The sequence below is a fragment of the Gordonia sp. (in: high G+C Gram-positive bacteria) genome (assembly GCF_012515855.1).
Lineage (GTDB): Bacteria > Actinomycetota > Actinomycetes > Mycobacteriales > Mycobacteriaceae > Gordonia.
On sequence record NZ_JAAYXO010000104.1, the window covers coordinates 1 to 57,671 of the forward strand.

Below are 57,671 nucleotides of genomic sequence, written 5' to 3' on the forward strand. Positions count from 1 at the left end.
CATGCCCGTCTCTGTTGTGACCGTGAAGGCACTCCGCGAATCCCCCCGTCTGGTTGGGCGTGCGATCCGCGACGCGACCGCACGTCAAGCCGTGGTCGCCGTCGTCGTCGCCGCCCTGGTGGCAGTCGTGATCGGGGTGGCGACGGTCCTGATTCCGAACAGCGTCTTCGGCCGCGAGATCGCGCCGGTCGCCTGGAACTACCCGGTGCTGGTGATCACCGCGGTGCTCTCCGGCCTCCTTGCCGCCACCTACGTCCGCACCGGGCGAGAGCTCCCGGCGTCGAGTGACGACACCGACGACGACAGTCGTCCCGGCAAGTTCGCCATCATGGGCGCCACTGTCTCGTGGTTCGCCGTCGGCTGCCCGGTGTGCAACAAGTTGGCACTGCTCGCCTTCGGCTACACCGGAGCCCTGACGTGGTTCGCCCCGTTCCAGCCGGTGCTGGCGGTGTTGGGCATCGCACTCCTCTGGACCGGCCTGGCCGTGCGACTGCAGACGCGCCAGTACTGCCCCACCCCGGCTTGGAGCAACGCATGAGCGATCAGCCGCTCCGTCTCGGTTCGCTGGAACAGCAGGTGATGGACGTGCTCTGGGACAACGGCGCGTCGTCGGTGCGGGAGATCATCGACGCCTTGCCCGCGGCGAACGCCTACACGACCATCGCGACGGTCCTGCGGAACCTGGAGCGCAAGAAGCTGGTCTCCGCACAGCGTCGACGCCGGTCGGTCCACTATTCGGCGCGAACCAGCCGCGACGAGCACGCCGCGAATCTGATGAACCAGGCACTCTCGTCGAGCAAGGACCGCGCCGCATCGATCCTGCACTTCGTCGACACCATTTCCGACGACGACGCCGACCTCCTGCGCAGATATCTGGAACGGCCGCACGCCGAGGGACAACCGTGACACTCGGACTGCTGCCGGTCCTGCTGATCGGAACGCTGCTGGTCGCAGCGTTCGCCGGGCCGCGCCTGCTCGAGATCGCAGCTCCGGCGCTGTCGCGGTATCCGCGAACCGCGGTTGCCGTGATCGGCGGTGGCGTCGCCATCTGGCTCATCGCCTTCATGTTGCTGGGCCCGCTGTTCGCGTGGATGACCACCGGGCAGTCCGGCGGCGGGGCCGTCGACTTCTGCCGCCAGTGTCTGCAGTCGTCGAGCCCCTGGATCGATCCGGTCTTCAGCACCGGGGTACCGACCTTCGTCATCTTGGCGGGGCCTGCGGTGCTGATCGGCACCGCGCTGGTCTTTGTTGCGACACGCACCGCCGCGGAGGAATCGATGCCGCACGCACCGCGGCGCAGGTCCGCGGGCGAGCCGAGCGAACGTTGATCCGCGGCCACGACGTGCTCGTCACCGACGACCCCGGCGCCGAGGCATTCGCGCTGCCTGCACGCCATGGCGGAATCGTGATGAGCAGCGGCGCCCTGGCCCTTCTCGACGGCGACGAACTCGACGCCGTCTTGGCCCACGAGCAGGCGCATCTGTCGCAGCGCCATCACCTGATCGCCGCACTCAGCCTGCACATCGGGCGAGTTCTGCGACCGATCCCGTTCATCCGCGCCGCCACCGCAGCGATCCCGTTGTACCTGGAGATCGCGGCCGACGATGCCGCACGGAATCGTGCGGGCACCCGGCCGCTGGTGTCCGCCCTGCTACGGCTGCGCACTCATTCGGCGGCTTCGTCGACGTCGCAGGCCGGCGTGCTGCACGCGGTCGGCCCCCATCGGATCCGGACGCTGCTGCGCGAAGATCCCGCACCGCGCAGCCGCACAACCATCCTGGCGACGTCCGCGCAAAGCATGATCCTGGTGTTGCTCAGCACTGCGGTCGCGGTTCCGTGGCTGGTCGCGATCACCACCGGCTGCACCTGAACGATTCAGCGGCGGATGATGCCGAGACTGGTGGCCGCGGCGACGGCAGCAGTCCGCGAATCGACGTCGAGCTTGACGAAGATGCGGGCGAGGTGAGATTTCACGGTGCCCTCCGTGAGATGCAGGTTGCCGGCGATCGCACTGTTCGAGAGTCCGTCGGCCACCAGGCCGAGGACTTCGGTCTCGCGTCGCGTGAGGGCGGTGCTCGGCAGTCGAAGCCGATTCATCAGGCGGTCGGCGACGGTGGGGGCCAACGTTGTGCGTCCGGCCGCGGCGGTGCGGACTGCAGCCACCAGGTCCTCCGGCGGCGCGTCTTTCAGCAGGTATCCGGTGGCGCCCGCTTCGATCGCAGGGAGGGTGTCGGCGTCGGAGTCGTAGGTGGTCACGATGAGCACGCGCGGTGCGTCGTGTCGGGCGGTGATCTGAGCTGTCGCCTCCGCGCCGCCCATCCCCTTGCCGAACTGGAGATCCATCAGGACCACGTCGATATCGCCGACCGCGGCCCTCTCCACGGCGGCCTCGGCGGTCGCGGCTTCGTCGACGACGATCAAGTCGGCTTCGGTCTCCAAGACCGCGCGCAGACCGGCGCGGACGATGGGGTGGTCATCGGCCAGCAGCAGTCGAATCCCTGGGTCGGTCAACCCAGTATCGGTCATCCCTGCCTCACTCATGGGTCTCCTCCGGCTCGACGTCGGCGTGCGGGATCCGTGCCCGCACCGTGGTCCCGCGACCTTCCGCGGAGTCGACCACCAGGGTGCCGTCGACCGCGTGTGCGCGGGCGCGCATCGCGGGCAGACCGAATCCGCCGTTGATCGAATCATGCGCTGTCACCGCGTCCTGATCGAAGCCGCACCCGTCATCGGCCACGCCGAGGCCGACGCCGAAGCCGTCGTACTTCAGCTCCACGTCGATCGAGGCGGCACCCGAGTGCCGAACCGCGTTGGCCAATGCCGATTGCGCGATGCGCAGCACCGCCACCTCGCGTGCCGTCGGCAGCGGAACAGGGGTGCCGATCAACCGGAAACGCACTGCGATGCGGTGGCGGTCGCCGGTGGTCGTGCAGAGACGTTCGACGGCCGCGGCGAGGGTGCTGTCGTCGAGCGACGGAGGGGTGAGGGCGGCGACGAAGCGTCGTGCCTCGGCGAGGTTGTCGCCGGCCGCCTCGCGGGCCTGCACGACGTAACGGGCCGCATTCTCCGGGTTGGTCGGCAGCGCTCGCTCGGCGGCGTGGAGCAGAAGCTGAATGCTCGAGAAGCCCTGCGCCAGGGTGTCGTGGATCTCGCGAGCCAGCCGATCGCGTTCGGCCGAGACGCCGGCGGTGTGCTGTGCGGCGGCGAGGTCTGCCCGGGTGGCGGTCAGTTCCTCGATCAGTGCGCGTCGTCGATCACTCTCTCGGTAGAGCGCTTGGTAGCCCCAGACGACGGTCACGGCCACCGCGGCGCCCAGAGCCGGCCCGATCGCCATGGCCGGATTGAACTCCCCCTGATGGACGGCGAACCCGGTCACCGCGATGACGGTCGTCACGATCACGGCGAGCAGTCCGCTCCGCGGCGGCAGCAGGTGCAGTTGCAGGAAGAAGAGTGGGAAGGCGAACCAGATCGCGTCCGGGGTCAGCACGAGCAGGAGCAACCAGGCCGCGCCGAGCGCCGCCAACCACAACGCAGCGGCTCGGCGCGACGTGCGAACCACGGGCAGCGTCGTCCCGACGGCGTAGACGACGCCACAGATCACCACTGCCGCCACACACGCAGCGGGGTGCGGCAGCTCACCGAGCACCGCACGGACGGCGGCAAGCGCCAGGAGGCCCACCACCAGCAGATGCACGCACCAGTCGAGGGCGCGTGGCGTCGGCGTCGGAAACGGTGAATCGGGTGTCACGGAGGGAGGCGGCGAGGAAGGGACGGTCACAGTGGCTCCAGCTTACGGAGTGCGTCGGCCGCACGCCCTCCATCGAAAGTTATAAGCCCAAGGTCAACCTTCGGCGCGCAGAGTGTGCCCTTGCGGGCGACGCGCGGGCACCCGTGTGCGCGAGAGAGTGGAGCATACCTGTTGGACACCGGAAAGGACTGGCCCACACCGTGTTTGTCGCCTGGAGAGACCTGAAGTTCGCGAAGGGACGATTCGCCCTCATGGGCGGCGTCATCGTGCTCATCACCGTACTGGTGGGACTGCTGTCCGGGCTCACCGGAGGCTTGGCGCAGCAGAACATCTCCGCCATCACTGGCCTGCCCGCGAACGAGATCGCGTTCCAGAAGCCCGCAGACGGGCAGAAGATCTCGTACACGAACTCCACTGTCACGCAGCAGCAGTGGGAGGAGTGGTCGGACGCGCCGGGCGTCACCGACGCCGAGCCGCTGGGCATCACGACCACCAAGGCCAGCGCGGACAACAGGACCGCGGCCGTCTCGATCTTCGGCGTGGAGCCCGGATCGCGACTCGCACCCGACAGCGACCTGATCACCGACGACGCCCTCGTCCTGTCCAGCGGCGCCGCCAAGGACCTCGACCTGTCGACCGGCGACTCGGTGATGCTCGCGGGCAAGGAGCTCAGGGTCGCCGCGACCGCCGGTGACGCGTCGTTCAGCCACACCCCGGTGGTCTGGACCAGCCGTACCGTCTGGCAGCAGCTGGCCCCGCCCACGGAGAACAGCAATGGCCCGACCGCCACCGTCATCGCCCTGACCACCAACGACGACGCCGACCTCGCGCAGAGCGATACCGCCATCGGCACCGAGACCGTGTCGCGCGACGACTCGCTCTCCGCAATCGGCTCGTACACCTCGGAGAACGGCTCGCTGCAGCTGATGCGCATGTTCCTGTTCGCCATCTCGGCACTGGTGGTCGGAGCGTTCTTCACGGTCTGGACCATCCAGCGCAGCGGCGACATCGCGATCCTCAAGGCCCTCGGTGCCTCGACCGCGAACCTGCTGAAGGACGCACTCGGCCAGGCCTTCGTCCTGCTGGTCGGCGGCACTGCGATCGGCAGTGCGATCGCCGCAGGTCTCGGAGCGCTGGTCTCCGGAACGGTGCCCTTCCTCCTCACTCCCGCGACCGTCTTGATTCCGGCCTCGGTGATGATCCTCCTCGGTGCCGTCGGCGCCGCCCTGTCCATCTACCGGATCACCTCGGTTGATCCGCTGACCGCCCTCGGGAGCGCACGATGAGCCTCACTCTGACCGACATCACCCTCACCTACCCCGACGGGGACTCGCGGCTGACCGCACTCGACAACGTCAGCCTCGACGTGCCCGGAGGCAGCCTGACCGCCGTCGTCGGCCCCTCGGGGTCGGGCAAGTCGAGCCTGTTGGCCGTCGCCGCGACCCTGATCACCCCCGACTCGGGCACGGTGCGCATCGACGGGACCGACACCGCCGGAATGTCGCGCCGACAGCTCGCCGAACTGCGCCGCGAGAAGATCGGCATCGTCTTCCAGCAGCCGAATCTCCTGGCCTCACTGACCGCCGCCGAGCAGCTGCAAGTGATGACCCAGATCCGCGGCAAGTCGCCACGCAGCGCCCGCGACCGCGCGCACGAGCTCCTCGATGTCGTCGGGCTGGCCCGCGAAGCCGATCGTCGTCCGCACCAGTTGTCGGGTGGACAGCGGCAACGCGTGAACATCGCCCGCGCCCTGATGAACGACCCGACCGTCCTGCTGGTCGACGAACCCACCAGCGCGCTCGATCACGAACGCGGCGCCGCCGTCATCGCGCTGATCGCCGAGCTGACGCGAAGTAACAACACCGCGACCGTCCTCGTCACCCATGATCGGTCACAGCTGACGACGTTCGACCAGATCACCGAGGTTCACGACGGTCGTCTCACCGTCGTGAGCGCGACGGCGGCAGCATGATCTGACATCGGTGGCCCCGTCGATTGACGGGGCCACCGATGTGTTGCGGGTTGACGGCAGTCAGGCGAGCATGTCCTTGACCAGCGGAACCACCTTGGATCCGTAGAGCTCGATGGACCGCAGGTGGTCGCCGTGCTGCACCGGTTGGTCGTACTTGAGGTCGAACCTGTCGACGTCGAGCGCCTGCACGGTCGCAGCGATCTTGGCCGCGACGGTCTCCGGCGACCCGACGTACAGGGCGCCGGTCTCGATCTCACGCTCGAAGTCGCCTGCGTTCGGTGCGGGCCAACCGCGCTCGCGGCCCATCTGCTTGCGCAGGGCGAACCAGCCGTCGCGGACCAGGTCGCGTGCCTGCTCGTCGGTGTCGGCCACCAGACCGGGCGAGTGCACGGCCACCGGCTGTCGCGGAACCTGGAACTCGTCCTGCGCCCGCTCGAAGAGATCGATGTAGGCGGAGAAGCGTTCGGCGGGGCCACCGATGATCGCGAGGAACAGACCGAATCCGTAGCGTGCGGTCCGCACCACCGACTCCGGGCTTCCACCCACCCCGACCCACGCGCGGAGACCGTCCTCGGTGGTCGGAAAGACGCGTTGGTCCTGCAGCCCGGCCCGGGTGCTCCCCTGCCACGTCACCGGCTCCTCCTTCACCAGCTCGGCCAGCAGCGCGAGCTTCTCCTCGAAGAGGACCTCGTAGTCGCGGAGGTCGTAGCCGAAGAGCGGGAAGGACTCGGTGAACGAGCCACGGCCGGCGACGATCTCGGCCCGGCCGCCCGATACCGCGTCGAGCGTGGCGAACCGTTCGAACACGCGGACCGGGTCGTCGGAGCTGAGCACCGTGACCGCCGATCCCAGGCGGATGCGTTCGGTCTGCCCGGCGATCGCGGCGAGCACCATCTCCGGGCTCGACACCGCGTAGTCGGGGCGATGATGCTCGCCGACACCGAAGAAGTCCAGACCCGCCTGATCAGCGACGACGGCATCCTCCACGATGTCGCGGATCACCTGCGCGTGCGGAAGGTGGTCGCCGTTCGCGTCGCGGGTGAGCCCGCCAAAAGTGTCAAGGCCAAACTCGATTTCGCTCATGTCCGGAGACAACAGCGCACCTGGACCGAAGATTCCCGGCACGGGGTCGCCCCAGGCTGGTCGAGTCGGCGAGTGAGCGCAGCGATCCCGCCCAGAATCGAGACCCCGGCACAACTCACCCCCGGCCTCGAAACACCGTTGCGGTGCCGATACAGGCTGGTCGAGTTCGTCGCTGCGAGCGCAGCGAGCAACGACGAGTATCGAGACCCCCAGCGCCCCAATACAACTCACCGCCGGTCTCGATACACCGATGCGGGCTCCGCGCCGCAGCGGCACTCGACCACCCTGAAACGCACCACCCAGCACGACGAGAACCCACCCTGAATCGAGACCACCACGCGGTGCGCGCGGACCCAAGAATCTTGAACAATCAGCGCCCTCACAGGGCGCAGATCGATCACTTTCCCAACGCCCCGACCTCGAAACACCGATGCGGGCTCCGTACGTAGCGGTGCCGATACAGGCTGGTCGAGTTCGGCGCTGCGAGCGCAGCGAGCAACGACGAGTATCGAGACCCCCAGCGCTCCAATACAACTCACCGCCGGTCTCGATACACCGATGCGGGCTCCGCGCCGCAGCGGCACTCGACCACCCTGAAACGCACCACCCACCACGACGACTCACCCGCACTGGTCGAGTCAGCAGGTCCGCTATGTGAAGCGCAGCTGGCCCACGACCATCCGGTCGGCGAGGCGCATCAGGCTCGCCACCAGTTCTGCGGCTGTGGCGTCGATTGCTCCCGACCGCCAAGCGCCGACGGTCTCGACGAAGCCGCCGATGCCGACCAGCAGGGCGATCCGGAAGTCGCGTTCGTCGAAGCCGGGCTCGCGGTAGTCGTCGCTGAAGGCCAGGAAGACGTCGACCACCGAGGCGATCATCGTGCGTCGGAGAGATTCCAGTAGTTCGCTGCCCCCGTGGTCGCCGAAGAAGATCTGGGTGGAGCCGGGATCGGTGGCGACGAACTCCACGACGGCGGTCACCGCGGCTTCGAGTTGAACCCGAGGCGAATCGTGCAGATGCGGCTCGACCGCTTCGAGAATCAAGGTCATCGCCTCGCCGCGCACCTCGTCACCCACCGCGACGAGGATCGCGGACCGATCGGCGAAGCTCTCGTAGAAGTAGCGATCGGCCAGGGCCGCGCGGGCACAGACACCGCGCACCGTGACCGCCGTCCACCCGCTCTCGCACCAGAGGGCGCGAGCCGCTTCCAAGAGCACCGCGCGCCGTCCGGCGCGCCGCTCGTCGGCCGACTTGCCGCCGTAGGGGCGCTTCGTTTTCGCAGGTGCCACAGGAAATATCTTGACATTCATCACACCGGAGAGCAATCTGCAGACATGGGTCTGCAAAACTGGGCGGCGCCCGGCTTGTCGCTCCGATCACGGGTGGCGATGGGAGCGCTCAGCCTCACGTGGCGACCCCTCTCGCACGCGCTTCCACCGGGGCGCGTTGCGACGACTGCCGGTCGTTCGCTCATCGCCACGGGCCTCGCCCTCGGGTCGCCACCGCTGAAGACTGCGCGGTTCGAACGCGTCGAGGAACCGAGAGTGTCCGGGCCGACCGTCCGTGGCGAGTGGGTGCGCACCTCCCGCGTCACCCGGAGCGACGGGGCCGTCCTCTATCTCCACGGCAGCGGGTACGTCGTCTGCTCCAGCCGCACGCACCGGGGCCTCACCTCTCAGATCGCCGATCGCACCGGGCTGCCGGTGTTCTCGATCGACTACCGGCTGGCACCGTCGGCGCGGTTCCCTGCGGCGTCCGACGACGCACGGGCGGCCTGGGACTGGCTGCTCGCGAAGGGCCACGACCCGGCACGCGTCGTGGTGGCGGGCGACTCCGCGGGTGGGCACCTCGCCCTGCTGCTGGCCCTGCAACTCGCCCGCGAAGGAGAACCGCTGCCGGCGGCCCTGGTGACGCTCTCTCCGCTCGTCGACACCACGCTCCGCGGCGGGACGATCCGCGATCGCATCGAACGCGACCCGTTTGCCGCGGCTGCGGTTGCGCAGCGCGCCCTCGGCGGCTACTTCGACCACCCCGCCGCACACCACGCCGCCCGCATCGACTTCACCGACGTCGACTGCTTCCCGCCGACCTTGGTGCACAACGGATCTCGAGAGATGCTGGCAGGCGACTGCACCGAGCTGACGAGGCGACTCCGTGCCGCGGGCTTCGAGGCGAAACACCGCGTCTGGCCCGGCCTCATGCACGTCTTCCAGGCCATGACCGCCGTGTTTCCCGAAAGCGACGCCGCGCTGTCCGACATCGCCGAGTTCATCACCGGCCGCCTGCCGACCACCACCGGGCACCGCGACTTGGAGGCCACCGCATGATCGGATTCCCACGACCCGTGACCAAGAGTGCCCGCGCGGTGGTGACCGGAGCGGGCAGCGGTATCGGCCGGGCCTTCGCCGTCGAGCTCGCGCGGCGCGGTGCCCACGTGCTCTGCGCCGACATCGACGCGGCGTCGGCCAAAGAGACCGTCGACCTGATCGCCGCGAAGGGCGGCGACGCGATCGCGTTCGTCTGCGACGTGAGCCGCTCGGACGACATCGAGTTGCTGCGCGACCGGGCGATCGACTGGTTCGCCGGAGCGCCAACCCTGTTGATCAACAACGCCGGGATCGGCGCGGGCGGTCACACGGTGGGCCGCTCCGACCTGGACGACTGGGAACGAACCCTCGGCATCAATCTGTGGGGTGCCATCTACGGCTGCCACCACTTCGTTCCTGTGATGCGCGAGCACGGACACGGCGGCATCATCAACGTCGCCTCCGCGGCGGGTTTCGCCGCGGGTCCCCGAATGGCCGCGTACAACGTGAGCAAAGCGGGCGTGATGAGTTTGTCGGAGACGCTGGCCACCGAGTTGGCGGGCAGCGGTCTGCGCGTCACCGTCCTGTGCCCGACCTTCGTCAAGACCAACATCTTCACCGGACCGTTGATCGAATCCGGGGCCGCCGATGCGGCCGCGGGCATCGCCAAGTACGTCGGAATGTCCCCGGACAAGGTGGCTCGCACAACGCTCGACGCCCACGACAAGGGCCGGCTGTACGTGGTCCCCCCAACTCGACGCCAAGGCCATCTGGCTGTCCAAGCGTTTCGCCCCGTCGACGCACGCGCGCGTCGGCGGGCTCCTCGCCCGACTCGCCCCGTTCACCGATGAAGGAGCTGACGTGTCATGAGCTACGACTTCGACGCCATGCTGCAGACCATCAAAGACAAGCAGTGGTCGCTGGCCGACATCGACTGGGACGCGCCCGGGGCGGAGACCATGTCCGACGAGACCCGCGCGCGGATGGCGCCGTTCATGGCCGATCTGGTGTGGATCGAGCACATCGGCGCCCGCGGGTTCGCGGCCCTCGCCAAACAGGCGCCGACACCGACCATCCGTGAGATCTACCGGTACTTCCACGCCGAGGAACAGAAACACGCCAACGCCGAACTGGCGCTGATGAAGCGCTGGGGCATGCTGCCCGACGGTCGGATCCCCGAGCCGACCATCCAGGTCAAGATGGCGATCACGGTCCTCGACTCGTGGGGCGACGACCTCCCGCTCGCAGGCCTCGCCGCCCTGATCCCACTCCTCGAAGTGGCGCTCGACGGCGCACTCGTCAAGTTCCTCACCGACGAGGTCGACGATCCGCTGTGCCACGAGGTCTTCCGGCACATCAACAACGACGAGGCGCGCCACATCGCCACCGATTTCCAGGTGCTGGAGTTGATCGGGGTGGGCAGCACCGTCGACCACGCCGTCAAGGCAGTGGCACTACTCGACCCGCGCGTCGCCGTCGGGCTGACCGTCGTGTTCGTCCCGCTGATCAGCAAGATGCGGAACAACGTGGTGGCGATGGGCTTGGAGGAGCGCAAACTGATGAGCGCGATCAAGCGCTACAGCAAGATCGGCGGTCGCGGCCCGAACACCCGGAAGCTGGTCTCATACCATATCCTGCGGGCGATGGGCGAGATGATCGTCGACCGCTCGCACCCCTACCATCGGCTGCTCGGCGATCCGATGGTGATCATCACCGACCGGGTGCCGCGCAGACTGCTCGCGAAGCCGCAGTCGTGGGTCGACGGCCTCAGTGCCGAAGCGGTCGCGTGATGGCCCTCAACGCAGACCTGCAGGAGCGCTTCGACGGTCGTCTGATCGTCGGCACCGGCTGGTTCGAGACTTACTACCCCGGCCAGCGCGTCGCACTCCTGGCCACCGGCGCCGAAGCCGCGGCGATCCTGCCCGAGGTTCTGCACACCGCGGAGTCGGTGACCTTCTTCCCCGAGGGAACGGTGTGGGTGACGCCGATCGACGTGCCGGGCCGAACGCTGCGACGCTTGGTGGCGCGCTCCCACCTGCGTTGCGGGGTCCGCGACCGCTGGCAGCGCCGCCAACTGACCCCGCATCGCTTCGACGTCGCGCCCACCGTCGTCAGCCCCAACTACTTTGCTGCTCTACGCGACCCGCGGACCCGCGTGGTGCACTGGCCCGCCTACGCGATCGTCCGCGACGGCATCCGCTCCGCCGACGGGGTGGAGTATCGCGTCGACACCATCATCGTCGGCGACTCGTCTCAGTTCGCCGACCTCACCACCCCCGACCCCACCACCGCCGCCGACTCGACGTCCCCCGCGCGTCGCCCGAAGAAGCAGTCTCGATGAACTCACCCGACCACGACGTCGTCATCATCGGCGGCGGCCTCTCCGGCATCGGCGCCGCCATCATGCTCGACAGGGCAGGATTCGACGACTACCTGATCCTGGAGGCGGGCGACGGGTTCGGCGGCGCGTGGCATTGGAACACCTATCCCGGCGTCGGAGTCGACATCCCGTCGTTCTCCTACCAGTTCTCCTTCGAGCAGGTCTCGGGCTGGTCGCGCGTCTACGCGCCCGGCGCCGAACTGAAGGCCTACGCCGAACACTGCGTCGACAAGTACGACGTCCGGCGGCGCAGCGAACTCGGCGTCAGCGTCACCGCGGCCGCCTACGACGACGCCCACGACCGCTGGGAGGTCCGCCTCGACGACGGGCGCACCGTCACCGGCAGACACATCGTGTCGGCCACCGGAGTCCTCACCATACCGAAGAAGCCGGAGATCGACGGGGTCGACGACTTCGCGGGCACGGTGATGCACACCGCCCGCTGGGATCACGACGTCGATCTGACGGACAAGCGCGTCGCCATCATCGGGACCGGCGCGTCCGCGGTGCAGGTGATCCCGACGATCGCCCCGACGGTGAAGCATTTGACGGTGTTCCAGCGCACGCCGATCTGGTGCCTGCCCAAGCCCGACGCGCCGCTGCCGTGGCCGCTGCGCACCGCGCTGGGAGCGATCCCCGGCTCCAAGGCGCTGGCGCGACTGGTGAGCCAGTCGTACGTCGAGGTCACCTTTCCGCTTGCCGCGCACTTCCACGGTTACGTTCCGACCGCGTCGGTCGGCGAGAAACTCGGACACCTGCATCTGCGCCGATCGGTGACCGACCCCGACGTCCGCCGCAAGCTGACCCCGAACTACTCGCTCGGCTGCAAGCGCCCTAGCTTCTCCAACTCGTATCTGCAGGCCTTCAACCGTCCCGACGTCTACCTCGAGACCGATCCGATCGCGGCGATCACCCCCGACGGCGTCCGGACCGAGAGCGGCACCGAGCACCGGGTCGACGTGCTGATCCTCGCCACCGGATTCAAGGTGTTCGACAAGAGCAACATGCCGCCGTTCCCGGTGTCCGGGGTCGACGGCACCGACCTCGAGACCTTCTGGACCACCAACCGGTTCCAGGCGTATCACGGCGTCAGCGTCCCGGCGTTCCCGAATCTGTTCTCGATCCTCGGTCCCTACGGGTACAACGGGGCGTCATACTTCAATCTCATCGAGACGCAGACCAACCACATCATCCGAGTGCTCACCGCGGCGCGGAAGCGCGGCGCGACGCGGGTCGAGGTCACCGAGCAGGCCAACGCCGACTACTTCGCCTCGGTCCTCGGCCGCCGCGACAAGCAGATCTTCTTCCAGGGACAGTGCTCCACCGCCAACAGCTACTACTTCGACGACCGCGGCGACGTGCCCCTGCGCCCGTCGTCGACCCTGGAGACCATGTGGGACGCCGCGCGCTTCCCGCTGGAGGACTACTCCTTTTCGAGTTCGACGGAGGCGGCGTCGACGTCCGCACCGTGATCTCTCGCGTCCGCCGAGCCGTCGGGCACCGAATGCTCCGGCTACGGTGACTCCATGCCCACTCCTCGCGTCAGTATCGACAAGCAGACACCCGCCGCGTACAAGGCGCTGGTCAAGGTCTCCACCAAAGTCGCAGCGGCCGCCGAGGCGGCAGGCATCAGCCGCGCGACCATGGAACTGGTGAACATGCACTGCTCCCAGCTCAACGGGTGCGCGTTCTGCCTCTCCGTACATCGCGAAGACGCGATCGCCGCGGGAGTCACCGAGCAGCAGTTGGCCGTGCTCTCCGCCTGGCGCGATGCGCCGAACCTGTACGACGACGAGACACGCGCGGCCCTCGAACTCGCCGAGATGGTGACGAATCTCCCCGACCACGACACCGCCGACTGCGCGTACGAGCGTGCGGCCGATGTGCTGGATGCGGAGCAGATCTCCGCGGTGATCTGGGGTGCGACGTCGATCAACGCGTTCAACCGCGTGTCCATCCTGAGTCGGTACAACGTGCATCCGCGCCCCTGAATCGACGGCGTTGCGGCCCGACGCGTCGCAACGCTCTTGGAGAAGGTTAAGTACCCTCGCCTATCCTCACTTGCGATGAGTACTTCACAGAGAGAGGCCGCGCGACGGTATTCGGTCGTCGCCACGATCGCCGGTCTGGTTGCGATCGTCGCCGCCCTCGCTACCCCGTTTCTGCCGGTCACGGCGCAATCGGCGTCGATTGACTGGCCGAACGGACAGCAGTTGGCCACCGACAACGGTTCGGTGGTCGCGCCCCTGGCCGCGCAGACCGCGAACGATCTCACCATCGCGATCGGTTGCAGCGTCCTCCAGAAGGCGGCAGCATCCGGCACCGACACCGTGATCGTGGCCACGGCGCCCTCGTCGGCGCCGCGGGAGATTCGCGATCGGGCGCTCTCGATCAGCGCCGGCGCGTCCGGAGTGCGCGTGGTGGTCGCGAACTCGGTGCTCGCCACCGCCGACCGCGCCGCGCTGAACAATTGTCAGGAACTGAAGTTCTGGGCCGACGAATCGGCGATGGGCGCCCAGTTCGTGGGCTCGGGCCCACCCGCCCGCGGCGACCCCCTGAATCGCCCACTCGTCGCAGGCGTGTTCACCTCCCTCTCCGGTGACGCCGTCCGCGCTGCTCAGGCCGACCTGAGCGTGCACATCGACGTCGACAACGCCTTCGACGTCTCCCGAACGTGGATCAAGACCGCCGTAATCGTCATCGGCGTGATCGCCGCCCTGATCGCGCTCATCGCCCTCGCGAAGCTCGACGCCGTCGCGCGCCTGCGCGGAGTGCTCCGGTCGCGTCGCCGACTGTTGCATCTGGCCGCCCCGAGCGCCACCGACCTCGTCGTCACCGCGGCCCTGGTCGTGTGGCACTTCCTCGCCGCCGGAACGTCCGACGACGGCTACATCCAGGTGATGGGCCGCAATGCGTCCGACGCCGGATACCTCTCGGACTACTACCGCTTCTTCGGCATCGCCGAGGCACCGTTCGACTGGTACTACTCGTTCCTCTCGCATTGGGCCACCATCAGCTCCGCGGGCATCTGGATGCGGTTGCCTGCTCTCGTCGCCGGCCTGCTGTCGTGGTTCATCCTCAGCCGCGTCCTGATCCCTCGGCTCGGACCCGCGGTCCGCGGATCGAAGTGGGCCGTGTTCAGCGGTGCCGCCGTGTTCGTGGCCTTCTGGATCGCCTTCTGCAGCGGGCTGCGCGCCGAGCCGATCATCGTGCTGGGTTCGCTGGTCACCTGGTGGCTGGTGGAGTCGGCGATCGCCACGCGACGGCTGCTTCCCGCAGCGCTCGCCACCTTCGCCGCGTTGCTGACGCTCGCGGCCGGACCGCAGGGCGTGGTCGCGGTGGCCGTTCTGATCGTCGGCTCGCGACCGATGCTCCGGATCGTGCGCTCGCTGCGCCGCGAGTACGGCCTGCTCCCCCTGTTCGCGTCGCTCGCCGCGGCGGCGTCGTTGATCGTGTTCCTCGTCTTCCGCACGCAGACCCTGGCGAACGTCGTCGAGGCGATCCGAGTGCGCTACACGGTGGGTCCGACGCTGTCCTGGTACCAGGAACTGATGCGGTACTACTTCATGACGGTCGGCACGCCCGACGGCGCGCTGATGAAGCGGATCCCGGTCCTGTTGCTCGTGGTCGCGCTCGGCGCCGGGGTCTCGCTGATGCTGCGTCACCGTCGTCTCGCCGGCTTCGCTCCGGGACCGGTGTGGCGTCTGATCGGCGCGGTTCTGCTGACCATCGGTCTGCTGTCGTTCGTGCCGACCAAGTGGACCGTCCAGTTCGGCGTGTTCGCGGGGATCGGCGCGGCCCTGACGGTGGTCGCGACCGCAGCGCTGATCGCCGTGGCCGGGAACTCTCCGCGCGTGCTGTGGACCTACGTCACCGTTCTGCTCGGGGCGTGTGCGGTCGCCACCTCCGGTAACAACGCGTGGGGCTGGGGTTACGACTACGGCATCCCGTGGTTCGACAAACCTCCGGTGATCGCCGGCCAGCCGGTCTCGACACTGTTCCTCGGACTCACCGCCGTCTCGTTCGCGGTCCTGCTGTGGGTGTGCGTGCGGCCCACGGACCGGCAGGCACCGACCTCGACCGTGGTCCGCCGCCGGCGACTCATCGCCGGCGTCCCGGTGGTCGTGATCACCGCAGCGCTGGTCCTGGGCGAGTTCGCGCTCTTCGGCCGCGCCGCGCTCGACCGCAGCGACACCTACACGGCATTCAGCGCCAACATGCGGGCCCTCAGCGGCAACACGTGCGGCATGGCCGATCGTGTGCTGGTGGAGCCGAACGCCAACGCGGGCATGCTCCAACCCGTCGCCCAGAAGGACGTCTCCAAAACGCTTGCGGGCGAATCCGTCGGATTCACCCCCGACGGCGTGGCCTTCGATCTGGACCCCGAACCGGTCCGACTCGGCGCAGGCACCATCCACACCGCGCCGAAACCGGGCAGCTCGTACACCGCCAAGGGCGCGCCCGCCGGGACCACCGGCGGATTCGGACCGCGCACGATCAACGGTTCGACGGTCGCCCTGCCGTTCGGGCTCGATCCCGCAACCACCCCGGTCCTCGGCAGTCACGGCTTCGACAACGGCACCGCGTCGCTGACGTCGGACTGGTACCGCCTTCCGCAGCGCGACGCCTCACCGCTGATCGTCATCTCGGCAGCGGGTTCGATCTTCTCGGTCGGCCAGGACGGCGCCCCGATCGGCGGACGCGATCTGAAGGTGGAGTTCGGCACCCAGGTGGGCGGCGAGTTTCAGACCGTCGGCGCGCCGTTCATCCCGATCGACGCCGGGCCCGACCATGCGAACCGCCCGTGGCGCAATCTTCGCATCCCGATGGCGGCGATTCCGGCGAACGCCACCACCATGCGGATCGTCGCCGTCGACTCGAACCTGAACCCCGACGAATGGCTGGCGGTGACCCCTCCCCGCGCTCCCCGGTTGAGCACGCTCCAGGAGGTCGTCGGCAGCGACGATCCCGTGCTGCTCGATCTCTCCGTCGGCAGCCAGTTCCCGTGCCAGCAACCGATCACCGCGCGCGACGGCGTCTTCACCGTCCCGCAGTGGCGGATCACGCCGGACCGGGCGACCACGTTCTCGAAGTCCAAGAGTTGGCAGCGGGCCTCCGCGGGCGGCATCCTCGCGGTCTCCGACGCACTCACGCAGTCGTCGACCGTCGCGACCTACCTGGAGAACGACTGGTATCGCGACTGGGGCAACCTGCTGAAGCTCACACCGCTGGTGCCCGAGGCTCCCCCGGCGCACCTCACCACGACCACGTCACGACAGTTCGGCTGGCACACCACCAGCACCATCGTGACGGGAGAAGCCGATGACTGACACCACTTCGAGCACCACCGAACGGTCGGCACGCACCCTCGCCACCGCCAAGATCGTGGCCGTCGTGACCGGACTGATCGGCATCCTGCTGGCCGCGGCCGCACCACTGCTGCCGGTCACCTACACCGACACCGAGATCAGTTGGCCGCAGGCCGCATCGGCCGGCGCGCCGCCGACGGTGGCGAACATCGCGGCGCCCAATGTGGCGTTCAACCCGCTGTCGATGGACGTCGCCGTGCCGTGCTCGCTGGCATCGCTGCTCCCCGAGGACGGCGGCGTGCTGCTGTCGACGGTTCCCAAGACCGGCCTCGAAGCCCGTCAGGTGGGGCTGTTCATCACCGCCACCCACGACAATCTGCTCGTGACCCAGCGCGGCGCGGTGCTCTTGTCGGTGCCGCGGGCCGCCGCGCAGGCGTCCGCCGACTGCGCGATCGTCGTGCACGCGGACACCTCCGGTACCCGGGGTGGCGTTGAAGGCCTTCCGGTCGAAGATGCGAATTTCGATATCCAGGACTCCAACATGCGGCCGCAGATCATCGGGGTCTACACCGATCTGCCCAAGACCGCGCCCACCGACGGGTTGAGCTTCCGGTCGACCGTCGACACCCGCTTCAGCACCAGCCCGACTCCCCTCAAGCTGACCCTGCTGATCATCGGCGTGCTGTCGACGATCGCCTCGATCATCGCCCTTGCGGTTCTCGACGCGCGCGACGGCCGCAAGATCCGTCGGCTCCTCCCGACCCGCTGGTGGCGGCCGACCGTCCTGGACGGTTTCGTCACCGCGGTCCTGGCGCTGTGGCTGATGATCGGCGGCAACACTGCCGACGACGGCTATCAGGTGACGGTCGGGCGCGTGGCGCCCGGAGCAGGATATCTGGACAACTACTACCGCTACTTCGGCGTGCCGCAGGATCCGTTCGGCTGGCATTACCAGTACCTCGCGAAGTGGATGGAAGTCAGCACCGCCATCCCGTGGCTGCGTCTCCTGCCGTTCCTGTTCGCCATCGCGACGTGGTTCCTGATCAGCCGGATCGCCATCCCGCGCCTGGGCCGCACCCTGCGCTCGGACTCCGTGGCCCGGTGGGCTGCTGCCCTCGCCTTCCTCGCCGTCTGGATGCCGTTCAACAACGGTCTCCGCGTCGAGCCGGCGATCACGCTGGGCATCCTTCTCACCTGGGTGCTGGTGGAGCGCGCGATCGCGACGGGCCGTTTCGTCCCCTATGCGCTGGCCATCGTGTCGGCGGCATTCACGCTGACGATTCACCCGGTCGGCGCCGTCGCCGCCGTCGCCCTGGTGGCCGGCCTGCGGCCGATGCTGCGTCGTCTGAAGTCCCGCCGCGGCGACATCGGACTGTGGCCGATCCTGATCCCGACGACCGCCTCCGGGCTGCTGGTGATGTACGAGATCTTCGCCGATCAGCCGATCGCGACCATCCTGGAAGGCATCGAGGCCCAGGGCGTCGTCGGACCGACCAACAAGTGGTCCAACGAGGCCATGCGCTGGTACATCCTGCTGAACCCCACGCCCGACGGTTCGATTGCGCGGCGTGTCGGCATCTTCGTCACCATCCTGGCCGTCCTGCTGGTGGTCCTGGTGCTGGTGCGCAAGCGCAACGTCTCCGGGGTCGCGACCGCTGCGGTGTGGCGCCTGGTCGCCGTCACCGGCGGCGCTGTCGCCGTCCTGGCGTTCGTGCCGACCAAGGCGACCCACCAGATGGGCATCTTCGCCTCCCTCGCCGGCCCGTTGGCAGCTGCGGCGACGGCCTTCCTCCAGCCGAGCATCGTGCGACGCCGCTGCAACCGGACGTTCTTCGCCGCGGCCGCCGCGTACGCGCTCGCCGTGGCCTTCGCCGGTCGGAATCAGTGGTGGTACGTCGGCAGTTACGGCATCCCGTGGGCCGACGACACCCCGCACGTGGCGGGCATCGAACTGTTCTGGCCGATCTTCGCCGTGGCCGTGGCACTGACCGCGCTCGGCATCTGGCATTACTACCGCGACGACGCTCGCGCGCAGACCGGCGACGAGCGACCGGAGCCCGCTCCGTATCTTCGCGGCGCATCCCGCGCTCTGGACAAGCTGCCGATGTACGCGCTCGTCATCATGTCGGCCTCGATCCTGCTGTTCAACATGATCTCGTACGGCAAGGCGACCCGGACCCAGGCCGACTCGTGGAGTTGGGCCAGCTCGAACATCGACACCTTCCGGGGCAAGCCGTGCGCCCTCGCCGAAGCAGTCCTGGTGGAGCCGGATCCGAACGAAGGACTCCTGGCTCCGGCAGCGCTGTCGGGCCGCGCCGCGCCGGGCATCGCTCAGGCCCTCGCCGGTGGACCGATCCCTTCGGGGTTCAGTCCAGACGGTGTGCCGTCGCACCTGGAGACCGAGGAGGAGGCGTCCGAAGGGTCCGACGACACCGACACGCAGTCCGCGCAGCCGGTCGACGACAGTCAGCGCGAGTCGGCGACCGACCTCACCGAGACCACCTCGTCGTCGGACACCAGCGGTGGCACCACCCGGACCAAGGGGGTCAACGGCTCGTCGGTCAAGCTCCCGTTCGGCCTGGACCAGAAGCGCGTCCCGGTCCTCGGCACCTACGGCACCGAGACCGGCATGGGGCATCTGACGTCGGACTGGTATCAGCTGCCGAAGCGGTCGGCCGACCGACCGCTGGTGACGATGTCGGTGGCGGGCAAGATCGAGACGATCGATGCGCTCGCGGTGATGCGCAAGGGCCAGTCCCTGCGCCTGGAGGCCGGCCGCGTCGGTGCCGACGGCACTGTCACGACCGTCGCGTCGCTGATTCCGCACGACGCGGGCGGGGCACCGGAGTGGCGCAACGTGAGCTTCCCGATGGACCAGATCCCCGGCGGAGCGACGGTGGTGCGTGTGGTCGCCGAAGACACCTCGCCGAGCGTTGACGCCTGGCTGGCAGTGACCCCACCGCGTTCGACCAAGCTGAAGACCCTCAACGAGCTCGTCGGGCGTGAGGATCCGGTGCTCCTGGACTGGGAGGTCGCCTTCGCGTTCCCGTGCCAGCGTCCGGCAGCGGTGGTCCACGGCGTGCTGGAGACCCCCAAGTGGCGCGTCACGCCCGACGCCGAGGGCGAGCGAGTGAACTCAGCCCGCTGGATGGCGGGCGACTACGGCGGTCCACTCGGCATCACCGAGAACGAGTTGAGTCCCACCGAGATCCCCGCGTACCTGAAGAACGACTGGGCACGGGACTGGGGATCGTTGCAGCGCTATACCCCGCTGCTGCCTCAGCGCGACGCCGAGCTGACCCTGACCGACGCCGATCGCAGCGGGCTGTGGACACCCGGGCCCATGCGAGTGATCAGGAACTGATCGGGTCGAAGACCGACCAGCAGATGTCGTTGCGCAGACGCTGATCGTCGAGCACGAGCTCGCGAACTCGCGGGGGCAACCGATCACGTTGCCAGCGGGCCTCGCGAGCTCGTGCGTCTTCGCCGTCGGCACGGGAGGCCGTCGCCATCACCGCCTTGATGGCGTTCATGATCCCATCGGTTCGACGGTACTCGGCCGCCGGGCACGATCGTCGCCGTCGCACGCGGCCGATAGGCTGACGTGATGACGACTGCCGCCTCTCCCCTCGCTTTCACTCGCGGCCCGGCCTGGGCCAACCGCATCGCGCTGGCGCCGCTGACCAATCTGCAGAGCAACGCCGATGGCACCCTCACCGACGACGAGCATGATTGGCTGGTCCGTCGCGGGCAGGGCGGGTTCGGCATGGTCATGACGTGCGCGGCCTGGGTCACCGAGAGGGGACACAGCTTCGACGGCCAGCTCGGCGTGAGCGGACCGCAACACTTCGACGGCCTGCAGCGCCTGGCGCGCGGCCTGCGCGAGGCGGGAACCGTCTCGTCCATTCAGCTGCAGCACGGCGGACGACGCGGTGACGGTCAGCTCGACCCGCTGCGCGCCGCGCCCTGGACCGAGGAAGCCAAGAATGCGGTGGCGATGACCACCGCGGAGGTGGAAGCGGTCGTGACCGATTTCGCCGACGCGGCAGCGCTCGCAGAACGCGCAGGGTTCGACGGCGCGGAGATTCACGGCGCCCACGGGTACCTGATCGGCCAGTTCCTCGACGGCCGCAGCAATCAGCGCAGCGACAGGTACGGCGGCAGCGCCGACAACCGCTTCCGCATCGTGCACGAGGTGGTCGACGCGGTCCGTCGGGCCACCGGCCCCGACTTCCAGGTGGGCCTGCGCCTGTCGCCCGAGCGGTACGGCATTCCCCTGGCAGAAGGTCTCGAACTGGCATCCCAGGCACTCGGGGCCGGGCAGCTGGACTACCTCGACATGTCGCTGTGGGACGCGTTCAAGGAGCCGCACGAAGAGGCCCACCGCGGCCGACGGCTGCTGGATCTGTTCGCCGAGCTGCCGCGTGCCGACACCCGCCTCGGCGTGGCGGGCAAGATCCTCAGCGGTGCCCAGGTGGCCGAATGCCTCGCCGCCGGCGCCGACTTCGTTCTCATCGGCACCGGCGGGATCCTGCATCACGACTTCGCGGCCAAGGTGGTCGCGGACCCGGGTTTCGCGTCTATTGCGCATCCGGTCTCGGCCGACCACATGCGATCGGAGTCCGTCGGACCGGCGTTCCTGAACTACCTGGCGACCAACTGGGACGACTTCGTCCTGCGCTGATCCCCCGGTCCCCGGTCCGACGAACTCCGCCTACGCGAGTACGCGCGCGGTGCTGGCGGCCGGATCGAGATCGAGGCGACGCAGCAACTGCGAGTTGAGCGCGACGACGATCGTCGACACCGACATCAGGATGGCGCCGACGCTCATCGGCATCACGAAGCCGATGGGAGCCAGCACGCCCGCGGCCAGCGGGACGGAGATCAGGTTGTAGCCCGCCGCCCACCACAGGTTCTCCTTCATCTTGCGGTAGCCGGCGCGCGACAGTTCGATCACCGACAGCACCGAGCGGGGATCCGAGCTCGCGAGTACCACTCCGGCGGAGGCGATGGCGACGTCTGTGCCCGCACCGATGGCGATGCCGACGTCGGCGGTGGCGAGGGCCGGGGCGTCGTTGACGCCGTCGCCGACCATGGCGACCACGCGACCCTCCGCCTGGAGCTCGGCCACCTTGCCCGCCTTGTCCTCCGGCCGGACTCCGGCGTACACGCGGTCGACGCCGAGTTCGGCGGCCACCGTCTGCGCCACGGCCTGGGCGTCGCCGGTGATCATCACGACCTCGACGCCGAGCCGGTGCAGGGCGTTCACCGCGTCGCGGGACTCGGGACGGATGTCGTCGGCCAGCTTCAGCGCGCCGACCACCCGACCGTCGCTCACCACGTGGAGGATGATGGCGCCCTCGGTGCGCCAGCGGTCGGCGACCTCGAGTTCGTCCGCTCCATGCAGCGCGAGCATCCGCGGCCCGCCGACCTCCACCCGAACTCCGTCGACCGTGGCTGCGACGCCGGTTGCGGGCTCCGAGGTGAACTCGGTGGCGGCGGGCACCGGCAGTGCGCGCTCGGCGGCCGCACCGACGATCGCGACAGCGAGCGGGTGTTCGCTGTCGGACTCGGCGGCCGCGGCCAGCGCGAGGACCTCGTCGTCGGTGTGCTCGCCTGCCGTCATCACCTCGACGACCGTCGGCGCTCCCTTGGTGAGCGTGCCGGTCTTGTCGAACAGGACGGTGTCGACCGACCGCATCCGCTCCAGAGCCAACCGGTCCTTCACCAGGACGCCTCCGCGGGCGGCGCGTTCGGTGGCGATCGAGACGACCAGCGGAATGGCGAGACCGAGGGCGTGGGGGCAGGCGATAACCAGCACGGTGATCACTCGGATCACGGCGTTGTCGGGCATGCCCAGGGCCATCCAGATCACCGCGGTGAGGGCAGCGGATCCGAGCGCGAACCAGAAGAGCCAGCCTGCGGCGCGGTCGGCCAGACGCTGCGCCTTCGACGAGGACGCCTGCGCGTCGGCGACCATGCGGGCGATGCCCGCCAGCGCGGTGTCATCCCCGACTGCGGTCACCCGGATACGAAGTCCGGAGTCGGTGGCGACGGTTCCTGCGACTACCGCATCACCGATGGTCCGGGAGACGGTGCGGGACTCCCCCGTGACCATCGATTCGTCGACGTCGGCCGTCCCGTCGACGACCGTTCCGTCGGCCGGGATGGAAGCGCCCGGACGGACGAGGACGATGTCGCCGAGCCGGATATCGGCGGGCGCCACACGACGGGTCTCGTCGCCCTCGACCACTTCGGCTTCGTCCGGCAGCAGGGCTGCCAAGGAGTCGAGCGCCGACGTGGTCTGGGCCAGCGAGGCCATCTCGATCCAGTGGCCGAGCAGCATGATCACCACGAGGAGAGCGAGCTCCCACCAGAAGCTCAGTTCGTGGCTCAGCAGTCCCAGGGTCGATCCCCACGAGGAGATGAACGCGACGGTGATCGCGAGGCCGATGAGAAGCATCATTCCGGGCTTGCGGGCACGGATCTCCTCGACCGCGCCGGTCAGGAACGGTCGACCGCCCCACAGGTAGACCACCGTGCCCAGAACCGGCGCGATCCAGCGCGCCCAGCTCGGGACGTCGTAGCCGAAGAGGTCGGCGAACATCGGGTCGAAGACGACCACCGGCACCGCGACGGCGGCCATCGTCCAGAAGAGTCGCCGGAACACGGCGACATGACCGGCGTGACCCCCGTGGGAGTCATGGCCCGAGTGTGAGTCACGGCCCGGCGAGTCGTCACCGTGGTGCTCCGCATGGCCGTCGTGGACGTCGTGGCTCGAGTGAGCCTCATTCCCGGCATGCGACCCGTGGTGGGCCGCTTCTCCATGCTCGTGGATCGCATCCGCCGGGTGATGCGTCGCGCCGCTCTCCGTGTGTGCCATGAACCGAAGGTATACCCATAGGGGGTATGGGTCAAGGGTCAATTCAGCGCGGCTTGCTTCGCGGCTCGCCACCGACCCACGTACGCTTCTCGACATGCACAACCGCGTGGATCGTCGCTCCCGCATGGCCGGATTCGCCGCCACCGTCGCCGATTCAGTCCTCGTCGCACTGTCGTTGGTCAGCGTCTTCGCGGACTCTTTGATTCTGATGGTGATCTGGGAAGTCACCGCCGTGGCCTACATCGTAGCGGCCTGGCTCCTCAGCCAGCGGATGACCATGCGCGGCGCCTCCGACAGCCGCACCGGAATCTTCCAGTGGCTGTCGTGGTTGATGCCGCTCGCAGCCAGTGTCGCGGGTATCAACGCCGCACTCTTGGCGCTGGTCGGCAAGAGTCTCGTCGAGGACGGGTACGACGTCGGCGGCCTCCGCGTGCTCGGCGTCGCCGGAATCATCATCTCGTGGGCGCTGCTCAACGCCAGTTTCGTGAACGTGTACATGACACTGCTGGACAGGGCGAAGCCCGACGCCCCGCCCTTCCATGTACCGGGTGAGCCCCATCCCGATTATCCGGAGATGATCTACTTCTCGTTCACCATCGGCACCAGCTTCTCGGTATCGGACGTGCACGTGATCACCAGACAGGCGCGTCGAGCAGTGCTCGTTCACAGCGTCGTCGCCTTCTTCTTCAACGCGATCGTGGTCGCTGCGGCCTTCCAGGTCCTGCAGCAGATCACGTGACCGCGTCCACCTGGTTCGCGCTGCTGGGCGCATGCCTGCTCATCAGCCTCACCCCGGGCGCAGGCGCCATCAACACGATGAACAACGCGCTCAACGTCGGCTTCCGCCGGTCCATCTGGGGCATCCTCGGGCAGCAGCTAGCCCTGCTGATCCAGCTGGTGATCGTCGCGCTGGGCCTCGGCCTGGTGATCGCCAAATCACCGACCGCGTTTGCGGTGATCCGCTACGTGGGCGCCGCCTACCTCATCTACCTGGGCATTCAGCAGATCCGAGCAAGAACAGAGACCGACGACGACTCTCCTCGGAGTACGGTCGACGAGTCGGCGTGGTCGATGTTCACCCGCGGAGTCTGGGTCAATCTCCTCAACCCGAAAGCCATCGTCTTCCTCGTGGCATTCATCCCCGGCTTCGTGCGGACCGAGCACGACATCGCCACCCAGTACGCCCAGATCGGCGTGACCATCGTCGTCGTCGACGTCCTGATCATGTGGCTCTTCTTCGCGCTCGTCGGCCGCGCCTTCCGCCGCCTCACCAGCACCGCGCGCGGCCGGCGCCGTCTGAACCTGCTCTTCGGCGTGCTCTTCATCGGCGTCGGACTGATGTTGGTCTTCATGTAGGCGACGCCTGCCTACCCGGTGCCGTCAGACGTCCGAATGGCTGCTCCCGCACCGTGTGTCAGACTGGAGCCACACACGACGGCAATGGGGGTTGGCGTGCTTGGAATCGTTTTGCTGGCCATCGGCGGGGTGGGACTGGTCCTGACCCTGTTGTCGCTGTTCGGCCTGGACTTCGGGGACTTCGACTTCGATGTCGGAGACTCGGGCGCCGGGCTGCTCTCCATCCTCATGCCGTTCACGATGGGATTCGGCCTGCTCGCCGGCGGGTTGATGCAGTTCTCCGACACCTCGACCTGGGTGGCCCTGCTCGTCGGCCTGGCCGCCGGCGCCCTGCTGTCGGTGATGACCGTCGCCCTGATCGGCTACCTCGTCGGATCCGAGGCCGAAGTGCCCTCGCTGGACTTCGTCGGATCCGCGGTCCGCGTTGTCGAACCGGTGACCCCCGGCCGATTCGGCGTCGGAGAAGTCGACTCGGTGCTCGGGTCACAGCAGATCACCATCACCTCCGACGAAGCGCTCGAGTACAACGCCTCGGCGGTCGTCATCGAGAAGCAGCCAGACCGCGACAGTTACGTGGTCGTTCGACTCTCCACCGCCTTCTGATCGTCGCCCTCCGGTTCGCCCCGCGAACCGACCGAAAGAAAGGAACCCATCACCCATGGGAGCCGTCCTCGGCGCAGTAGTGGCCATCGTGGTCCTGCTCGTCCTCACCGCAATCCTTTTACTATCTCGCTATCGGGTCCCCGGAGCGGAAGAGGCCTTCATCGTCACCGGTACCGGAAAGGGACCGCAGGGCAAGGTCTACCGCGGCACCGGAACGTTTGTGCTGCCAGTGGTCCAGCGCGCGACCCGGGTGCAGCTTTCGTCGGTCAAGGCCGACCTCGACACCTCGACGCCGGCCAACGACGGCATCGAACTGAAGGTCCGCGGCGTCGCGATCGTGAAGGTCGGCGACACCCCGGAGTCCATTCTCAAGGCCGGACCGCGCTTCGGCGATGACCTGAACCGCGTTCGAGCCCTGGTCACCGAGCAACTGTCGGGTGAACTGCGGTCGATCGTCGGCACCATGACCGCCAAGAGCATCCTGGTGGACCGTCAGCAGTTGGTCGACCAGGTGGCCCAGTCGATCAAAGAGATTCTGGGCAATCAGGGCCTGGTGCTCGACAGTTTCTCGATCAACGACGTCCAGGACTCCGACGGCCAGTACTTCTCCGACCTCGCCGCGCGCGAGCGCTCCGACCAGGCGGCCATCGCGGCCAAGTCGCGCGCCGAGGCCCACCGGGTGGCCGAGGAGAGCCGGATCGCCAACGAGCAGGCCGTGATCCAGCAGCAGCGCGAGCTCGACATCGAACGCGAAGCAGCACGTCAGGCCACCGATCGCGCGGCCGCTGAGGCTGACGCCGTACGTCCGCTGGTGGAAGCCGAGCGTCGTCGCATTCAGGTGGAGAAGGACAACGAGGTCGCCGAGCAGCACGCCCGCCTCCGCGACACCGAGCTGGACGCCGAGGTCCGTCGTCCCGCCGAGGCCGAGCTGTACGCCGCGCAGCAGCGCGCCGAGGCACGCAAGGCCGAGATCATCGCCGAGGCCGCAGCTAAGGCCGAGGGCATCCGAATCACCGGTCAAGCCGAGGCCGAAGCCCTGGAGAAGCGCGCCGAGGCTCTCGGCAAGCTCGACAACGTCGGACAGTTGGAGCTCGTGCTGAGCAAGCTGCCCGCGATCGTCCAGGCGGCATCGGAGCCGTTGACCGAAGCGAACATCACGCTGGTCGGCGACTCGGTGAGTCCCATCGCCAAGGGCGCCGGGTCGACCGTCGTCAGTGCCATGGAGCTGATCCAGGGAACCACCGGCATCGACCTGGCCGGCATGATCTCGAACCTCGGTGCGTCGACCAGCCCGAAGGCCGACGACTCCATCGAATCGGATTCCGCCGAATAGATCGACTGTCCCCGGGTGGTCGGGCTAAGGTCTCGACTGACCGACGCCCCCGCCACACCGAGGACCTGCTGTGAACTTCCGCCGCCGCGCACTGCGAATCATCATCACCGGCCTCGCCGGAGCAGTCGCGGCGGCGGTCGTCGCACCTGCGGTGTCATCGACTGGACCTGCGGCGTCGGCCACGCCCTCCGAGTGGACGCTGACCTCGACCAGCGACAATTCGACACTCGCCTACAACCAGGGTCTCGCCACCGGCGGCGGCCTCCTCCACGGGCGCGGCTACCTGACGATCCGACCTGAACTGGCCGCCGAGGGATGGACGCATATCGGCGATCAGGACATCTACCGCAGTGAGACCTACGACGCCTACGAGAATCTCGACGCCGGTCGCAAACTGTATGCCGTCACCGGCCGCGACGGCGCCGTTCGCCGCTACTATCATCGGCTAGCCCCCGGGGAGTTGGCGAACAACTCGTTCGTGACGGTCGACCCGTCGGGGAAGTACCTGGTCAGCGGTGAGTGGAAGGTGCAGAAGCGGCTGCTGGTCTTCGCCAACCCGCGCGCTCAGCGCAGTGGAAGTCAGGTGCCGTTGGTCGGCCAGATCAATCTCGACCAGCCGCTGGAGAACGTGCAGAGCTGCGATTTCGTCGACGCCACCCGCCTGGTCTGCGCCGTCGACAAGCCGCGTCAGGCCGTCTACTCCGTGTGGCTGTCGCGGCCGTTGACCAGCGGGACCACCGTGACGGGCCGCGTGACGCACGACTTCGACGTCCCCAAGCACAGCGCGTGCAAAGGCGGCTACGAGGTGGAGGGCATCGACTACGACGCGCGACGCAAGCTATTGAGCGTCGGCATCATCGACCCCTCCCCCTGCCTGCTGAACACCAAGGTGTTCCGCTACGCGCGGCGGTGAGTCGGACTCGCAGCTAGCGGGACTTCAGGAACTGGAGGATCTCCGGGGTCACCGGATCGGCGAGGTCGGCGACGTCGTCGTGCTTGCTGATGTAGCGGGCCACGAGCGGGCACACTGCGACGACGCGCTGGCCCGCGGCGCGGGTGTCGGCGAGGGCCTCCCGGACCAGGATGGAGCTGAGGCCGCGGCCGGCGAAGCGGTCGTCCAGCTCGGTGTGCGGGAAGATGCGCTGGGGTCCACGATCGACGAACAGCGTGAAACCCGCCAGCTCGTCGTTCACGAAGATGTCGTAGCGGCCCTGCTCGTCGTTCCGGCTGACGGAGGTGCGGTCGGCTTCGGTCACGGGTCTCTTCCTATCGTTGCGGCCGCTTGCGCGGCTTGAGTCGACTGTTCGGGAGCGGCGGCGCGGGGATCCATTCCGCGGAACCCCAGCCGTCTACTGATCCGAAACGCTCGGCGCGCTCCTGCCATTCCTCGCGGTACCCGACGATCTCGTCGTGGGTGCGCCCGACGAAGTTCCACCACATGATGACGTCCTCCTCGAACGGCTCGCCGCCGAGAACTACGACACGGGCCGGCACGTCGGTGGTGTTGACCAGTTCCAGACGCGTTGCGCCCGGACCCACGTACGCCAACGACGACCGGCCGATCGCAACGCCGTTCACCTCCAACGCGTCGGTGTCGAGCAGAACACCGTGCTCAAAGGTCGCATCGACGTCGAGGTCGACGCTCGCCCGTGGTTCGATGATGACTTCCGCGCCCATCAGCGGCGTCGCGGTGACGATGTCGGCCGTCGATCCGCCGAGCGTTCCCACGAAGACCTTCATACTGCCGACCGCCGCTCCCGCGGGATCCGTCAGCGGGACCGACGGCGGCGCGTAGTGCTGGAATCCGTGCGGGTCGTCGCGGACCGCGTCGGGCAGCGCCACCCACAGCTGCAATCCGTGCAGCATCTCGACCCGTTCGGTCGACACCTCGGAATGGCTGATGCCGTGGCCGGCCGACATCAGGTTCATCTCTCCCGGCAGCACCATGGCGTGAACCCCGGCGCTGTCGCGGTGCTCGATCTCGCCCTCGAACAGCCAGCTGACCGTCTGCAGGCCGGTGTGCGGGTGTGGAATCACCTGCATCCCGCCCGACTGCGACACCGGCTCCGGTCCATAGTGATCGGCGAAGCACCACGCGCCGACCATCGATCGGTCTCTGGTCGGCAGCGTCCGGTTGACCTTCATCGCACGAATCCCGCCGAGCGGAACCGAGCGCGCCTCGATCACTTCGATGCCTTCCTCCGGACACGAGACGCATTCGATCTCCGCCGGTTCAGCCTCAATGTTGCTCATCGCTCATCCCTTCAAACGAAATCTCAGTGCGGCGATCAGGTCGTCGAGCGCCGTCTCGATCACCTCGACACGGGTAGCGGCGTCGGACGCCGTCAGGACTTTGTACCGGTCGGCGGGACCGAGCGGGAGGTCGGATGCCGCGCGGAACGACGCCGTCGTCGAATCCATCGCCTCGTAGTCGACGGGCTTGGTGAGCTGCGACGCGATCCACCGCAACTGAGCGTCCTGACGTCCGCCCTGCCCGCACAGCAGTTGGAGTTGCGCGCGCTTCTGCAGCAGCTCCGACCATTCGAGACGCCCACCGACGGGGTCGACCAGATCGTCGACACGCGCCCGCGGGTACGGCTCGTCGGGCAGCCATTCGGAGACACGAATCCGATCGGAGCCCCGGCAGAGCAGCGAGTAGCGGCCGGGCCCGGACTGGGTGATCGTCTCGACGTGCGCGATGGTGCCGACCATCGACCGGACATCACCGCCACCGACCTCGGAACCGCGTTCAATCAGCACCGTCCCGAACCGGCCTTCTCCCGATTCGACATCGGAAATCATTGCGGCATAGCGAGGTTCAAAGATCCGGAGGGGAAGTTCCTCGCCCGGCAGGAGCACTGCCCCCAGCGGAAACATCGGCATCTCCCTCATGGCGATCAGCGTACCCGGCGGTCGCTGCCGGGTGGCCGAAGACGACCGACGACTACTCGCCGTCGCTGACCATCCATCGGATCCCGAACTTGTCGACGCACATGCCGAAGCGATAGCCCCACGGCGCCTGCACGAACGGGACCTCGACGGTGCCGCCATCGGAGATACCGTCCCACCAGGACTGCGTGATGTCGGTGTCCGAGTTGCTGACCGAGACCGCGAGATTCTGGCCGGTCGGCGCATCGGCGTTCTCCGGCGAGTCGGCCGCCATGATCACCAGACCGTCGGCGGTCTCCAGAGTTCCGTGCATCACCCGGTCTGCGCTCTCCGGCGGTGTGCCGGGCACATCGGCGAAGGTGCGCAGCGACACCTCACCGCCGAAGACGCCCCGGTAGAACTCCAGCGCGGGACGGGCGGTGTCTCCGAGCATCAAGTACGGATTGAGTTGAGCAGGCATCAGGTTCCTTTCGAAGGACTTACGACAGTCTGCGCTCCGACGACCGCGATCACTGCTGGATCAACAGGGTCGCGGTGCCGAGAGCAGGTTCCCGCACGGTGCAGACCTGCGTCCCGGCCTTGCGTCCCGTGCGGACCTCGCTGACGTTCAAGCCGGCCTGCACCAGCCGCTCGCGCTCGGCGACGATGTCCGCCGACCGCCACGCCACGCCCATCAGGGCGATGCCGTCGGCCGGGTCCGACGACCCCGCGACCACTTCCAGGACCGCGGTGGACGTGCGGAAGAAGAGTTGCGAGACGCCCTTCCCGAGGTCGCGCACCAGTCTCAGGTTGATGCCGAGGCGACCACCGAAGGTCGCGACCGCCGAGTCCGCATCGGCGACGGTGAGCACCACGTGGTCGATCATCGGCCCCGCCGGGTCCGCGGCGTCCAGCGCAGTGAGCCGCAGCGGAGGCAGGTCCGCGAGCGACGCTGCGTCGGAGTGGTGATCAACGGCCACGCCGCGTCGCTGCACCAGATCTGCGGCACCTGCCAGGTCCGCAACGCGGAGGTCGACGGTCAATGGGGCGTCGACGCCTGCCAATCCGATCGAGCCGTTGGTCGCGGACCAGCGCCCGGAACGACCGGGCCCGAGCAGGTGGTCGTAGATCCGTGTCGACGCCTCGACGTCGCCGGTGGGCAACGTGAGGTGGACGTCGTCGATGGCCAGCGGATCAGGAATCGATTTCACGGACTCATGGTGGCACAAAAGCGATTCCACCGTCTCCCGGCCAACCGACCGCGACTAAGCTGAAAGTCCGCATCGGGACTGAAAGGCCGACGAATGACAACAGCAGACCCCGTTCCCGACCCCGAAGCGACGGAGCAGGATGCTCCCGAAGCTACGGACCAGGACGCTCCTGAGGCGACGAAGCCGTCGTTCTTGGCCCGCGCCGGACAGTGGTGGGCGCGGTACACCGCGCGGTTGTCGTACTGCGGTCTGGTGTTCGGCACCGTGCTGCTGTGGTTCTCGACCACCCCGTCGCTGCTGCCCCGCGGCCCGCTGTTCCAGGGCGTGGTCGGCGCCGCCGCGGCAGCCCTCGGGTATGCGATCGGCGCTTTCCTCAGTTGGCTGGCACGGTATCTGGTGTCCCGCAAAAAACCGTGGGGGCGTCCCCGTCACTTCTGGTGGATCGGTCTCGGCGTCGTCTTCCTCATCGGGACAGCGGTGATGATGTACTGGTATCGCCGCTGGCAGGACGAGTTGCGCGATCTGATGGGCGTGGAGCGTCTGGACTGGACGGCGTACCCGATCATCGTGGTCGTCGCCGTGATCGTGTTCGCGATTCTGCTCGGCGCCGGGCAGGCCTGGGGCGCGCTGGTCCGCTTGATCTCCCGCCGTCTCAGCCGACGCATCCCGCCGCGCATCGCGGGGCTGACCGCGGCCACTGCGATGGTCGTCGTCAGCATCTTCGTCTTCAACGGAGTCGTCGCCGACTACGGCATGACCGCGCTCAACAACTCTTTCGCCGCCGTCAACGACGAGACGAACCCGGATACGGAGCCTCCGACCTCCACGCTCCGGTCCGGCGGCCCCGACTCGCTGGTGAGCTGGGCCAGCCTCGGCCGGATGGGGCGCACGTTCGTGTCCGTGGGTCCCCGCGCCGAGGAGATCGCCGAGTTCAACGGTCGGCCCGCCCTCGAGCCGATCCGCGTCTACGCCGGCCTCAAGTCCGCCGATTCGATCAACGAGAGCGCCGAGCTCGCGGCGCGCGAGCTGGTGCGGACCGGAGGGCTCAAGCGCAAGCTGATCGGGATCGCGGGCTCCACCGGCACCGGCTGGGTGAATCAGGCCAACTTGGATTCGCTGGAGTACATGTTCAACGGCGACACCGCGATGGTCTCGATGCAGTACTCGATGCTGCCGAGCTGGTTGTCGTTCCTCGTGGACCAGGAACGCGCCCGCCAGGCGGGACGAGCACTGTTCGAGGCGATCGACCGCATGGTCCGAAGGATTCCGGAGGCCGACCGACCAAAGATCGTGGTCTTCGGTGAGAGCCTCGGTTCGTTCGGCGCGGAGGCCCCCTTCGGTTCGGTCGCGACCATGAGTGCACGGACCGACGGCGCCCTGCTGACCGGACCTACCTTCAGCAATCAGATGTGGGCAGACACCACCGCAGATCGTGACGCGGGCACGCCGGAGGTGCTGCCGATCTTCGAGGACGGCGAGCAGGTCCGGTTCATCAACACCGCCGACGACCTCGGCAGGCCTGCGGGTCAGCCATGGGATCGCGGTCGCCTGGTGTACCTGCAGCACGCGTCCGACCCGATCTCGTGGTGGAACCCCGACCTCATCTTGAACAAGCCCGACTGGCTTCGGGAGAAGCGCGGCGCCGATGTGCTCGGAGCCATGCATTGGATTCCGTTCGTGACCTTCCTGCAGGTGGCCGCCGACATGGCGGTCTCGGTGAATGTGCCCGACGGGCACGGCCACAACTATCTGCGGGAGATCCCGCAGGCGTGGGCGCAGATCCTGACGCCCGAAGGCTGGTCGGAGGCGAAGACCGACGAACTCCTCCCGCGACTGCGACGTGACTGAGCGGGGGGTTACTCGCCAGTAGGGGTTGCGGGTACCATCGGGCTCGTGACTGAGAACAACACCGACGGCGCGGTGACCGGCGCAGACGCTCCCGCCTACCGCTCCCACCCGTACAAGGCGTTCAGCGTGAGCGTCGCCGACCACGTCGCCGAAGTGACCCTCATCGGCCCGAGCAAGGGCAACGCGCAGGGCCCGGACTTCTGGAGCGAGTCGGCTCCGCTGTTCAACGCCATCGACGCCGACCCCGAGGTCCGCGCGGTGGTGCTGACCGGCTCCGGCAAGAACTTCTCGTTCGGTCTCGACCTGCCCGCCATGATGGGCGAGTTCGGCAAGGTCCTCGCGCCCGACGCCAAGGCCGGGCCGCGTACCGAGTTCCACAACACCATCAAGAGCATGCAGGGCGCCATCAACGCCGTCGCCGACTGCCGCAAGCCCGTCGTCGCCGCGATCTCGGGCTGGTGCATCGGCGGTGCCGTGGACCTGATCAGCGCCGCAGACATCCGCGTCGCGAGCGCCGACGCCAAGTTCAGCGTCCGCGAGGTGAAGGTGGCGATCGTCGCCGACATGGGCTCGCTGGCCCGCCTGCCGCTGATCATCGGCGAGGGCCACACCCGGGAACTGGCCCTGACCGGTAAGGACATCGACGCCGCCCGCGCCGAGAAGATCGGCCTCGTCAGCGACGTCTATGCGGACAAGGACGCGGCACTCGAGGCCGCCCACGCCATCGCTGCCGAGATCGCGGGCAATGCGCCGCTGGTGGTCCAGGGCTTCATGGACGTGATGGACCACAGCCGCAGCGCGCGGGTCGACGACAGTCTGCGCTACGTCGCGGCGTGGAACGCCGCCTTCCTCCCCAGCAACGACATCACCGAGGCCATCACCGCGGTCTTCGAGAAGCGCCCGCCGCAGTTCAAGGGCGAGTAGGACCCCGCCCGCAACAGAGCAGTGTTCCCCGTGACCACCAGGTGGTCACGGGGAACACTGTTATGCGGGGGCTTGCCGTCTGGGGGCTCGCCGAATCACACCGGCGACAAGCGGAACACCGGGATCCGGCGGTCGGTCCGGCGGGCGTACATCGTGAAGTTGGGCCAGACGCCGAGCAGGATCCGCCAGCCGACGGCGCGGTCGTTGTCGACCAACTCCGTCCGGGCCATCGTCTGCGAGACGCCGTTGACCGTGACGGTGATCGTCTCCGCGGCGCGCAGGTTGTACACCCACACCGGAGTCTTGGGCCCGCCGAAGAACGAGCCGGCGACGAGCCAGTCGTCGCCGTCGGGCGCCGCGAGCACATGCGTGCTGTGCGGTGTGCCGCTCTTGCGGCCCGGGATCGTCATCGTGACACCGGGCAGCCCGGCCAGCCGCAGCAGACCGACCCGTCCGCGGGTCAGGAAGTGCAGCAGCACATCGATCTTGACGATGTACGGCAGGTACTTGGGCAGCCACTCGAACGACCCGATCCGGATCGCGACAGGCGTCAACACCCCCATGGGTCAGCCGAGATTCTGGGTCAGGGTCTCGGCCAGCAGCTTCGCGACCTCGGCGGGATCGTCGAGATCGCCGCCTTCCGCGAGAACAGCTGCCGCATAGACCAGCTTGGCCGTCGGCTCCAGCGCCGATCGGTCGCCCTCGCTGCCGAACTTGCCCTGCAGGGCGGTCACCAGCGCGTTGTCGGGGTTCAGTTCCAGGATCCGCTTGGACTTGGGCACCGGTTGTCCCGACGCTCGGTACAGCTTCTCCAACTGCGGGGTCATCGAGAACGCGTCACCGACCAGGCAGGCGGCCGACTCGGTGAGACGCGAGCTCAGGCGGACCTCGGTCACCTCGTCGGACAGGGTCTCGCCGAGCCAGGTCAGCAGCGGCGCGAACTCCTCCTGCTGCTTGGTCTTGTCCTCGTCGGTCGACTCGGCGTCGTCGCCGTCGAGGTCCACCACGCCCTTGGCCACCGAGACCAGCTGCTTGTCCTCGAAGTCCAGACCGGACGACACCCACACCTCGTCGACCGGATCCGACAGCAACAGCACTTCGATGCCCTTGGCGCGGAAGGCTTCCAGGTGCGGCGACCGCTCGATCTGGGTCCGCGACTCACCCGTCATGTAGTAGATGACGTCTTGCTCGGGCTTCATCCGCGAGATGTAGTCGACGAGCGTCGTCGGCTCGGTCTCACTGTTGGTCGAGGCGAACACCGACGCCTTGAGGATGGCCTTGGCGTTGTCCTGATCGTTGATCAGGCCTTCCTTGAAGACACGGCCGAAGTTGCTCCAGAAGGTCTGGTAGTCCTCGGGACGACGATCCTGGATCTCCTGGACCGACGCGATGACCTTCTTGACGAGACGACGCCGGATCGCCCGGATCTGGCGGTCCTGCTGCAGGATCTCTCGCGAGACGTTGAGCGAGAGGTCGGCGGCGTCCACCACGCCCTGGACGAAGCGCAGGTACTCCGGCATCAGTTCGGCGGCGTCGTCCATGATGAACACGCGCTTCACGTACAGGTGGATGCCGTTGGCACGCTCGCGCATGAAGAGGTCGAACGGCGCCTGCGTCGGGATGAACAGGAGAGCCTGGTACTCGAAGGTGCCTTCGGCGTGCAGGGTGATGGTCTCGAGCGGATCGTCCCACGCATGCGAGACGTGCCGGTAGAACTCGGCGTACTCCTCCTTGGAGACCTCCGACGGCGACTTCGCCCACAACGCCTTCTGCGAGTTGAGCGTCTCGTCGACTTCCTCGACGGTCGGCTCGGCGGTGGTGCCGTCCTCGAGTTCCTCGCCCGGAGTGTGCTTGGTGACGGACATCCGAATGGGCCAGGAGATGAAGTCGGAGTACTTCTTGACCAGGCCGCGGAGCACGTTCGGGTCGGCGTAGTCGTTGACCGCGTCGTCCTCGTCGACGGGCTTGAGCGACAGGGTGATCGTGGTGCCCTGCGGCGCGTCGGCCACTTCGTCGAGGGTGTAGGTGCCGTCGCCGGTCGACTCCCAGCGGGTGCCGACGGTCTCGCCCGCCTTGCGGGTCACCAGTTCAACGCGTTCGGCGACCATGAAGACCGAGTAGAAGCCGATGCCGAACTGGCCGATGAGATCACCGGCGTCGGCCGGGTCGCTCGCGGCGAGGGTCTGCCGCAGCTCGTCGGTGCCCGACTTCGCGACGGTGCCGATGAGGTCGATGACCTCCTCGCGCGACATGCCGATGCCGTTGTCGGCGACGGTCAGCGTCCGCGCCTGGGCGTCGGGGGTCAGGCGGATGTGCAGATCGGAGATGTCTGCGTCGAGATCCTTGTCGCGCAAGCCCTCCAGGCGCAGCTTGTCGACGGCGTCCGACGCATTCGAGACCAGTTCTCGCAGGAAGCTGTCCTTATTGGAGTAGATGGAATGAACCATCAGGTCCAGCAGTTGCCGGGCCTGGGCTTGGAACTGGAAAACTTGCGAGGTCAACGCAGGACTCCTGATCGTGACGGGCGAATTGTCGGGCTGATTCTGCGCCGACGAGTTTACCGGCCGACCTACGCGTACTGTGAGGGAGGTGTCAGGCGCCTCCCGTGCACTCTTTGTTCATGCCCACCCCGACGACGAGTCGTTGTGGACCGGCGGCACCATCGCGAGCCTGGCCCGCGGCGGTGCCGAGGTCTCGCTCGTCACGTGCACCTGGGTGCGCGGCACCACCCGCCACGGTGAACTCGTGGACGCCGCGCGTGAATTGGAGTTGGCTCGCGACCCGATCATGCTCGGCTACGCCGACAGTTTCGTCCCCGATTCCGCCCCCGGCGCGTCGTCGTTCATTCTGGCGCCGTTCGACGAGCAGGTGGCGGCGCTGGTGGCGCACATCCGGGTGTTGAAGCCGCAGGTCCTGGTCACCTACGACGCCTTCGGTATGTACGGGCACCCCGACCACATCCATGCCAATCGACTCACCGCGGCGGCCGCCGACGCAGCGGCGGTCGGCGCGTATCACTCCGACCTCGGTGATCCGTGGCAGGTGTCGTCGCTCTACTTCGTCACCATTCCGGAAAGCATCGTGACCGCGATCAAGCCGCATCTCGCGACCGCATCGCACCTTCCGTACACCGGAACGCCCGACGCGCAGGTGGACCTGTGGGTCGACGTGGGCGCCTGCGTCGGCTGCAAGATCCGCGCGATCACATCGCACCGGACCGAGATCGCGCGCAGCGCCTCGATGCAGGATTTCGGTGCGCTCCCGCCCGGGCCGCAGCGGCTCTTTCTGCGCTCGGAGGCGTACCAGCGGCGCGACCTGGTTCCCGGCGGCGTCGACCTGATCTGACCCCCGTCCGATCTAACCCCCGTCCGATCTGAGTCCCGCCCGTTCGGAATCCCTGACGGTCGGCGACGTCCTACTCGTCGGAGTCGGGCTGGTCGTCTGCGGGCGCGATCACTTCCACCAGGTTGGTGCGCAGTCCCGAAGCGCGCGCGACACGACGGCCGACGGCCGCTCGCAGCGCCGCGGGGGTGCCGATCACGTTGACCTCGCGCTCGGCCCGGGTGATCGCGGTGTACAGCAGCTCGCGCGTCAGCAGTTCGGCGTCCGGCGGCGGCAGCACCACAGTGACCGAACCGAACTGGCTGCCCTGACTGCGGTGGATGGTCATCGCGTAGACGGGGACGGCGTCGGCCAGCTGGCTCGGGTGGAGCTGCTTGATCTCGTGACCGCGCTCGAACACCGCGGCCAGGCCGTCGCCGTCGCGGATCACCACGCCGGAGTCGCCGTTGTACACGCCCTGGGCTCGGTCGTTGGCGGTCACCAACAGCGGCTCGCCCGCGTACCAGCCGCCGCCCGCGGGCGGCCCGGCGAGGTCATCGGTGATCCAGCCGATGACGCGGCGCGACCATCCGGCGACCCCGTAGGGCCCGTCCCGGTGAGCACAGAGCACGCGGTGGCCCCGCAGCGAGGTCACCGCGGCGCGCGCGTCACCCGCCAGGGCGGCCGAGCGCAGGGCGCCTGCCCACCCGACGGCCTCACCGCGCACTTCCTCGGCCGACTCGGGTTCGATCAACCGCACCGGATGGTCGGTGTTCGACCCCTCGCCGATGAGTTCCAGCACCCGGTCGGCGTCGCCGGCGTTGACCGCCTCGGCCACCTCGCCGATGCTGTCGCCGTACCGGTGTCCGCGCCGCAGGGTGATGACGCCGCGGGCCAACGCGACCAGTTCCGGTGCCTCGAAGTCGGCGGTCTCCAGATCGGTGACGTCGACGAATGCCTGGGGCAGCTCGGCCGCGTCGTCGGTCGACGGGTCGCGATCGACGAGGTCGGCGAGCACCGCGCCGGCCTCCACCGAGACCAGCTGGTGCGGGTCGCCGACCAAGATCAGCCGGGTGTCCGACCGCAGCGACTCGAGGAGGCGGCACATCATGGTGACCGGCAGCATCGACGTCTCGTCGACCACCACGACGTCGTACGGCAGTCGGTTGGCCGCGCCGCGCAGAAAGGTGCCGTCGGGCCGGGAACCGAGCAGCCGGTGAACGGTCACCGCGGCGGGTTCGCTGCGCAGCGTCTCGTGTTCGCGCCGGTACTCACCGATCGCCGTCTGCAGCTGGGCGGCGGCACGACCGGTCGGCGCGCACAGCCCGATGCGCAGGTCGCCGTCGAACAGCGCCTCCATCACCGAGAGGATGCGGGCGACGGTGTAGGTCTTGCCGGTGCCCGGACCGCCGGCGAGAACGGTGGTCCACGAGGTGGCGGCCAGCGCTGCCGCGGCACGCTGGCGGTCGTAGCCGCCGTCGTCGCCGGTCCCGAAGGCCACGTTCAGCGCATTGGCCAGTGCCGAGGCGTTCACCTCCGGACGGCTCGCGGCACGCTGGTCGAGGATGGTGCGGATGCTCTGTTCCTGGCGGAAGTACTTGCGCAGGTACAGCAGGGGGCCGTCGTCGGAGTCGGCGAGCGCCAGCGGCCGCAGCGGCCCGGACGGGCAGCCCAGGACCAGGTGCGACGCCGCGAGCGCATCGCGCAGGGCGGTCGGGTCCGGCCACGGAAGCGACGGCTCGTCGGCGGGTGCGAGGTCGGCGATGGTGTGGAGTTCCACGCATGTCGATCCGGTTCGGACGGCACGGACGGCGAGTGCGGTGGCGAGGAGGACGTCATCGCCGACCGGCGCGCCGGACAGTTGCGCCACCCGCCGCGCGACGTGAACGTCGGCGGCGTTGAGGACGCCCGCATCGTTGAACGCGGTGAGCCCGTCGGACCCGGAAGCCACGCGCTGAGCGTTCTGGTCGTCGATGGTGGTCATCGCGCACTCCCCTCGCTGCGTCCCGCCAGCAGCTCCGACATCCCGACCACGAGCACAGGCGGCAGGTCCCACTGGAAGACCCCGCAACCCGGCGGCGTCGACGGTCCGGCCATGCCGCGCACGAAGTGATACTGCACTGGACCCAGATGCGTCGCGGGCGCATAGTCCGGCACCCGCCACCTCAGGTAGCGATGCAGGGCCACCGAGTAGAGCAGGGCCTGCAGCGGGTAGTGGGCGGCCATCATCTCGTCGGCCATCGCCTCGCGGTGGAAGTCCTCCACCGCGAGGTCACCGGCGCGGAGTCGGTTGGTCTTGTAGTCCACCACCGTGAAGCGACCGTCGGCGGTGCGCAGGATCGAGTCGATGCTGCCGGTGAGAAAGCCGCTGAACCGCTCCTTGGACACCGACCGCACCAGGTCGGCGTACCGAGCCAGCGGATCGTCCGGCGGCAGGTGCTCGGCGAGCAGGTCGCCGACGGCGTCGAGCCCGAATCCACCGGCCGCTGCCGACAGCGGCAGTTCGAAGTCCATCTCCGCGAGCCGATCCTTGGGCTTCACCGACCACAGGTCGCCGAACCCGAGCGGGGTGGTGAGGACGCCCACGAGGGCGCGTGCCAACACGTCGACGTCGATGTCGACGCCCGCCACCACCGCTCCCTGGCGACACCTGTCGAGCACATGCGCCTCGAGATCCCTCGCCGAGGTGTCGACGTGCTCGAGTACTTCGTGGACCAGGGTGCCGAACCCTGCGCCGTAGGGCAGGCCGTTCATCAGCGACGGCATCCCCTCACCCGCATGAATGTCGACGTCGGATGTCCCGGCGCCCGCGTCGTCGGGTTCGTCCGGCCGGTGGACGTCCTCGGGCTCGCTGCCCGCCTGCACCAGGGACGCCGGCTGCGGCGCCTGCGCGTGCACCGCGGCATGCGCGGCGGCGACGATGGCCGAGTACGAGGTGCGCCGCCACTGCTTGTCGATGACCCGACCGAACCGCGAGACGTCCAGGACCGGGGCGGCGTCGCGGTTGGCGGACGCCCGCCACTCCACCCGGCCGGTCCGGCCCGCGGGCTCGACGACCATCGACGAACTGTGCGCGGCGATACCGCGGAGCTCGGCGACGCAGGCGGTGTCATCGCCCGGTGTGGGCACGGTGTCCGGAATCGGCGACACCGTTCCCGCGGCCGCTGCCGTCCGACGATCACCGGCGGTGAAGAGCAGTCGGTGCAGCGCGCCGCGCGGCGTGGTGGTGCTCGGCGTCCACCACAGGACCACCTGGCTGCGCGCCCGCGTGGTGGCGACGTACAGCAGGCGCAGGTCTTCGCCCGCACTCTCGGTCCGCGAACGGCGATCACGGCGGTGATAGCCGCGGGCCTGTTTGCCGCCGACGTCGAGGTATCGCTTGTCGTCGCCCTCGTGGAACAGGAACGTCGCGGGATTCGGGTGGCTGGCGCCGTCCCACCCGAACGGAACGTAGACGATGGGGAATTCGAGTCCCTTGCTGGCGTGGACCGTCATGATCTGGACGGCTTCGGTGTCGCGGTCGAGTCGCCGCGTCGCGTCGCGCTGCTGACCCCAGCCGGAGGCCTCGTCGATCTGCTTGCCAAGCCACTCCACCAACGAGGTGACACCGCCTGCGGTGTCGACGGCTCGACGATTGCACAGTTCCGACAACTGCAACAGGTCGGTCATCAGGCGTTCACCGTCGTCGAGTCGCAACAGCCGCGCCGCGGTGTCGAACTCGCCGAACAGCCGGGCGGCCATGGGCGCGAACCCACCGTCGACGAAGATGCGGCCGAGTTCGGCCAGCTGCCCCGACAACGTGCCGACACCGGTGTCGCCCTGTCTCTCCAGGGTCTGCGCCGACATCCCGATCAGCGGGGTCAGCGCTGCCAGCCGCACGCGCGGCTGACGCGACGGGCTCTCGATGGCCGACAGGACATACCACCAGAAGCGTGCCGCGGGGGTCGCATAGATCGAGGTCCCCGAGGTGACGACCGAGGCCACCCCCCGCTCGGCGAGGGCCTGCTGCAACGGCGCAATGGTCTTGTTGGCGCGGAGGAGGATCGCGATGTCGCCCGGTTGCACCGGTCGGCGACGTCCGTCGACGTCGATCGTCGTCTCGCTGCCGAGCAGTGCGGCGATGTCGTCGGCGACGTCCTCGGTGACGCGCTCGCGCACCTCGGGCACCAGCGGCGCCGTGCCGTCCTTGGTCGAGGTCTTGAAGTCGCCGCGCAGGAACGCGCGGATCCGCACCGCGGGTGCGCCGTGGATCCGCGAGCCTTCGTGGCGGGCCGTCACCGGGTGGTACCCGATCTGCGGATGACCGAGCGCCGCACCGTCGAAGAGGACGCCGAGGCCGTCGACGACCGCCCCGTCCGAACGCCAGTTGGTCGCCAGCCGACGCTGCTCGCCTGCCGACTCCACCGCGTTGAGGTAGCTGAGGACCTCGGCCCCGCGGAAGGCGTAGATGGACTGCTTGGGGTCACCCACCAAGACCAGCGGCAGATGCGTGTGGAAGCATCGCCGAACGATCTCCCACTGCTGCGGGTCGGTGTCCTGGAACTCGTCGATCAACACGACGGCGAACTGCTCCCGGATCCGGCGGCACGCCTCGTCGCCGATGATCGGATCGGTGACGATCTCGAACAGCGTCTGCTGCAGATCGTCGTAGGTGCGCACGCGGGCGAGGCGCTTGCGCACCGCGGTGTGCTTGCGCGCCTGCTCGGCGATCCACACCCGGATGTCCGACTCCTCGCTCCGCTCGTCCTCGCGGTCGGGGGCGAGCGTTGCGGCAGGATCGCGGACCGCGGCGATCGCGATCTTCTCTGCGTCGGCGTACGGCGGCGCCGAGTCTGGATCGCCGGCGAACCGCGCCAGGTAGGCGTCACGGGCGAGTTCGGCGACCATCTCGTCGACGTTCTCCAGAATCGGGAACTGTTGTTGCCGTCCACCGAGGAAGCCGAGCGCGGCGAGCATCCGGTTGCAGAAGGTGTGGGTGGTCGCGACCGTCGCGGCGTCGAAGTCCGAGAGGGCGTCGGCCAGTCGATCGCGGCGCCGTTGGAGGCCCGGTGCGTCCGTGTCGGCGAGGACGGCGATCAACTCGTCGTCGGAGGCTCTCGCCGAGTCGGGATCGGCCAGGGCGGCGACGCATTCGGTGAGCCGAGCATGCGTCCGGTCGCGGAGCTCGGCCGACGCGGCATTGGAGAAGGTGGCCATCAGAAGCGCCGAGACCGGGGTGCCGTCGGCGATGTAGCGGACAGCGAGGGCGACGATCGCGTACGTCTTACCGGTGCCTGCGCTGGCCTCGAGGACCAGGGTGTGACGCGGCAGCGGGTCCGCCAGATCGAAAGCATCCGTCGCGGCGGCGGTCATCGGTCATCCTCGTTCTGAAGCAGTGGACCGAACAGTGCCGACGAGAGACGCACGTACATGTCGGTGGAATCGTCACCGGGCAGCCACGGCGCGGCCGGGGCCATCGCCGCCGCGGTGGGCATCGCGGCGTGCAGCGTCGGGAACTCGACGCGTGCCTCCGGGTCGCCGAGGAACACCAGCCCCGCGTACCTGTTGGGGTCGGCATACGAGCTCGCGAAAGCGTACTTCGCTCGGCGCAGCGCACTGTCGGCTTTGCCCACCCGGTTGTACTCGGCGGCTGCGGCACCCGCCGCGTCGAGGGTGAGCCCGATCGGTGCGGAGAGGCCCGCGTCCCGCATCGTCACCAGCACGGTGAGCAGCTCGGCGGCGTGCTCCGGCGCAGTGAGCCTGCTGACCTTGGCGGCCGGGTATCGCCCGGAGGCGCTGCCGATGACGATCGCCTCGTGCACCTGACGGTCGGAGCCCGCCGCCATCGCGAGCAATCGAACCCAGGCGGCCAGACGGTGCTTGGGTCCGAGCTTGGAGAAACTGACCGGGACCAGGCGTCCCGAGAAGATGTCGCCGACGGTGCCGTAGATCCGACGACCGTCGGGCAGCGCCACGCGGACGTCCACGGCGTCGGCGGAGTCGCTGCGATATCCGTACGCGGCTGTCGCGACCGCCTGTGCGCGCTCGCGGATGGGCGCGAACTCCCGGGCACCGAACGCGAAGGGCGGCAGCGAACCTCGTCGCAGCTCAGCGCCCTGCGCGGCGGTCGGGTCGTCGCCTGCGAGCAATGCGGCCAGGAACCGGTTGCCGACGCCCCAGCGTTCGAGTCCGTCGAGTTGCACCGCGAGTTCGTCGGAGTGCTCGTCGGCCTGATCCGGCAGCCCCACACCCAGTCGTTGACGGGCGTAGCCTTCGACGGGCGCAGACAGGAAGGCGATGAGTTCGTCGAGGTCGACGTCGCCGGAGCGATCGGCGTCCGGGAGGACCTCGTCCGCGATCACCGGAAGCTGCGGGCCGCGTTCCCCGGCTCGGGTGAGGGCGCTGAGCGCCCGCGCGGCCCCCAGCAGGCCGGCGTCGTAGCTGAACGGCGGCGTCTGGTCCGCGACGAAGTTCGCCTCGTCGAAGGCGTGCAGCGTGTGCCGGGTCAGGACCGGGACCGGCAGGCCGGTGCCGACGCCGAGGACCGCGCGCGCGGTGTCGAGAAGTTCGCTGACCACCACCGCCGGCGGTGTCTGGGCACCGGTCAACGCGTCGGCGCCGGTGTAGAACACCAGCAGGCTGTCGGTCGCGGCGTTGATGGCGTCGAGGAACACCTGGCGGTCCTCATCCCGCACGTTGCGCTCGCCCACCATGGGCGCCACCTGCAGAATGTCGTCGCCGTCGATCGCACCGGCCCGCGGGTACGAGCCGCTGTCCATTCCGAGGATCGCGATCACGCGATGCGGAACCGAGCGCATCGGCACCATCGAGCACACGGTGAGCTCACCGGTGCAGAAGTTCGACCGCGTCGGCCGGGCCAGCAGCAGTTGTGTCATCAGGTCGCGGAGGTCGGCGAGTTCGAGTTCGGGTTCGCTCGTGCCCTCCGGTGTCGCGAGGGCTGCGGCGACCATGCCCACGGCCTGTCCGCGCTGCCACTGCGAGTCGGAGTCGGTGTCGGTCAGCAGGTCGATGATCCGGACCAGCAGTGCCGACCAGTCGCCGCTGGTCTGCCGTACCGACACCGCTGCGAGCAGGTCGGTCAGGCGCTGAGCGAACTCGGCGAACCGGCCGGCCAGGTCGGTGTCGGTGGAGTCTATACCGGACAGCGGCAGCGCCGTCGCCAGCCACTGGTTCTCGGCCTCCTCGGCCACCACGCCGAGCAGAATCCGGTCGAGCCCGGTCTGGACGGTGCCCTGCGGAAAGCCGCCGAGCCCGAACCGACGGCGCTGGGCGTCGTCGACGCCCCAGCGCACCCCGGACCGCTGAACCCAACTGCTCAGGGCGTCGACGTCGTCGTCGCTGAAGCCGAATCGTCGGCGGACCGGCTCGGCTCCGACGAGGTCGAGGAGATCGCCGGCACGCACGCGGCCCGCCGCGAGGTCGAGAACGCGCGCGAGGACGTCGAGGACCGCGTTCTGCATCCGGATTCCGCGGTCGGCCATCCGCACTCGCAGACTGAATGCGGGATGCTCACCCCTCAGCCCGGTCTGGCCGAAGGCGCCGCCGATGAGCGGCGCGAAGGTCTCGACGTCAGGACACATGATGAGGACGTCGCGAGGTTCGAGGGTGGGATCGGCGTCGAAGAGGTGCAGCAGGCGATCGCGCAGCACCTCCACCTGTCGCGACGGTCCGTGGCAGGCGTGGACCTCCACGCTGCCGTCCGCGGTCGCTGAATCGACGGTAGTGAGCTGGTCGCGCCGCAGGCCCTCCTGAAGGTGGCCCAACAGGGTGGTCCGGGCCGGCGCAGGCGAGCGATGGTGCACGGTTTCCCCTGCCAGCGGGGTCAGGACCTCCTGCAGATCCTGGACGTCACGCGACAGGCTCGCCAGCAGCGGATGCCCCAGCCGCAGCGCGGGGCGACTCGATCTCAGTCGCATCGTCGGGGTCCCGAGCGAGTCGGCGACCTGGTCCCACAGCCGCGGCGACGGGTGCGGCAGGTACAGCGCGATCTCGCGTTCGGTGGCCAGCGCCGACAGCACGGTCAGCAGCGTCTGCGGAATCCGAGTGGCGCCGAACAGGCCCAGCCGATCCGGCAGATCGACCGCCGCGGGATCGTCGCGCAACCGGGTGACCAGCGACGGCAGTTCCTCGGCGAGGTGCGGGTGGCCGATCTCGCGGCGCACCTGCCGCCAGAACCACGGCTGCCAGCGCAGGTGGTCGGCGAGGGCGCCGCCTGCGCCGTCGGTGTCGTCGCCCGCGGCCCAGGCGGCGATCATCGACGGCCGCTGCCACCCGTACGAGCCGAACAAGCCGGCGATCGTCGACGCGGTCGACAATCGTCGTCCGCGGCGGTCACCAGTTCCGTCGGACTGCCCGAGGTGCGCGGCGAGGACGGTCAGTTCGGGGTCGTCGAGGTGCTCGTCGAGCACCCGCAACACCGGCCACCGGAGGTTGTCGGCGAACCAGCTCTCCGAAGCGTCGGGATCGGTGGAGACGCCATCCATGACCTGGCGGAGGAGGAAGCGTGGCGAGTCGAAGGCGATGTTGGCCGCGATCCCGTCCGTCGCCGAGTCGTCCCCGGTACCGAATCCCCCGGTGCTCAATCCCCCGGTGCCCAATCCCCCGGGGCCCAATCCCCCAGGGCCGAATCCGCCAGTACCCAGCCGCAGCGATAACTGCTGGCGCAGCCACCGCTCGACGCCGCGTTCGGGAACGGCGACGATCTCGGTCTGCATCGGGTCGGCCAACGGCACCGAGAGCGTGTCGTCCAGCACTCCCACCAACTGCTCGGCCTGTTCAGCGCGGTGCACCGTCAGCACGGCGGTCCCCTCTCGTCAGATCTCTACCGATTCCGTCGCGCCCAGTCGGTCAGCGCCGACGCCGAAGCTCCACTTCATCGCCGGCGTGCCTGCGGAGTTCGGCTGTCAGACTCGCCGGCATCGGGGTGGGCCGCCCGGTCGCGAGATCGACTGTGGTGCAAGTCGTCTCGGCCAGCGCCGAGAGCTCGCCGGTCGACGCTCGAAGTCGGTATCCGTAGTCGAAGGACTTCTCACCGATCCGCGAGATCCATACTTCGACGGTCGCGGGTGCCTCGCTGTACAGCAGTGGAGCGACGAACTCGATCTCCTGCCGAGCGATGAAGAAGCTGAACTCGCGCCGCTCGTCGAACCACTGATTCATCGAGCGGACACGCGCCTCTTCGAAGATTCGAGCGAACTGCACGTTGTTGATGTGGTTCAACGGATCCATATCGCCCCACCGCAATTGGATCTCGATCACCGAGGAATTCCCAGCCATGGGTGCACCTTATCGCTGAGCCACGACAGCCGACCGCAGCGGGCAGTGCACAAATCGGCCCACCGACGCGGCCGAGTCACCGGATTCTGCGACCCGCCGCCGTTAGACTCGCCGCGTGGACATCGGCACGCCAAGACTTCGACTGCGCCCCGTGGCGCCTGCCGACGTCGCGCTGCTCGGCGGCCTCGACTCCGATCGCGAGGTGATGCGCTTCGTCTCCGGCGGGGCGCCGACACCCGACTCGGCGATCGCCGATTGGGTGATTCCCCGGTCGCAGTCGCAGTTCCGCGAGCACGGCACCGGCCTGTGGGTGGCCTTCGACCGCCGGACGGGGCGCTTCGTCGGCTGGGTATGGCTGCGGCTCCCCCGCCACTCTGCGCTGCCGGAACTCGAACTGAGCTATCGCCTCCGCCGGGAGTCGTGGCACCGAGGGCTCGCGACCGAGGCGTCCACCGCACTCATCCGGGTGGCGTTCATCGCCACCGATACCGAACGAGTCTTCGCCAGCACCCATCCGGACAACGTCCGGTCGCAGCGGGTGATGCAGAAGCTCGGCATGCGCCTTGCGGCCGAGAACCTGCAGCGCGAGCAGTTCGACGACGGCTTCACCGGCCGGGACGTGGAATATGAACTCCTGCGCCACGATTGGCACCGCAACCACCGCCCGACCGGCGCCGGAACCACCGGCAGGCACCGTCTCGTCTCCCCTCCGGGCACCGTCGAGATGCCCGCCTGAGGACGCGGGACTACCGTGATCACCAGAGAGCCCAAGACCCCGGCCGACCACCCGGCTCACGGCCGCACCCATCCACGAGAACAGAACTCAGGAGTCACTCAATGAGCAGTAGCCCTGCCACCAGCCTGCGGCGTCGCCGTCAGGTGGTCATCATCGGCTCGGGTTTCGGCGGCCTGTTCGCAGCGCAGCGCCTCAAGAAGGCTGACGTCGACGTCACGCTCATCGCGAAGACCACCCATCACCTGTTCCAGCCGATGCTCTACCAGGTCGCGACCGGCATCATCGCCGAGGGCGAGATCGCGCCCGCCACACGCGTCATCCTCCGCGACCAGAAGAACGCGCGCGTGCTGCTCGGCGAGGTCTTCGACATCGATCTGAAGAATCAGACCGTCCGGTCCCAATTGCTCGAGCGGGTCACCGAGACGGCGTACGACGACCTCATCATCGCCGCGGGCGCCGATCAGTCGTACTTCGGCAACGACCAGTTCGCCGAGTACGCACCCGGCATGAAGACCATCGACCACGCGTTGGAGCTCCGCGGCCGCATCCTGGGCGCGTTCGAGCAGGCCGAGTTGTCCGACGATCCCGCGGAGCAGAAGAAGCTGCTGACGTTCGTCGTCGTGGGTGCCGGCCCCACCGGGGTCGAGATGGCGGGACAGATCGCCGAGATGAGCGATGTGACCCTCCGCGGCGCGTTCCGCAACATCGACCCGACGCAGTCCCGCGTGGTCCTGCTCGACGCAGCTCCCGCCGTTCTCGGACCGTTCGGCCCCAAGCTGGGCCAGAAGGCCAAGCGCCGCTTGGAGAAGCTCGGCGTCGACGTCCGACTGGGCGCGATGGTCACCGACCTCGACTACGACGGTCTGTCCGTCAAGTATCAGGACGGGACCGTCGAGCGCATCGAGAGCCAGTGCAAGGTGTGGTCGGCCGGCGTGCAGGCCAGCTCGCTCGGCACCCTTCTGGCCGAGCAGTCCGACACCGAACTCGACCGCGCGGGTCGCGTGAAGGTGGGCCCGGATCTCACGATCCCCGGCCATTCGAACGTGTACGTCGTCGGCGACATGATGGCCGTCGAAGGCGTTCCGGGTGTGGCGCAGGGCGCCATCCAGGGCGGTCGCTACGCCGCGGACGCGATCGTCGCCGAGATGCGCAAGGGTCAGACTCCCGCGCAGCGCAAGCCGTTCAGCTACTGGGACAAAGGCTCGATGGCGACGGTCTCGCGCTTCAGCGCCGTGATGCAGGTCCCGATCCCGTTCACCAAGAAGATGTTCGAGACCGAGGGCTACATCGCGTGGCTCGGCTGGCTCGCGCTGCACCTGGTGTACATGGTCGGCTTCCGCAACCGACTCAACACCTTCATCAACTGGTTCTTCGCGTTCAGCACCCGCGGTCGTACCCAGCTCGCGGTCACCGAGCAGCAGGTGTACGCACGCTCGGCACTCACCGAGCTGTCGTATCTCGAGCGGCTGCGGGTCGCCGAGGCGGCACGGCTCGACGCCGAGAACGCGAAGTCGGCCGAGGACGCCGGCTGATCTCTCGCTCCGACGAAAACAGGCATCGACCCGGGCCTCCGCCCGGGTCGATGCCTGTTCTCCAGTCTGTGCCTCTCCAGTCTGGGCCTCTCCAGGCTGCGCTGAGGGGCTGCGCGCGATCAGCTCGCGGGCATCTCGATGTTCTGCAGCCGAACGCGCGACTGCGCGATCAGGTTGCCCTCGGCGTCGACCATGTCGACCTGCCACAGCTGCTGACGGCGGCCGCGGTGGATGGGGGTCGTCGACACCGACAGGACGCCGTCCGACACCGACCGCAGGAAGTCCGTCGAGTTGTTGGCGCCGACGGCGGCGCCGCCGATTCCGGTCTCCTGCAACCAGCAGAAGGCACTGATGCTGGCCGCGCTCTCGGCCAGCGCGCAGTACACGCCGCCGTGAGTGATGCCGAACGGCTGATGGTGCGTCTCGTTGATGTCCAGGGTGCCCTGCAGACCGTTGCCGTCTGCCTGGGTCACCGTGAAGCCGAGAAGCTTGTCGAGTCCTCGCGCCTCGGTGACGCTGAACGATTCTGCGTTGTTTTCCATGACCCGCACATTGCCACTGCGTGCTACCGCAGACGCCAGCGACCCCCGCCACTCGCACTGAGCAGCGGGGGTCACTGTCACGGATCGGGGGTCTCTGCAGCCCTCAGGACTCTCACGCGATCCTTGGCACTGAATGTAGGCTACCCTTAGTCAACGTGTCAACCGGGTTCTCTCACCGAGCCGGGAACACCACGGGCCGGTGAACCGTTGATACGACAGCGAGCAGGGCGAAAAGCAGATGGACCACCAGCATGACCGGCACAAAGCTGAGAAACCAGGGAGTCGACGTAGAATGAAGAAGATGAATGGATTGGGCGATCTCGAGCGTGCCGTCATGGACACGCTGTGGGCTTCGGCGACACCCCAGACGGTGCGCCAGGTCCATGCCGAGCTGTCCCACTCGCGCAACCTGGCCTACACCACGGTGATGACTGTTCTGCAGCGACTCACCAAGAAGGGCCTCGTCACGCAGATCCGCGACGACCGTGCCCACCAGTACACGGCAACGTCACCGCGCGAAGATCTGGTCGCGAGCCTGATGTTCGACGCCCTCAGTTCGGCGGACGCCCCCGACTCACGCCACGCAGCGCTGGTGTCGTTCGTCGGCCGGGTGGGCGCCGACGAGGCCGCCGCACTGCGCGAAGCGCTCGACGAACTCGAAGCCGCCCGCACCATCCGTCACTGACCGACCCGACGCGAGTCCCCCGACTCCCGTCACCGACCACCCCGCACCGACAACCGAGGAAGGCCGATGACCGCACTGCTGTTCGGCATCCTCACCGTCGCTTTGGTCGGACCGATTCCGCAGGCGCTCGCCCGCTCCAGTTGGCCCCTGCACGCGCCACGCGCCGCGATGACCCTCTGGCAGGCGATCGCCCTGGCAGCCGTCCTCTCAGCGTTCAGCGCTGGCCTGGCGATCGCGGCCAATCTGCTCGCTCCCGGCCCGGACGGAACCCCCACCAGCAATCCCATCGAGGAGATCGACCGACTCGGCTGGTTCACCTGGAGCGTGTCCGTCGCCGTCTTCCTGCTGACCTTGGTGATCGGTGCGCGCCTGATGTACACCGGCCTCCGCGTCGGCATCCGCACCCGAGCACGTCGGAATGCGCACCGCACCCTGATCGACCTCGTCGACAGCGGGAATGCGCGCGCCGAGGCCGGACGCGACATCCGCATTCTGGACGTCCAGCATCCCCTCGCCTACTGCCTGCCCGGACTGCGTCGACGCGTCGTCCTCAGCGAAGGCGTCCTCGCGCGCCTCGACGGCACGGAGTTGGCTGCCGTCATCGAACATGAACGGGCCCACCTGCGCGCACGCCACGACCTCGTCCTGGAAGCCTTCATCGCCCTGCACGAGGCCTTTCCGCGGTTCGTCCGGTCCAAATCCGCGCTCGGAGCGGTGGAACTGCTCGCCGAGGCGCTGGCGGACGATCAAGCCGCGCGGGCCACCTCACCGACGACCGTCGGGCGCGCGCTCGTCGCCTGCGCCGATGCCACCGCACCGCACGGCGCGATGGCGGTCGGCGGACCCACCACCCTCGTCCGCGTTCAGCGGCTCGCCCATCGTCCGGCCTCGTGGCAGATGTCGGCCACCGCGTACACGCTCGCCGCGGCCATCCTGATCGTCCCCACGCTCGCCGTCGCCATCCCCTGGCTCACCGAACTCACCCGCCTGCTCTCTCATCCCTGACGTCCCGCCACCGCTGAGAAAGGGCCCCACCGTGCGATTCCTCGACGGCCACGCACCCCGCCACGACCTCACCTACGACGACGTCTTCATCGTCCCGAATCGGTCGGATCTCGCGTCCCGGTTCGACGTCGACATGTCGACGTCCGACGGGTCCGGCACCACCGTCCCGCTCGTCGTGGCGAACATGACGGCCATCGCGGGCAAGCGGATGGCGGAGACGGTCGCGCGGCGCGGCGGGCTGGTGGTCCTTCCCCAGGACGTCCCGCTCGACGCGGCCAGCGACACGATCGGCTATGTCAAGAGCAGGCATCTGGTGGCCGAGACACCGGTCGTCCTCACTCGCGCCGACGTGATGGCGCATGCTCAGGCGCTCATTCCGAAGCGGGCACACGGAGTGGCCGTGGTGGTCGACGACGATCGCCGCCCCATCGGGCTGATTCCGCGCGCCGTGCCGGGTCACGCGACCGACCTGTTCACCGATGTCGCGTCGGCCGCCGAACCGGTGCCGGTGACGCTGCCCGTCGGCACAGACCCCCGCGTGGTGTTCGACGCACTCGTCGAAGCGCACGCCGATCTCGCCGTCCTGACGGACGCGGACGGTGCACTCGTCGGCGTGCTGAGTCGACTCGGCGCACTCCGGTCGGGCATCTACCGCCCCAATGTCGACGCCGACGGCCGCCTCCGGGTGGCCGCCGCGGTCGGCATCAACGGCGACGTCGTGGCCCGCGCCCGCGCGCTGGTCGACGCGGGCGCCGATCTCCTCGTCGTCGACACCGCCCACGGCCACCAGGAGAAGATGCTCTCCGCGCTCGCCGCGGTGGCCTCCGCCGACCTCGGAGTACCGCTCGCCGCGGGCAACGTGGTCTCGGGTCAGGGCGCCCTCGACCTGATCAACGCCGGCGCCGACATCGTGAAGGTCGGGGTGGGCCCCGGAGCCATGTGCACCACGCGCATGATGACCGGCGTGGGACGGCCGCAGTTCTCCGCGGTCGCCGAATGCGCCGCGGTGGCGCGGGAGCACGGAGCCTCGGTCTGGGCCGACGGCGGCATCCGCCACCCGCGCGACGTGGCCCTCGCCGTGGCCGCCGGCGCCTCCAATGCGATGGTCGGCTCGTGGTTCGCGGGCACGTACGAATCCCCCGGCGACCTGTACTCCGACGCCGACGGCGAATACAAAGTGAGTTTCGGCATGGCATCGAAGCGGGCAGTCGCCGCACGCTCGGCGGGAGACTCCGCCTACGATCGTGCTCGGAAGGCGTTGTTCGAGGAAGGCATCTCCACCTCGCGCATTCGCATCGATCCCGAACGGCCCGGAGTAGAGGACTTGATCGACCACATCTGTTCAGGTGTCCGCAGCACGGCGACGTACACCGGTGCCGCGACCCTCGCGGAGATGCACGACAAGGCAGTCCTCGGGGTGCAGTCTGCTGCCGGATTCGCGGAAGGCCGCCCGCTGCCGGGCGGTTGGTGATCCGCTGCGGTGGACGTACTCATCATTGTCCTCAGCCTGATCGGCTTCGTGGCGCTGACCCTGGGCACCGCGCTCTTCGTCGCGGGAGAGTTCTCGCTGACGGCGCTGGAACGCAGCACGATCGCGGGCGATGTCGCCCGCCGCGGTGACCGCCGCGCCCGCGCGGTGGAGCGCGCGCACCGAACCCTGTCGTTCCAGCTGTCCGGCGCGCAGCTGGGCATCACGATCACCACCCTGATCACCGGCTACATCGCCGAACCGGTGCTCGCGAAGATCTTCAATCCCATCCTCGACGCCATCGGCGTGCCCGACGGCGCCATCCCGGGCGTCTCGCTGGCCCTGGCCCTGATCCTGGCGACCTCGCTGTCGATGGTCCTCGGCGAACTGTGGCCGAAGAACCTCGCGATCGCCAAGCCGCTGGCGGTGGCGCGCGCCACCGCGACTCCCCTCTCGATGTTCTCCGCGTTCTTCCGCTTCGCGATCACCGGCCTCAACGGCGCCGCCAACGCGCTGGTGCGCCGCCTCGGCATCGAACCGACCGAGGAACTCGGCTCGGCCCGCTCGGCAGCCGAGCTCGCGGCTCTGGTCCGCAACTCGGCGCTGCGCGGCGCCCTCGATCCCGACACCGCCATGCTGGTGGACCGCTCCCTCCGCTTCGGCGATCTCACCGCCGAGGATCTGATGACGCCCCGCGTCCGCGTCGAGTCGCTGGAACCCAACGACTCCGTCCGCGACCTGATCGCCGCTGCCTCGCGCACCGGGCACTCCCGCTTCTTGGTCGCCGAGGCGGGCGACCTCGACAACCTCGTCGGCGTGGTCCACATCAAGCAGGCGTTCACGCTGCCGCCACAGAGTCTGGCGACCACCTCGCTGCGCTCGCTGGCCCGACCGGTCACCCGGGTGCCCGACAGCCTGGACGGCGACTCCCTGATGGACCGGATCTCGTCCAACGGCCTCGAGGTCTGCGTCGTGATCGACGAGTACGGCGGCACCGCCGGTCTGGTCACCTCCGAGGACATCGTCGAAGAGATTCTCGGCGACGTCACCGACGAACACGACGTCGAGGAGTCTGACGTCACCACGGTCGGCAACGGCTTCCGTTGCGCGGGCCTCCTCCGCCTCGACGAGGTGCACAGTGCGATCGGCTACCGCGCGCCGGAAGGCAACTACGAGACCCTCGGCGGTCTGATCATGTTCTGCCTCGGCCGGATCCCCCGCACCGGGGACATCGTCGACCTGCCGATGCACGAGTCGGCCACCGACTCCTTCCTCGACGGTCCCGAGCCTCGCTGGCGCGCGACCGTCGTCCAGATGGATCAGCGTCGGGTCGACAAGGTCTGGATGACCGTGATCGACGGCACCGGCACCCCGAACGAGAGCACCGCCCGAGAGAACATGCAGGCGAAGGGCAGGCGCGCGAAGCGGGCCGCTGAGGAAAGCGAGGCACCCGGTGAATGACTGGTGGGGTCTGCTCCTCGCAGTGGTGTTGCTGGCCGCGAACGCGTTCTTCGTCGCCGCCGAGTTCTCGCTCATCGCGGCACGCCGCGACCGTCTGGTAGCGCTCGAGGAGAGCGGCAAGAAGCGGGCGCGCACCGTGATCAACGCATCGGAGCACCTGTCGTCGATGCTGGCCGGTTCGCAGTTGGGCATCACCATCTGCTCGATCCTCTTGGGCCGCGTCGCCGAACCGGCCATCGCGCACCTCATCGCCAAACCGATGGCGTGGGTCGGGATCCCCGACCAGCTGCTGCATCCGATCGCGTTCGCCATCGGCCTGGCGATCGTGGTGATCCTGCACATCCTGATCGGCGAGATGGTCCCGAAGAACATCGCCCTCGCCGGCCCGGAGACCGTCGCGATGCTGGTGATGCCGATGCACCTGCTGTTCATGCGCCTGACCAAGCCGCTGATCTGGTTCTACAACATGCTCGCCAACGTGATGCTGCGGATCTTCGGGGTGGAGCCGAAGGACGAGCTCGCGGCCACCGTCAACGAAACCGAGCTCGCCGACATGATCGTCGAGTCGCGGGCGCTCGGCCTGCTCGACGCCGATGAGCACGAGCGGCTCACCCGGGCCCTGACCACTGTCGAGCGCACGGTCACCGAGGTGATGATCCCGCTCGACACGGTCCGCAGCGTCCGCGTCCAACTCGACGCCGCCACCGGCGGACTCGGTCCCCGTCTGGGTTCGGTGGAGCGCGCCGTCCGCGAGACCGGGTTCTCCCGCTTTCCCGTCCGCGGGCTCGACGGATCGTTCATCGGGTACCTGCACATCAAGGACGTCCTCGACGACATCCTCGACGAGACCGTGGGTCCGGACAGCATCATCGGCGTCGACCAGATTCGACCGCTGCCGAAGATCCCGCGGGCAACGCCGCTCGACGAGGCGAGCGTGGCCCTGCGCCGCATCAGCGCGCACCTCGGCGCCGTGGTCGACGACGAGGGCGGAATCGTCGGCGTCCTGGCTCTGGCCGATCTCGCCGAAGCCTTCATCGGCGACGTTCGCGATTCGACGCACCGAGTCTGACGTGCGGGCGACGACGGCCGAGAGGCCGTCGTCACATCGCGTACCGACATGCCGCCCACGCCGCAGAACTCGTCAGCACCGGTGAATACTCGCTGGTAACACCCTGTAACATGGATGATCGTGGGACGCGCGCGCCGGAATCCGGTGGCACGGAAATGTGTTCCCGAAGTATGCACTCGCCAAGGAAAGGTAGCCATGACTGAACGTGTCAACGTCAATGGATTGCAGGTCGCCGAAGTTCTGTACAACTTCGTCAACAACGAAGCCCTTCCCGGCACGGGCGTAGACGCCGACCAGTTCTGGGCGGGTGCAGCAGCTGTGATCAACGATCTCGCGCCGCGCAACCGCGCACTTCTGGACGTCCGCCAGGAGCTGCAGGACAAGATCGACGCCTGGCACCGCGATCACACCGACTTCGACTACGCCGAGTACAAGGCGTTCCTGACCGAGATCGGCTACCTGGTCCCGGTCCCCGAGACTTTCGAGATCACCACCTCGAACGTCGACGACGAGATCGCGAACATCCCCGGCCCCCAGCTGGTGGTCCCGATCCTCAATGCTCGCTTCGCGCTGAACGCATCGAACGCCCGATGGGGTTCGCTCTACGACGCCCTGTACGGAACCGACGCCATCCCGGAGACCGACGGTGCCGAGAAGGGCTCGTCGTACAACACGGTCCGCGGCGACAAGGTGATCGCCTTCGCCAAGACCTTCCTGGACAAGGCCGTGCCGCTGGAGCAGTGCAGCCACGCCGACGTGACCTCGTACGCCGTGGTCGACGGCAATGTGGTCGCCGCGTTCGGCGACGGCCAGACCACCGCCTTCGCCGACCCGACCGCGTTCGTCGGCTACACCGGTGACGCCTCCGCGCCCACCGGCATTCTGCTGCGCCATCACGGGCTGCATCTGGAGATCCAGATCGACCCGACCTCGCCGATCGGTTCCGGCGACCGCGCAGGTGTCAAGGACGTCGCGGTGGAGTCCGCCGTCACCACGATCATGGACTTCGAGGACTCGGTCGCCGCGGTCGACGCCGACGACAAGACCCTCGGCTACCGCAACTGGCTCGGCCTCAACAAGGGCGACCTCGCCGAGGAGGTCAGCAAGGGCGGCAAGACCTTCACCCGCACGCTGAATCCCAACCGGACCTACACCGCGCCCGACGGCTCGGGCCAGGTGGAACTGCACGGTCGGTCGCTGCTGTTCGTCCGCAACGTCGGTCATTTGATGACCAACCCGGCGATCCTCGACGCCGAGGGCAACGAGGTCCCCGAGGGCATCATGGACGCCCTGATCACCTCGGCGATCGGCGTCCACGGCATGAGCGCCGATGGCCTGCAGAACTCGCGCACCGGCTCCATCTACATCGTGAAGCCGAAGATGCACGGTCCCGACGAGGTTGCCTTCACCAGCGAACTGTTCGGCCGTGTCGAGGACGTTCTCGGTCTGCCGCGCAACACGCTCAAGGTCGGCATCATGGACGAGGAGCGCCGCACCTCGGTGAACCTCGCTGCCGCGATCAACGCCGCCTCCGAGCGCGTGGTGTTCATCAACACCGGCTTCCTGGACCGCACCGGCGACGAAATCCACACCTCGATGGAGGCCGGACCGTTCGTCCGCAAGGCCGAGATCAAGGGCCAGACCTGGTTCAACGCCTACGAGGACTCGAACGTCGACACCGGTCTGCACGCGGGTCTGCAGCACAAGGCACAGATCGGCAAGGGCATGTGGGCCATGCCGGACCTGATGGCCGACATGCTGGCGCAGAAGATCGGACACCCGACCGCGGGCGCCAACACCGCATGGGTTCCGTCGCCGACCGCCGCGACGCTGCACGCGCTGCACTACCACGAGGTCGACGTGTTCGAGCGCCAGGACGAGATCGCCAAGCGCGAGCCCGCCTCGGTCGACGACATCCTCACGATCCCGCTCGCCAAGAACGCGAACTGGTCCGATGAGGAGAAGCGCGAGGAACTGGACAACAACTGCCAGTCGATCCTCGGATACGTGGTGCGTTGGATCGACCACGGCGTCGGCTGCTCCAAGGTTCCCGACATCCACGACGTCGCGCTGATGGAGGACCGCGCCACCCTGCGCATCTCCAGCCAGCACATGGCCAACTGGATCCGCCACGGCGTGGTGTCCGAGGCCGACGTCGTCGCCGCCCTGGAGCGCATGGCACCCGTCGTCGACCGCCAGAACGCGGGCGATCCGAACTACCGCCCGATGGCGCCGGACTTCGACGGCAACATCGCGTTCCAGGCGGCCAAGGATCTGATCCTCAAGGGCGCCGTGCAGCCCAGCGGTTACACCGAACCGCTGCTCCATGCAGCGCGCCGCCAGTACAAGGCCGCCAACGCCTGATATACACGACTAGGTGGACACCTGACGAGCCCGGACCGGATCTCGGTCCGGGCTCGTCCGGTATCGGCCGAGCCCGCATCTCATCGCCGAAGGAGGACGATCGGTGGCTAAGCACAACAGTGGCGGACGCAGCAGGCATTTCATCAGTCGGCCACTGGTCGCGCTCGCCCTGGCCCTGATCATGGTCGCGGGCCTGGTGACGGCATGGCGGCAGCTCGGCGATCGGATCGACGACGAACCGGCGGTCGCCGCCGCCGACGAGTGCCTCGAGGGCCCGGCCAAGGCATCGATCCTCGCCGACCCCGGCATCGCTCCCGCCTTGCAGAAGATCGCCGAGGACTTCAATAAGACCAAGCCGGTGATCCGCGATTACTGCGTCACCGTCGAA

At 68.3% G+C, this 57,671-nt stretch carries 49 protein-coding genes and 1 pseudogene (1 of these 50 running past the window's edge); 32 read left to right on the forward strand and 18 right to left on the reverse strand.

Translation table 11 applies throughout. The features are described 5' to 3' along the window. From GX543_RS07530 to GX543_RS07545, 4 genes are all read left to right on the forward strand, one after another. Positions 1-538 (forward strand): hypothetical protein (locus tag GX543_RS07530; protein ID WP_290851015.1); only part of this gene is annotated, 538 nt, incomplete at its 5' end. Continuing rightward, on the forward strand, positions 535-906 hold the full coding sequence (locus GX543_RS07535) for a BlaI/MecI/CopY family transcriptional regulator (RefSeq protein WP_290851017.1): 372 nt from the start codon (positions 535-537) through the stop codon (positions 904-906). The genes GX543_RS07530 and GX543_RS07535, both read left to right, overlap by 4 nt. Then, the gene (locus GX543_RS07540) at positions 903-1,328 is read left to right on the forward strand and encodes a hypothetical protein (protein ID WP_290851019.1); all 426 of its coding nucleotides are present in this window, start codon (positions 903-905) and stop codon (positions 1,326-1,328) included. Before GX543_RS07535 ends, GX543_RS07540 begins: the two co-directional genes overlap by 4 nt. Beyond that, positions 1,325-1,870 carry a M56 family metallopeptidase gene (locus GX543_RS07545; protein WP_290851021.1) on the forward strand — a complete coding sequence of 182 codons (546 nt, stop codon included), beginning with the start codon at positions 1,325-1,327 and terminating at the stop codon, positions 1,868-1,870. Before GX543_RS07540 ends, GX543_RS07545 begins: the two co-directional genes overlap by 4 nt. Positions 1,871-1,875: 5 nt before the next feature. Here the strand turns inward: GX543_RS07545 and GX543_RS07550 are convergent, their stop codons facing one another. Then, on the reverse strand, positions 1,876-2,541 hold the full coding sequence (locus GX543_RS07550) for a response regulator transcription factor (RefSeq protein ID WP_290851023.1): 666 nt from the start codon (positions 2,539-2,541) through the stop codon (positions 1,876-1,878). Beyond that, positions 2,534-3,748: a sensor histidine kinase gene (locus GX543_RS07555; RefSeq protein ID WP_290851024.1), complete on the reverse strand. Its 1,215-nt coding sequence runs from the start codon at positions 3,746-3,748 to the stop codon at positions 2,534-2,536. Before GX543_RS07555 ends, GX543_RS07550 begins: the two co-directional genes overlap by 8 nt. 200 nt (positions 3,749-3,948) lie before the next feature. Here GX543_RS07555 and GX543_RS07560 point away from each other — a divergent pair, with 200 nt between their 5' ends. Both GX543_RS07560 and GX543_RS07565 read left to right on the forward strand, forming a co-directional pair. Then, complete coding sequence (locus GX543_RS07560; RefSeq protein ID WP_290851026.1) at positions 3,949-5,034, forward strand: ABC transporter permease; 1,086 nt, start codon at positions 3,949-3,951, stop codon at positions 5,032-5,034. Beyond that, positions 5,031-5,720, forward strand: coding sequence for an ABC transporter ATP-binding protein (locus GX543_RS07565; protein ID WP_290851028.1), 690 nt, complete (start codon positions 5,031-5,033; stop codon positions 5,718-5,720). Before GX543_RS07560 ends, GX543_RS07565 begins: the two co-directional genes overlap by 4 nt. 60 nt (positions 5,721-5,780) lie before the next feature. Here GX543_RS07565 and GX543_RS07570 read toward each other — a convergent pair whose 3' ends face one another. Both GX543_RS07570 and GX543_RS07575 read right to left on the reverse strand, forming a co-directional pair. Continuing rightward, the gene (locus GX543_RS07570) at positions 5,781-6,803 is read right to left on the reverse strand and encodes an Atu2307/SP_0267 family LLM class monooxygenase (RefSeq protein ID WP_290851030.1); all 1,023 of its coding nucleotides are present in this window, start codon (positions 6,801-6,803) and stop codon (positions 5,781-5,783) included. A 650-nt stretch (positions 6,804-7,453) separates the two neighbouring features. Further along, positions 7,454-8,092: a TetR family transcriptional regulator gene (locus GX543_RS07575; RefSeq protein ID WP_290851032.1), complete on the reverse strand. Its 639-nt coding sequence runs from the start codon at positions 8,090-8,092 to the stop codon at positions 7,454-7,456. A gap of 255 nt (positions 8,093-8,347) precedes the next feature. Here GX543_RS07575 and GX543_RS07580 point away from each other — a divergent pair, with 255 nt between their 5' ends. The 8 genes and pseudogenes from GX543_RS07580 to GX543_RS07615 all read left to right on the forward strand — a co-directional run bounded on the left by GX543_RS07580 (position 8,348) and on the right by GX543_RS07615 (position 20,162). Continuing rightward, positions 8,348-9,130, forward strand: a complete 783-nt coding sequence (locus GX543_RS07580; protein WP_290851034.1) for an alpha/beta hydrolase — start codon at positions 8,348-8,350, stop codon at positions 9,128-9,130. Then, positions 9,127-9,979, forward strand: a pseudogene (locus GX543_RS07585) (SDR family NAD(P)-dependent oxidoreductase). The gene GX543_RS07580 and the pseudogene GX543_RS07585 overlap by 4 nt, the downstream one beginning before the upstream one ends. Then, entirely contained in the window at positions 9,976-10,899 is a 924-nt protein-coding gene (locus GX543_RS07590; protein WP_290851035.1) for a ferritin-like domain-containing protein, read from the forward strand. Before GX543_RS07585 ends, GX543_RS07590 begins: the two are co-directional and overlap by 4 nt. Beyond that, positions 10,899-11,450 carry a hypothetical protein gene (locus tag GX543_RS07595; protein ID WP_290851036.1) on the forward strand — a complete coding sequence of 184 codons (552 nt, stop codon included), beginning with the start codon at positions 10,899-10,901 and terminating at the stop codon, positions 11,448-11,450. The genes GX543_RS07590 and GX543_RS07595 overlap by 1 nt, the downstream gene beginning before the upstream one ends. Further along, positions 11,447-12,961 (forward strand): NAD(P)/FAD-dependent oxidoreductase, encoded by a 1,515-nt coding sequence (locus tag GX543_RS07600; protein WP_290851038.1) that lies wholly within the window; start codon positions 11,447-11,449, stop codon positions 12,959-12,961. Before GX543_RS07595 ends, GX543_RS07600 begins: the two co-directional genes overlap by 4 nt. A 54-nt stretch (positions 12,962-13,015) precedes the next feature. Then, positions 13,016-13,480: a carboxymuconolactone decarboxylase family protein gene (locus tag GX543_RS07605; protein ID WP_290851039.1), complete on the forward strand. Its 465-nt coding sequence runs from the start codon at positions 13,016-13,018 to the stop codon at positions 13,478-13,480. A gap of 75 nt (positions 13,481-13,555) precedes the next feature. Continuing rightward, complete coding sequence (locus GX543_RS07610; protein WP_290851040.1) at positions 13,556-16,819, forward strand: arabinosyltransferase domain-containing protein; 3,264 nt, start codon at positions 13,556-13,558, stop codon at positions 16,817-16,819. Beyond that, positions 16,812-20,162, forward strand: a complete 3,351-nt coding sequence (locus GX543_RS07615; RefSeq protein ID WP_290851042.1) for an arabinosyltransferase domain-containing protein — start codon at positions 16,812-16,814, stop codon at positions 20,160-20,162. Before GX543_RS07610 ends, GX543_RS07615 begins: the two co-directional genes overlap by 8 nt. Here GX543_RS07615 and GX543_RS07620 read toward each other — a convergent pair. Next, the gene (locus GX543_RS07620) at positions 20,152-20,331 is read right to left on the reverse strand and encodes a hypothetical protein (protein WP_290851081.1); all 180 of its coding nucleotides are present in this window, start codon (positions 20,329-20,331) and stop codon (positions 20,152-20,154) included. The two genes, GX543_RS07615 and GX543_RS07620, sit on opposite strands and share 11 nt — an antisense overlap. A 74-nt stretch (positions 20,332-20,405) precedes the next feature. Here GX543_RS07620 and GX543_RS07625 point away from each other — a divergent pair, with 74 nt between their 5' ends. After that, positions 20,406-21,482, forward strand: a complete 1,077-nt coding sequence (locus GX543_RS07625; RefSeq protein WP_290851043.1) for an NADH:flavin oxidoreductase — start codon at positions 20,406-20,408, stop codon at positions 21,480-21,482. 30 nt (positions 21,483-21,512) lie between these two features. Here GX543_RS07625 and GX543_RS07630 read toward each other — a convergent pair whose 3' ends face one another. Next, positions 21,513-23,681 carry a heavy metal translocating P-type ATPase gene (locus GX543_RS07630; RefSeq protein ID WP_290851044.1) on the reverse strand — a complete coding sequence of 723 codons (2,169 nt, stop codon included), beginning with the start codon at positions 23,679-23,681 and terminating at the stop codon, positions 21,513-21,515. Between the two features lie 94 nt (positions 23,682-23,775). On the opposite strand from GX543_RS07630, the gene GX543_RS07635 reads away from it, so the two are divergent. From GX543_RS07635 to GX543_RS07655, 5 genes are all read left to right on the forward strand, one after another. Continuing rightward, complete coding sequence (locus GX543_RS07635) at positions 23,776-24,420, forward strand: DUF1345 domain-containing protein (RefSeq protein ID WP_290851046.1); 645 nt, start codon at positions 23,776-23,778, stop codon at positions 24,418-24,420. Then, positions 24,417-25,037 carry a LysE family transporter gene (locus tag GX543_RS07640; RefSeq protein WP_290851047.1) on the forward strand — a complete coding sequence of 207 codons (621 nt, stop codon included), beginning with the start codon at positions 24,417-24,419 and terminating at the stop codon, positions 25,035-25,037. The genes GX543_RS07635 and GX543_RS07640 overlap by 4 nt, the downstream gene beginning before the upstream one ends. A 96-nt stretch (positions 25,038-25,133) precedes the next feature. Continuing rightward, entirely contained in the window at positions 25,134-25,640 is a 507-nt protein-coding gene (locus GX543_RS07645) for a hypothetical protein (RefSeq protein WP_290851049.1), read from the forward strand. A 55-nt stretch (positions 25,641-25,695) separates the two neighbouring features. Next, positions 25,696-26,973 carry a flotillin family protein gene (locus tag GX543_RS07650; protein WP_290851050.1) on the forward strand — a complete coding sequence of 426 codons (1,278 nt, stop codon included), beginning with the start codon at positions 25,696-25,698 and terminating at the stop codon, positions 26,971-26,973. Between the two features lie 70 nt (positions 26,974-27,043). Then, a complete protein-coding gene (locus GX543_RS07655; protein ID WP_290851052.1) occupies positions 27,044-27,886 on the forward strand; it encodes a hypothetical protein in 843 nt (280 codons plus the stop codon). A gap of 13 nt (positions 27,887-27,899) precedes the next feature. Here the strand turns inward: GX543_RS07655 and GX543_RS07660 are convergent, their stop codons facing one another. The 5 genes from GX543_RS07660 to GX543_RS07680 are packed head-to-tail and all read right to left on the reverse strand — an operon-like array spanning position 27,900 to position 31,052. Then, positions 27,900-28,229, reverse strand: coding sequence for a GNAT family N-acetyltransferase (locus tag GX543_RS07660; protein WP_290851053.1), 330 nt, complete (start codon positions 28,227-28,229; stop codon positions 27,900-27,902). A gap of 10 nt (positions 28,230-28,239) precedes the next feature. Continuing rightward, positions 28,240-29,226, reverse strand: coding sequence for a pirin family protein (locus tag GX543_RS07665; protein ID WP_290851054.1), 987 nt, complete (start codon positions 29,224-29,226; stop codon positions 28,240-28,242). A 3-nt stretch (positions 29,227-29,229) separates the two neighbouring features. Beyond that, a complete protein-coding gene (locus GX543_RS07670; RefSeq protein ID WP_290851055.1) occupies positions 29,230-29,865 on the reverse strand; it encodes an LON peptidase substrate-binding domain-containing protein in 636 nt (211 codons plus the stop codon). Positions 29,866-29,917: 52 nt separating this feature from the next. After that, positions 29,918-30,322 (reverse strand): VOC family protein, encoded by a 405-nt coding sequence (locus tag GX543_RS07675; protein ID WP_290851056.1) that lies wholly within the window; start codon positions 30,320-30,322, stop codon positions 29,918-29,920. A 49-nt stretch (positions 30,323-30,371) separates the two neighbouring features. Beyond that, positions 30,372-31,052: a VOC family protein gene (locus GX543_RS07680; protein ID WP_290851057.1), complete on the reverse strand. Its 681-nt coding sequence runs from the start codon at positions 31,050-31,052 to the stop codon at positions 30,372-30,374. A 93-nt stretch (positions 31,053-31,145) separates the two neighbouring features. Between GX543_RS07680 and GX543_RS07685 the strand changes: the two genes are divergently transcribed. Both GX543_RS07685 and GX543_RS07690 read left to right on the forward strand, forming a co-directional pair. Then, the gene (locus GX543_RS07685) at positions 31,146-32,900 is read left to right on the forward strand and encodes an alpha/beta-hydrolase family protein (RefSeq protein WP_290851058.1); all 1,755 of its coding nucleotides are present in this window, start codon (positions 31,146-31,148) and stop codon (positions 32,898-32,900) included. A gap of 72 nt (positions 32,901-32,972) precedes the next feature. After that, entirely contained in the window at positions 32,973-33,824 is an 852-nt protein-coding gene (locus tag GX543_RS07690) for a crotonase/enoyl-CoA hydratase family protein (protein WP_290851080.1), read from the forward strand. A gap of 95 nt (positions 33,825-33,919) precedes the next feature. Here the strand turns inward: GX543_RS07690 and GX543_RS07695 are convergent, their stop codons facing one another. Further along, positions 33,920-34,387 (reverse strand): nitroreductase/quinone reductase family protein, encoded by a 468-nt coding sequence (locus GX543_RS07695; protein WP_290851059.1) that lies wholly within the window; start codon positions 34,385-34,387, stop codon positions 33,920-33,922. A gap of 3 nt (positions 34,388-34,390) precedes the next feature. Further along, the gene (gene htpG, locus GX543_RS07700) at positions 34,391-36,325 is read right to left on the reverse strand and encodes a molecular chaperone HtpG (protein WP_290851060.1); all 1,935 of its coding nucleotides are present in this window, start codon (positions 36,323-36,325) and stop codon (positions 34,391-34,393) included. A gap of 79 nt (positions 36,326-36,404) precedes the next feature. On the opposite strand from htpG, the gene GX543_RS07705 reads away from it, so the two are divergent. After that, positions 36,405-37,169, forward strand: a complete 765-nt coding sequence (locus tag GX543_RS07705) for a PIG-L family deacetylase (RefSeq protein WP_290851061.1) — start codon at positions 36,405-36,407, stop codon at positions 37,167-37,169. A 70-nt stretch (positions 37,170-37,239) separates the two neighbouring features. On the opposite strand, the gene recD is transcribed toward GX543_RS07705, so the two are convergent. From recD to GX543_RS07725, 4 genes are read right to left on the reverse strand one after another with little or no spacing between them, the layout of a single operon-like run. Continuing rightward, positions 37,240-39,129, reverse strand: coding sequence for an exodeoxyribonuclease V subunit alpha (recD, locus tag GX543_RS07710; RefSeq protein WP_290851063.1), 1,890 nt, complete (start codon positions 39,127-39,129; stop codon positions 37,240-37,242). Then, the gene (locus GX543_RS07715) at positions 39,126-42,497 is read right to left on the reverse strand and encodes a UvrD-helicase domain-containing protein (RefSeq protein ID WP_290851064.1); all 3,372 of its coding nucleotides are present in this window, start codon (positions 42,495-42,497) and stop codon (positions 39,126-39,128) included. The genes recD and GX543_RS07715 overlap by 4 nt, the downstream gene beginning before the upstream one ends. Further along, a complete protein-coding gene (gene recC / locus GX543_RS07720) occupies positions 42,494-45,943 on the reverse strand; it encodes an exodeoxyribonuclease V subunit gamma (RefSeq protein ID WP_290851066.1) in 3,450 nt (1,149 codons plus the stop codon). Before recC ends, GX543_RS07715 begins: the two co-directional genes overlap by 4 nt. A 49-nt stretch (positions 45,944-45,992) precedes the next feature. Further along, positions 45,993-46,421 (reverse strand): thioesterase family protein, encoded by a 429-nt coding sequence (locus GX543_RS07725; protein ID WP_290851067.1) that lies wholly within the window; start codon positions 46,419-46,421, stop codon positions 45,993-45,995. 115 nt (positions 46,422-46,536) lie between these two features. Here GX543_RS07725 and GX543_RS07730 point away from each other — a divergent pair, with 115 nt between their 5' ends. Both GX543_RS07730 and GX543_RS07735 read left to right on the forward strand, forming a co-directional pair. Next, entirely contained in the window at positions 46,537-47,157 is a 621-nt protein-coding gene (locus tag GX543_RS07730) for a GNAT family N-acetyltransferase (RefSeq protein ID WP_290851068.1), read from the forward strand. A 101-nt stretch (positions 47,158-47,258) separates the two neighbouring features. Further along, positions 47,259-48,689, forward strand: coding sequence for an NAD(P)/FAD-dependent oxidoreductase (locus tag GX543_RS07735; RefSeq protein ID WP_290851069.1), 1,431 nt, complete (start codon positions 47,259-47,261; stop codon positions 48,687-48,689). A 119-nt stretch (positions 48,690-48,808) separates the two neighbouring features. Here GX543_RS07735 and GX543_RS07740 read toward each other — a convergent pair whose 3' ends face one another. Then, positions 48,809-49,231 carry a PaaI family thioesterase gene (locus tag GX543_RS07740; protein ID WP_290851070.1) on the reverse strand — a complete coding sequence of 141 codons (423 nt, stop codon included), beginning with the start codon at positions 49,229-49,231 and terminating at the stop codon, positions 48,809-48,811. A 292-nt stretch (positions 49,232-49,523) separates the two neighbouring features. Here GX543_RS07740 and GX543_RS07745 point away from each other — a divergent pair, with 292 nt between their 5' ends. The 7 genes from GX543_RS07745 to GX543_RS07775 all read left to right on the forward strand — a co-directional run. Continuing rightward, positions 49,524-49,916 (forward strand): BlaI/MecI/CopY family transcriptional regulator, encoded by a 393-nt coding sequence (locus GX543_RS07745; protein ID WP_290851071.1) that lies wholly within the window; start codon positions 49,524-49,526, stop codon positions 49,914-49,916. A 66-nt stretch (positions 49,917-49,982) separates the two neighbouring features. Continuing rightward, positions 49,983-50,921 (forward strand): M56 family metallopeptidase, encoded by a 939-nt coding sequence (locus GX543_RS07750; RefSeq protein ID WP_290851072.1) that lies wholly within the window; start codon positions 49,983-49,985, stop codon positions 50,919-50,921. 31 nt (positions 50,922-50,952) lie between these two features. Next, positions 50,953-52,392 (forward strand): GuaB1 family IMP dehydrogenase-related protein, encoded by a 1,440-nt coding sequence (locus GX543_RS07755; RefSeq protein WP_290851073.1) that lies wholly within the window; start codon positions 50,953-50,955, stop codon positions 52,390-52,392. 9 nt (positions 52,393-52,401) lie between these two features. Next, a complete protein-coding gene (locus tag GX543_RS07760) occupies positions 52,402-53,850 on the forward strand; it encodes a hemolysin family protein (RefSeq protein ID WP_290851074.1) in 1,449 nt (482 codons plus the stop codon). Then, complete coding sequence (locus tag GX543_RS07765) at positions 53,843-54,919, forward strand: hemolysin family protein (RefSeq protein WP_290851075.1); 1,077 nt, start codon at positions 53,843-53,845, stop codon at positions 54,917-54,919. Before GX543_RS07760 ends, GX543_RS07765 begins: the two co-directional genes overlap by 8 nt. Positions 54,920-55,114: 195 nt before the next feature. Then, entirely contained in the window at positions 55,115-57,283 is a 2,169-nt protein-coding gene (locus GX543_RS07770; RefSeq protein WP_290851076.1) for a malate synthase G, read from the forward strand. 103 nt (positions 57,284-57,386) lie between these two features. Beyond that, positions 57,387-57,671, forward strand: partial view of a hypothetical protein gene (locus GX543_RS07775; RefSeq protein ID WP_290851077.1) — the start only. Its footprint extends 897 nt past the window's final position; the window shows 285 of its 1,182 coding nt (coding positions 1-285); it begins with the start codon at positions 57,387-57,389; the stop codon falls past the right edge of the window.

What these genes read in the sequence shown, in the direction of transcription:
- GX543_RS07675 (WP_290851056.1), bottom strand. Translation starts at nt 30,322, where the DNA reads ATGCCTGCTCAACTCAATCCGTACTTGATGCTCGGAGACACCGCCCGT.
- GX543_RS07620 (WP_290851081.1), bottom strand. Translation starts at nt 20,331, where the DNA reads ATGAACGCCATCAAGGCGGTGATGGCGACGGCCTCCCGTGCCGACGGC.
- GX543_RS07615 (WP_290851042.1), top strand. Translation starts at nt 16,812, where the DNA reads ATGACTGACACCACTTCGAGCACCACCGAACGGTCGGCACGCACCCTC.
- GX543_RS07625 (WP_290851043.1), top strand. Translation starts at nt 20,406, where the DNA reads ATGACGACTGCCGCCTCTCCCCTCGCTTTCACTCGCGGCCCGGCCTGG.
- GX543_RS07745 (WP_290851071.1), top strand. Translation starts at nt 49,524, where the DNA reads ATGAAGAAGATGAATGGATTGGGCGATCTCGAGCGTGCCGTCATGGAC.
- GX543_RS07685 (WP_290851058.1), top strand. Translation starts at nt 31,146, where the DNA reads ATGACAACAGCAGACCCCGTTCCCGACCCCGAAGCGACGGAGCAGGAT.
- GX543_RS07725 (WP_290851067.1), bottom strand. Translation starts at nt 46,421, where the DNA reads ATGGCTGGGAATTCCTCGGTGATCGAGATCCAATTGCGGTGGGGCGAT.
- GX543_RS07670 (WP_290851055.1), bottom strand. Translation starts at nt 29,865, where the DNA reads ATGAGGGAGATGCCGATGTTTCCGCTGGGGGCAGTGCTCCTGCCGGGC.
- recD (WP_290851063.1), bottom strand. Translation starts at nt 39,129, where the DNA reads ATGACCACCATCGACGACCAGAACGCTCAGCGCGTGGCTTCCGGGTCC.
- GX543_RS07635 (WP_290851046.1), top strand. Translation starts at nt 23,776, where the DNA reads ATGCACAACCGCGTGGATCGTCGCTCCCGCATGGCCGGATTCGCCGCC.
- GX543_RS07735 (WP_290851069.1), top strand. Translation starts at nt 47,259, where the DNA reads ATGAGCAGTAGCCCTGCCACCAGCCTGCGGCGTCGCCGTCAGGTGGTC.
- GX543_RS07715 (WP_290851064.1), bottom strand. Translation starts at nt 42,497, where the DNA reads ATGACCGCCGCCGCGACGGATGCTTTCGATCTGGCGGACCCGCTGCCG.
- GX543_RS07535 (WP_290851017.1), top strand. Translation starts at nt 535, where the DNA reads ATGAGCGATCAGCCGCTCCGTCTCGGTTCGCTGGAACAGCAGGTGATG.
- GX543_RS07770 (WP_290851076.1), top strand. Translation starts at nt 55,115, where the DNA reads ATGACTGAACGTGTCAACGTCAATGGATTGCAGGTCGCCGAAGTTCTG.
- GX543_RS07595 (WP_290851036.1), top strand. Translation starts at nt 10,899, where the DNA reads ATGGCCCTCAACGCAGACCTGCAGGAGCGCTTCGACGGTCGTCTGATC.
- GX543_RS07695 (WP_290851059.1), bottom strand. Translation starts at nt 34,387, where the DNA reads ATGGGGGTGTTGACGCCTGTCGCGATCCGGATCGGGTCGTTCGAGTGG.
- GX543_RS07610 (WP_290851040.1), top strand. Translation starts at nt 13,556, where the DNA reads ATGAGTACTTCACAGAGAGAGGCCGCGCGACGGTATTCGGTCGTCGCC.
- GX543_RS07740 (WP_290851070.1), bottom strand. Translation starts at nt 49,231, where the DNA reads ATGGAAAACAACGCAGAATCGTTCAGCGTCACCGAGGCGCGAGGACTC.
- GX543_RS07605 (WP_290851039.1), top strand. Translation starts at nt 13,016, where the DNA reads ATGCCCACTCCTCGCGTCAGTATCGACAAGCAGACACCCGCCGCGTAC.
- GX543_RS07550 (WP_290851023.1), bottom strand. Translation starts at nt 2,541, where the DNA reads ATGAGTGAGGCAGGGATGACCGATACTGGGTTGACCGACCCAGGGATT.
- GX543_RS07600 (WP_290851038.1), top strand. Translation starts at nt 11,447, where the DNA reads ATGAACTCACCCGACCACGACGTCGTCATCATCGGCGGCGGCCTCTCC.
- GX543_RS07565 (WP_290851028.1), top strand. Translation starts at nt 5,031, where the DNA reads ATGAGCCTCACTCTGACCGACATCACCCTCACCTACCCCGACGGGGAC.
- GX543_RS07630 (WP_290851044.1), bottom strand. Translation starts at nt 23,681, where the DNA reads ATGGCACACACGGAGAGCGGCGCGACGCATCACCCGGCGGATGCGATC.
- GX543_RS07750 (WP_290851072.1), top strand. Translation starts at nt 49,983, where the DNA reads ATGACCGCACTGCTGTTCGGCATCCTCACCGTCGCTTTGGTCGGACCG.
- GX543_RS07590 (WP_290851035.1), top strand. Translation starts at nt 9,976, where the DNA reads ATGAGCTACGACTTCGACGCCATGCTGCAGACCATCAAAGACAAGCAG.
- GX543_RS07570 (WP_290851030.1), bottom strand. Translation starts at nt 6,803, where the DNA reads ATGAGCGAAATCGAGTTTGGCCTTGACACTTTTGGCGGGCTCACCCGC.
- GX543_RS07665 (WP_290851054.1), bottom strand. Translation starts at nt 29,226, where the DNA reads ATGAGCAACATTGAGGCTGAACCGGCGGAGATCGAATGCGTCTCGTGT.
- GX543_RS07650 (WP_290851050.1), top strand. Translation starts at nt 25,696, where the DNA reads ATGGGAGCCGTCCTCGGCGCAGTAGTGGCCATCGTGGTCCTGCTCGTC.